43 protein-coding genes and 1 tRNA gene are annotated in these 46909 nt (G+C 69.1%); 33 read left to right on the top strand and 11 right to left on the bottom strand.

Features of this window, described 5'->3' with window-relative positions; genetic code table 11:
- Nucleotides 1-323 precede the first annotated feature (323 nt).
- The 10 genes from ABD134_RS06030 to ABD134_RS05985 all read left to right on the top strand — a co-directional run bounded on the left by ABD134_RS06030 (nt 324) and on the right by ABD134_RS05985 (nt 11367).
- Nucleotides 324-1724 (top strand): hypothetical protein, encoded by a 1401-nt coding sequence (locus ABD134_RS06030; RefSeq protein WP_344227563.1) that lies wholly within the window; start codon nt 324-326, stop codon nt 1722-1724.
- 3 nt (nt 1725-1727) lie between these two features.
- On the top strand, nt 1728-2633 hold the full coding sequence (locus ABD134_RS06025) for an HAD-IIA family hydrolase (RefSeq protein ID WP_344227561.1): 906 nt from the start codon (nt 1728-1730) through the stop codon (nt 2631-2633).
- Nucleotides 2630-2821: a hypothetical protein gene (locus ABD134_RS06020; protein ID WP_344227559.1), complete on the top strand. Its 192-nt coding sequence runs from the start codon at nt 2630-2632 to the stop codon at nt 2819-2821. The genes ABD134_RS06025 and ABD134_RS06020 overlap by 4 nt, the downstream gene beginning before the upstream one ends.
- Complete coding sequence (locus tag ABD134_RS06015) at nt 2818-3657, top strand: TlyA family RNA methyltransferase (RefSeq protein WP_344227557.1); 840 nt, start codon at nt 2818-2820, stop codon at nt 3655-3657. Before ABD134_RS06020 ends, ABD134_RS06015 begins: the two co-directional genes overlap by 4 nt.
- A 69-nt stretch (nt 3658-3726) precedes the next feature.
- A complete protein-coding gene (locus tag ABD134_RS06010; protein ID WP_344227555.1) occupies nt 3727-4905 on the top strand; it encodes an NAD kinase in 1179 nt (392 codons plus the stop codon).
- Nucleotides 4902-6704, top strand: coding sequence for a DNA repair protein RecN (recN, locus tag ABD134_RS06005; protein ID WP_344227553.1), 1803 nt, complete (start codon nt 4902-4904; stop codon nt 6702-6704). The genes ABD134_RS06010 and recN overlap by 4 nt, the downstream gene beginning before the upstream one ends.
- 4 nt (nt 6705-6708) lie before the next feature.
- Nucleotides 6709-8457, top strand: a complete 1749-nt coding sequence (gene pyrG, locus ABD134_RS06000; protein WP_344227551.1) for a CTP synthase — start codon at nt 6709-6711, stop codon at nt 8455-8457.
- Between the two features lie 22 nt (nt 8458-8479).
- A complete protein-coding gene (locus ABD134_RS05995) occupies nt 8480-9199 on the top strand; it encodes an NUDIX domain-containing protein (RefSeq protein ID WP_344227549.1) in 720 nt (239 codons plus the stop codon).
- A 24-nt stretch (nt 9200-9223) separates the two neighbouring features.
- Nucleotides 9224-10252 carry a site-specific tyrosine recombinase XerD gene (xerD, locus tag ABD134_RS05990; protein ID WP_344227547.1) on the top strand — a complete coding sequence of 343 codons (1029 nt, stop codon included), beginning with the start codon at nt 9224-9226 and terminating at the stop codon, nt 10250-10252.
- Between the two features lie 185 nt (nt 10253-10437).
- Entirely contained in the window at nt 10438-11367 is a 930-nt protein-coding gene (locus ABD134_RS05985) for a hypothetical protein (protein ID WP_344227545.1), read from the top strand.
- A 31-nt stretch (nt 11368-11398) separates the two neighbouring features.
- Here ABD134_RS05985 and ABD134_RS05980 read toward each other — a convergent pair whose 3' ends face one another.
- From ABD134_RS05980 to ABD134_RS05965, 4 genes are read right to left on the bottom strand one after another with little or no spacing between them, the layout of a single operon-like run.
- Nucleotides 11399-12553 carry a bifunctional 2-methylcitrate synthase/citrate synthase gene (locus ABD134_RS05980; RefSeq protein ID WP_344227543.1) on the bottom strand — a complete coding sequence of 385 codons (1155 nt, stop codon included), beginning with the start codon at nt 12551-12553 and terminating at the stop codon, nt 11399-11401.
- 34 nt (nt 12554-12587) lie between these two features.
- Entirely contained in the window at nt 12588-13529 is a 942-nt protein-coding gene (prpB, locus tag ABD134_RS05975) for a methylisocitrate lyase (protein WP_344227541.1), read from the bottom strand.
- Nucleotides 13529-15046: an MmgE/PrpD family protein gene (locus ABD134_RS05970; protein ID WP_344227539.1), complete on the bottom strand. Its 1518-nt coding sequence runs from the start codon at nt 15044-15046 to the stop codon at nt 13529-13531. The genes prpB and ABD134_RS05970 overlap by 1 nt, the downstream gene beginning before the upstream one ends.
- Entirely contained in the window at nt 15043-15762 is a 720-nt protein-coding gene (locus ABD134_RS05965; RefSeq protein WP_344227537.1) for a GntR family transcriptional regulator, read from the bottom strand. Before ABD134_RS05965 ends, ABD134_RS05970 begins: the two co-directional genes overlap by 4 nt.
- Nucleotides 15763-15903: 141 nt before the next feature.
- On the opposite strand from ABD134_RS05965, the gene ABD134_RS05960 reads away from it, so the two are divergent.
- Nucleotides 15904-17898, top strand: coding sequence for an AMP-binding protein (locus ABD134_RS05960; RefSeq protein WP_344227535.1), 1995 nt, complete (start codon nt 15904-15906; stop codon nt 17896-17898).
- Between the two features lies 1 nt (nt 17899).
- On the opposite strand, the gene ABD134_RS05955 is transcribed toward ABD134_RS05960, so the two are convergent.
- Nucleotides 17900-18622: a response regulator gene (locus ABD134_RS05955; protein WP_344227533.1), complete on the bottom strand. Its 723-nt coding sequence runs from the start codon at nt 18620-18622 to the stop codon at nt 17900-17902.
- Nucleotides 18612-20405 carry a sensor histidine kinase gene (locus ABD134_RS05950; protein ID WP_344227531.1) on the bottom strand — a complete coding sequence of 598 codons (1794 nt, stop codon included), beginning with the start codon at nt 20403-20405 and terminating at the stop codon, nt 18612-18614. Before ABD134_RS05950 ends, ABD134_RS05955 begins: the two co-directional genes overlap by 11 nt.
- Before the next feature lie 261 nt (nt 20406-20666).
- Between ABD134_RS05950 and ABD134_RS05945 the strand changes: the two genes are divergently transcribed.
- The 10 genes from ABD134_RS05945 (at nt 20667) to ABD134_RS05900 (ending at nt 30572) form a co-directional block, all read left to right on the top strand.
- The gene (locus tag ABD134_RS05945) at nt 20667-22208 is read left to right on the top strand and encodes a cation:dicarboxylate symporter family transporter (RefSeq protein ID WP_378108327.1); all 1542 of its coding nucleotides are present in this window, start codon (nt 20667-20669) and stop codon (nt 22206-22208) included.
- Between the two features lie 218 nt (nt 22209-22426).
- Nucleotides 22427-23284, top strand: a complete 858-nt coding sequence (locus ABD134_RS05940; RefSeq protein WP_115933263.1) for a ParA family protein — start codon at nt 22427-22429, stop codon at nt 23282-23284.
- Nucleotides 23281-24231, top strand: a complete 951-nt coding sequence (locus ABD134_RS05935) for a segregation and condensation protein A (RefSeq protein WP_378108328.1) — start codon at nt 23281-23283, stop codon at nt 24229-24231. Before ABD134_RS05940 ends, ABD134_RS05935 begins: the two co-directional genes overlap by 4 nt.
- Entirely contained in the window at nt 24228-24803 is a 576-nt protein-coding gene (gene scpB, locus ABD134_RS05930) for an SMC-Scp complex subunit ScpB (RefSeq protein WP_344227529.1), read from the top strand. The genes ABD134_RS05935 and scpB overlap by 4 nt, the downstream gene beginning before the upstream one ends.
- 66 nt (nt 24804-24869) lie before the next feature.
- Nucleotides 24870-25877: a pseudouridine synthase gene (locus tag ABD134_RS05925; RefSeq protein ID WP_344227527.1), complete on the top strand. Its 1008-nt coding sequence runs from the start codon at nt 24870-24872 to the stop codon at nt 25875-25877.
- Nucleotides 25877-26992 carry a prephenate dehydrogenase gene (locus tag ABD134_RS05920; RefSeq protein ID WP_344227525.1) on the top strand — a complete coding sequence of 372 codons (1116 nt, stop codon included), beginning with the start codon at nt 25877-25879 and terminating at the stop codon, nt 26990-26992. Before ABD134_RS05925 ends, ABD134_RS05920 begins: the two co-directional genes overlap by 1 nt.
- Nucleotides 26993-27736, top strand: coding sequence for a (d)CMP kinase (gene cmk / locus ABD134_RS05915; protein ID WP_344227523.1), 744 nt, complete (start codon nt 26993-26995; stop codon nt 27734-27736).
- Nucleotides 27733-29295 (top strand): ribosome biogenesis GTPase Der, encoded by a 1563-nt coding sequence (gene der, locus ABD134_RS05910; RefSeq protein ID WP_344227521.1) that lies wholly within the window; start codon nt 27733-27735, stop codon nt 29293-29295. Before cmk ends, der begins: the two co-directional genes overlap by 4 nt.
- Nucleotides 29296-29347: 52 nt before the next feature.
- On the top strand, nt 29348-30376 hold the full coding sequence (locus ABD134_RS05905; RefSeq protein ID WP_344227519.1) for an NADP-dependent oxidoreductase: 1029 nt from the start codon (nt 29348-29350) through the stop codon (nt 30374-30376).
- Nucleotides 30377-30495: 119 nt separating this feature from the next.
- Nucleotides 30496-30572: transfer RNA gene (locus tag ABD134_RS05900), tRNA-Pro, on the top strand.
- Between the two features lie 117 nt (nt 30573-30689).
- Here the strand turns inward: ABD134_RS05900 and ABD134_RS05895 are convergent.
- Entirely contained in the window at nt 30690-31280 is a 591-nt protein-coding gene (locus ABD134_RS05895; protein WP_344227517.1) for a helix-turn-helix domain-containing protein, read from the bottom strand.
- 137 nt (nt 31281-31417) lie between these two features.
- Between ABD134_RS05895 and ABD134_RS05890 the strand changes: the two genes are divergently transcribed.
- Together ABD134_RS05890 and ABD134_RS05885 are read left to right on the top strand one after the other, a co-directional pair.
- Nucleotides 31418-32152, top strand: a complete 735-nt coding sequence (locus tag ABD134_RS05890) for a class I SAM-dependent methyltransferase (RefSeq protein ID WP_344227515.1) — start codon at nt 31418-31420, stop codon at nt 32150-32152.
- 93 nt (nt 32153-32245) lie between these two features.
- Entirely contained in the window at nt 32246-33604 is a 1359-nt protein-coding gene (locus ABD134_RS05885; RefSeq protein ID WP_344227513.1) for an MFS transporter, read from the top strand.
- On the opposite strand, the gene ABD134_RS05880 is transcribed toward ABD134_RS05885, so the two are convergent.
- A complete protein-coding gene (locus tag ABD134_RS05880; protein ID WP_344227512.1) occupies nt 33589-34134 on the bottom strand; it encodes a DUF488 domain-containing protein in 546 nt (181 codons plus the stop codon). The genes ABD134_RS05885 and ABD134_RS05880 overlap by 16 nt on opposite strands.
- Nucleotides 34135-34316: 182 nt before the next feature.
- Between ABD134_RS05880 and ABD134_RS05875 the strand changes: the two genes are divergently transcribed.
- Nucleotides 34317-35888 carry a peptide MFS transporter gene (locus ABD134_RS05875; RefSeq protein WP_344227510.1) on the top strand — a complete coding sequence of 524 codons (1572 nt, stop codon included), beginning with the start codon at nt 34317-34319 and terminating at the stop codon, nt 35886-35888.
- Between the two features lie 7 nt (nt 35889-35895).
- Here the strand turns inward: ABD134_RS05875 and ABD134_RS05870 are convergent, their stop codons facing one another.
- A complete protein-coding gene (locus tag ABD134_RS05870) occupies nt 35896-36681 on the bottom strand; it encodes a GAP family protein (protein ID WP_344227508.1) in 786 nt (261 codons plus the stop codon).
- A gap of 111 nt (nt 36682-36792) precedes the next feature.
- Here ABD134_RS05870 and ABD134_RS05865 point away from each other — a divergent pair, with 111 nt between their 5' ends.
- Both ABD134_RS05865 and ABD134_RS05860 read left to right on the top strand, forming a co-directional pair.
- Complete coding sequence (locus tag ABD134_RS05865; protein WP_344227506.1) at nt 36793-38010, top strand: sensor histidine kinase; 1218 nt, start codon at nt 36793-36795, stop codon at nt 38008-38010.
- Nucleotides 38007-38675, top strand: a complete 669-nt coding sequence (locus ABD134_RS05860; protein WP_344227504.1) for a response regulator — start codon at nt 38007-38009, stop codon at nt 38673-38675. Before ABD134_RS05865 ends, ABD134_RS05860 begins: the two co-directional genes overlap by 4 nt.
- A gap of 40 nt (nt 38676-38715) precedes the next feature.
- On the opposite strand, the gene ABD134_RS05855 is transcribed toward ABD134_RS05860, so the two are convergent.
- A complete protein-coding gene (locus ABD134_RS05855; protein ID WP_344227502.1) occupies nt 38716-39852 on the bottom strand; it encodes a baeRF11 domain-containing protein in 1137 nt (378 codons plus the stop codon).
- Between the two features lie 117 nt (nt 39853-39969).
- Between ABD134_RS05855 and ABD134_RS05850 the strand changes: the two genes are divergently transcribed.
- Nucleotides 39970-40479, top strand: a complete 510-nt coding sequence (locus ABD134_RS05850; RefSeq protein WP_344227500.1) for a mycothiol transferase — start codon at nt 39970-39972, stop codon at nt 40477-40479.
- A 27-nt stretch (nt 40480-40506) separates the two neighbouring features.
- On the opposite strand, the gene ABD134_RS05845 is transcribed toward ABD134_RS05850, so the two are convergent.
- Entirely contained in the window at nt 40507-42489 is a 1983-nt protein-coding gene (locus ABD134_RS05845; protein ID WP_344227498.1) for an FAD-dependent monooxygenase, read from the bottom strand.
- 221 nt (nt 42490-42710) lie between these two features.
- Between ABD134_RS05845 and ABD134_RS05840 the strand changes: the two genes are divergently transcribed.
- The 6 genes from ABD134_RS05840 (at nt 42711) to ABD134_RS05815 (ending at nt 46813) form a co-directional block, all read left to right on the top strand.
- Nucleotides 42711-43535, top strand: coding sequence for a MarR family transcriptional regulator (locus tag ABD134_RS05840; RefSeq protein WP_344227496.1), 825 nt, complete (start codon nt 42711-42713; stop codon nt 43533-43535).
- A gap of 62 nt (nt 43536-43597) precedes the next feature.
- Nucleotides 43598-43984, top strand: a complete 387-nt coding sequence (gene gcvH, locus ABD134_RS05835; protein WP_344227494.1) for a glycine cleavage system protein GcvH — start codon at nt 43598-43600, stop codon at nt 43982-43984.
- A gap of 67 nt (nt 43985-44051) precedes the next feature.
- Nucleotides 44052-44513: an FHA domain-containing protein gene (locus ABD134_RS05830; RefSeq protein ID WP_344227492.1), complete on the top strand. Its 462-nt coding sequence runs from the start codon at nt 44052-44054 to the stop codon at nt 44511-44513.
- Nucleotides 44514-44655: 142 nt separating this feature from the next.
- Nucleotides 44656-45342 (top strand): transcriptional regulator FtsR, encoded by a 687-nt coding sequence (gene ftsR, locus ABD134_RS05825; RefSeq protein ID WP_344227737.1) that lies wholly within the window; start codon nt 44656-44658, stop codon nt 45340-45342.
- Between the two features lie 10 nt (nt 45343-45352).
- Nucleotides 45353-45925 (top strand): bifunctional nuclease family protein, encoded by a 573-nt coding sequence (locus tag ABD134_RS05820; RefSeq protein WP_344227490.1) that lies wholly within the window; start codon nt 45353-45355, stop codon nt 45923-45925.
- A gap of 285 nt (nt 45926-46210) precedes the next feature.
- Complete coding sequence (locus tag ABD134_RS05815; RefSeq protein ID WP_344227488.1) at nt 46211-46813, top strand: MerR family transcriptional regulator; 603 nt, start codon at nt 46211-46213, stop codon at nt 46811-46813.
- The last annotated feature ends 96 nt before the right edge of the window (nt 46814-46909 follow it).

The raw sequence follows: 46909 nt of genomic DNA, 5'->3' as shown, positions 1-46909 counted from the left end.
GAGGGCCAGATGCGTAGCGTCCACTATGCGGTTGCGGAACAACAACCAACCGAACCACCACCCCTACAACACTCAGGGGTGGAACAACTGAACAGTGCAACAAGGTAAGTTGTAACCCCCTGGGTCGATCCCACACCACCCAAACGGTGTGGACACGACAGGGACACTGAGACTACCCCCGACCGAACACCAACCCCTTCCGGGTTGCAGATGTCAACAGAGGTGGTAACAGGGTTACGGCGGTCATAGCGTGGGGGAAACGCCNNNNCCTTCTTGTTTAACCGGGTCGGCTACGATTGTGAAGCTGTCCGTCGGAGTACGCCATGCGTGCTGTCGCCGTCATCAAGACCGAGGAGAGGATCATCAGGATGTCCGAGAACGAGGAGCGCTCCGGCTCGTCTGACCGTCCGCGCCGTGGCGGCGGTGGACGGCCCGAGCGGGGGTCCGGTTCCGGGTCCCGTGGTGGTTACGGCGGGTCCAAGGGGGGAGGTACATCCTCCCGCGGCGGCGAGAGGTCATTCGGCCGGTCGTCCGGCCAATCTTCTGGGCGTGAGGACCGCCGTGGTGGTTCGGGCGATGGGCCGCGTCGCGACGGCCGCGAGGTCGGTCGCGCCGGACGGGGCGATGGACCTCGGCGGGATGACAACCGTGGTGGCGGCGCCCGCCGGGAGGGCCGTCCGGAACGTGGTGGAGCCCGGCATGACCGCCGTGGCTCACGGGACGGTGGCCCGCGCGTCGAGGGTCGAAGCTCTCCCCACAATTCGGGGGACCTGCGCAGCTCCAACCGGCCGGATCGTGCCAAGTCGCCTGAGATCGATGAGGACGTCACTGGCAAGGAGCTCGACCGCGCGACCAGCCGAGAACTGGACACCCTGGACGAACGCAACCGTCCGTGGGTGGCACGTCACCTGGTGATGGCCGGCCGGTTGCTGGACATCGACCCGCAGTTGGCCTTCGAACACGCTCTGGCCGCCAGCCGGCGGGGCGGTCGCCTCGGCTGCGTCCGTGAGGCAGTTGGCCTGACCGCCTATGGGGCTGGAGAGTACGCTGAGGCGCTGCGGGAGTTCCGGACCTACCGCCGCATCACCGGGGACAACACCCACCTGCCAGAGATGGTGGACAGCGAACGTGCCCTCGGTCGGCATGACAAGGCCTTGGAGCTCGCGGGAGACGTCGACCATGCGTCCCTGGAGAAGGCGATCCGGGCAGAGCTGGCCATGGTGCTCTCCGGCATCCATCGTGACCAGGGAGACATCGACTCCGCCCTGGCCGTGCTACAGATTCCCGAGCTCGATCGGCATCGCGGTTTCTCTTTCAGTCCCCGTCTGTTCCGCGCCTACGCCGACGTCCTGATTGAAGCCGGTCGTGGCGAGGAGGCCAAGGCCTGGCGCCGCCAGGCCAGTGTGGCCGAGCGGGCGCTGGGTATCGGTGCCTTCGAGGACCCCGAGATCATTGACTTCGGACTGGACGACGATGGCTCTGAGGACCGGCCCCGTGCCCGTGACCTGGTGCCCCCGGGGTTGTCTTCGGACGACCAGCAGGACGTCCTGCAGAACGACCCGGAAGACCGCCAGGTGGACGGTGGACGGCTGGACGAGGAGGACCTCGGGTCCATGCAAACCTCTCAGCGGGTGGACGCCGAGGAGCCATCCCCCGAGGGGGAGGAGCCGCAGGAGCCCGAGGGCGACATCTCCGCAGACGTTCAGGGCCGCGGAGGCCACTGACCCATGACGGAAGCGGCGTTCTTCGGAAACCATGACGCTGTCCTGTGCGACCTGGACGGGGTCGTGTACGCCGGGACCGAGGCCATCGACGGGGCCGTGCCGACCCTGCTGGAATTAGGACGGCGCGGCGTCCCTGTCGTCTACGTGACCAACAATGCTTCGAGGTCCCCGGAATCCGTGGCCGACCACTTGAGCGAATTCGGGCTCGAGGTGTCAGGGGAGCAGGTCTTCGGGTCAGCTGCAGCAGGTGTGGCCCTGCTGAACCAGGTGCTGTCCCGGACCGTCACGCACCCGACGGCGGCCGGAGCGTCCTCCGGTGGGCGTCCCCTCCCTCCCCTCCCGGCGAAGGTCCTGGTGGTCGGTTCGGAGTACTTGCGTGGCCTGGTGTCGGAGGCTGGTCACCAGGTCGTGGCGACAGCGGCCGAGCGTCCCGACGCCGTGATCCAGGGGTTCGACCCCTCGGTGTCCTGGTCGGACTTGGCGCAGGCCTCCTACGCCCTCAAGGCGGGTGCCCGCTGGATCGCGACCAATACGGACCTGACTATTCCCCGTGCGGAGGGGATCGCGCCCGGCAACGGTGCACTCATCGACGCGGTCTCCCGGGCGACCGGGACCCGGCCGCTGGCAGCCGGCAAGCCCGAACCGGTCCTGTTCCGTCTGGCCGCCGAGGCCGTCGGATCCCGCAACCCACTGGTCGTCGGTGACCGTCTGGACACGGACATCCTCGGAGGCAATCGGGCCGGATTCGCCACCGCCCTCGTGCTGACCGGCGTGGACACCGAAGAGACCGCCGCGGCGGCCCCAGCGGAGCAACAGCCCACCTGGGTGATTCCCTCGCTGCCGATGCTCCTGGCTGACACCCCGGTGGAAGCACGCTTTCGCGCACCCCGGCAGGCACGGCAGCCATGACCGAGCCGTCCCAGCCGACCGAGTGGACCCCGGCCACCACCGGTGACCCTTCCGCCGACCAGATCCTGGCTGGTCTCATCGGAGCCGGGGAGCTGAGCCCCGACGAAGAGATCGCGGCCTACCGTGAGGCGTTGGACGCTTTGGCGCAATTGCTGGAGGAACAACCGCGGCTGCCCGGGCTGTCATGAGCAGTCCGAGGAGCACCGGGACCGGGCGAGGCCGCACCCGCCTCGACATCGCGCTGGCCGATCGCGGCCTGGCCCGCTCCCGTAGTGAAGCGGCCGGACTCATCAGTGCGGGCGAGGTCATCGTCAACGGCGTCGTCGCCACGAAGGCGTCCCTGAAGTGCGCCCCCCAGGATGTGGTGGCCCTGCGCGCCAGCGGACCACGGTACGTCTCCCGGGCCGGGCACAAGCTGGCCGGCGCACTGGAGCTGTTCACCGACGTCGTGACGGCCGGCCGGCGGTGCCTGGACGCCGGGGCGTCCACGGGCGGGTTCACGGATGTCCTGCTCCGGGCGGGGGCCCAGCAGGTGCTCGCGGTGGACGTCGGGCACGACCAACTGGTCGAGACGTTACGCGCCGATCACCGCGTCGACGTCCACGAGGGCTGCAATGTCCGTGACCTCACGCCGGAACACCTCGGCGGAGCAGTGGACCTGGTGGTCTCGGACCTGTCCTTCATCTCGCTGCGCCTGGTGATGTCACCGCTGGCCGGGGTGTGCCGGCCAGGCGCGGACCTGGTCCTCATGGTCAAGCCGCAGTTCGAGGTCGGCCGCCGGGCCCTGCCCAGGACCGGGGTCGTGCTCGATCCTATCCAGCGACGCCAGGCGGTCATCGAGGTTCTTGACACCGCCCTGGACGCTGGACTGCGGCCCCGCGGCATCGCCCGGTCTCCGCTGCCGGGACAGGACGGCAACGTGGAGTTCTTCCTGTGGCTAGACCGTCCCGAGACGGACGTCGAGGCAACGGCGACCGGCGCCGGCACCGAATGGCTCGGCGTCCAGACGGTCGACTGGACCTGAAAGAACAGCCCTCGTCCACAGCTCGGCGGGTGAGGCCGGACCGGGCCTGGACGTGGGTATCCTTGGGCCATGCCCCGCTCAATCCTGGTCCTAGCCCATACCGGCCGTGAGGACGCCATCCGGGCAGCCGTCCACACCTGCGCCAAACTGCAGGAGGCCGGACTGGCCCCGGTGCTCCTCGCCGGTGACGTGTCGGCGATCCGCGAGGCCGAACGGGCCGGCGTCGTGCCCCCGTTGGCTTCCGCCCCGCAGACCCTGGACGTGGACTGTTCCCTGAGCGAGGTCTCGCTGGGGGTGGTCCTCGGCGGGGACGGCTCCGTGCTGCGCGCCGCGGAGCTCGTCCGTGACTCCGGCCTGCCGCTGCTCGCCGTCAACCTGGGCCACGTGGGCTTCCTGGCCGAATCCGAGCGCACCGATCTCTCCCGCACCGTCGAGGCCGTGGTGGCGCAGGACTATAGCGTCGAGGAGCGCATGGCGATCGACGTCCGGGTTTTCCAGGGAGATAGACTCGTGGCCCGCACCTGGGCGTTGAACGAGGCCAGCGTGGAGAAGTCCAACCGTGAGCGCATGCTTGAGGTCGTGACCGCCGTGGATGGCAGCCCCATCTCCACGTACGGCTGCGATGGCGTGGTGATGGCCACGCCCACGGGCTCCACGGCCTACGCCTTCTCGGCCGGTGGCCCCGTGGTGTGGCCGGAGGTCCAGGCCATGCTCATGGTGCCGATCAGCGCCCACGCCCTGTTCGCCAAGCCCCTCGTCGTGTCCCCGGACTCGGTGCTCACCGTCGAGGTGCTGCCGCGCACCAACGAGCCGGGCGTGCTCTGGTGTGACGGCCGCCGTACCGTGGACCTGCCCCTCGGATCCCGCGTCGAGGTCACCCGTTCACCGCAACCGGTGCGGATCGCCCGGTTGTCCCGCACACCTTTCACCGAGCGGCTCGTCCGCAAGTTTAACCTGCCCACCAAGGGCTGGCGCGGTCCCGTCACGGAACAGGACCGGGCCGAGGCCGCCGCCCGCGAGGCCCGGACCGCCTCCCGCCGGCCCGAGGGACACCCCTCCTCCCGCGGAGTCTCGATCGTGGAACCCCACCACCTGGCACCACGCCCCGGCGTGGTCCCGCCGGCCACGGCCGCGCTGCCCCTGGTATCGGCGCAGGACGAACGCCTGGGGATCGCGCGCTCGGGGACCACACCGGACGAGGGCAGCGACGAGCCGGACACGCACAGCGGAGGAGCCGACCAGGCATGATCGAATACCTGTCCATCAACGGGCTGGGCGTCATCGGTGACGCCGCCGTCGAACTGGATCCCGGCTTCACCGTGGTGACTGGTGAGACCGGCGCCGGCAAGACCATGGTCGTCACGGCCCTCAACCTCCTGCTGGGGGCCCGAGCGGATGCCGGCGCCGTTCGGCACGGGGCCTCGCGGGCCACCGTGGAGGCCGGCTTCCGACTGGACGCCGGCCAGGCCGCCGTCGAGATCGCAACAGAGGCCGGAGCCGTGCTGGATGAGGAGACCCCGGACGGTGGCGCCGGCCCGGAAACCGACGCTGTGCCCAGCGTCTCGCCCGACGTCGGCGCACCGGCACGACGACGCGGGGACGTAGCACTCGTGGTCACCCGGTCCGTGGGTGCCGCGGGGTCCTCGGGACGCTCGCGGGCCTCGGCCGGAGGACGCGGCGTGCCCGTAGCCCTGCTGGGTGAACTCGGCGAACACCTCGTGGCCGTCCATGGCCAGACGGATCAGCTGAGATTGAAGTCCCCGGCCGCCCAGCGCCATGCCCTGGACGCCTTCGCCGGGCCGGAGCTGACCGAGACCCTGACCGCCTACCAACGGGACTTCGAGGCGTGGAGACGGGCGGCCACGGAACTCGATGAGATCACCAACAACGAGCAGGACCGGGCCCGTGAGGCCGAGAACCTGCAGCGTTCGCTCGAGGAGATCGACAACGCGGCGGTCCGGGAGGGGGAGGACGAGGAGGTCAAGGCCCTCATCCAGCGACTCGAGAACGTCGAGGAGCTGCGCGCGGCGTCCCTGGGCGCCCACACCCACCTCGTCGGCGGGGATGCAGCCGATGCGGTGGAGATCCCGTCGGCGGAGACCCTCATCGAGGCCGCCCGCCAGTCCCTGTTGCAGGCCCCGGGACAGGACGACGAGCTCACCGGACTGTCCCAGCGCCTTGCCGAAGTGGGGATCCTCCTGGCCGATGTCTCCGGTGACCTCGCCGGCTATGCTGCCCGCCTGGATGACGACGCCGCCTCCGACCTGGACAGCGCCCAGTCCCGGCTGGCCGAACTGACCCGTTTGTCACGCCTCTACGGGCCCGAACTCTCCGACGTGATCCGGTGGGCCGAAACCCACCGGCCGCGGCTGGAGACCCTGCAGGGAGACACGGGACGCATCGAGGAGCTCACCGCCGAGGTCGCCCGCCTCGAACAAGATGTCCTGGCCGGCGCGAGTGAGCTGACGCGGCTGAGGACGGCCGGCGCAAGCGCCCTCGCCGGGCTGGTGAGCGAGGAACTGCACGCCCTGTCGATGCCGGACGCCACGTTCCATGCCACCGTCACCACAGGCGGCCAGCCGGGGCCCCACGGTGCCGACGAGGTCCACCTCCTCCTCCAACCCCATGCCGGCGCCGAACCGCGGCCCCTGGGCAAGGGCGCCTCCGGCGGCGAGCTCTCCCGGGTGATGCTGGCGCTGGAGGTGGTCCTGGCCGCCACGGACCCGGTCCCCACCTTCGTGTTCGACGAGGTGGACGCCGGAGTCGGCGGAGAGGCCGCCGTCCAGATCGGCCGCCGTCTGGCCCGGTTGGCCCGGCACGTCCAGGTCATCGTGGTCACACACCTGCCGCAGGTGGCGGCGTTCGCGGACCGGCACCTGAAGGTCACGAAGAACTCGGACGGCGATGCCGGCTTCACCACCTCGGACGTCGCGAGCCTCGAGGGCGAGGAGCGGGTGGGGGAACTGGCCAGGATGCTGGCCGGCCGAGCCGACTCCGGGGCGGCCCGTGACCACGCCCGCGAACTCCTCGAGGCCTCGCACGCCTGAACGGGTGCTACGATCGAACTCCGTGGTGCATAAATCCTCTCGATTCCAGAAAACGCCCAACGCGACCCGCCAGATCTTCGTGACCGGCGGCGTAGCCTCTTCTCTCGGAAAGGGGCTCACGGCATCCTCCCTGGGTCATCTCCTGAGGGCACGAGGCCTCTCCGTGACCATGCAGAAGCTGGATCCGTACCTGAACGTCGACCCGGGGACCATGAACCCCTTCCAGCACGGCGAGGTCTTCGTCACCGAGGACGGCGCCGAGACCGACCTGGACATCGGCCACTACGAGCGGTTCCTGGACGAGAACCTTGACGGCCTGAACAACGTCACCACCGGACAGGTGTACTCGACCGTCATCGAGAAGGAACGCCGGGGTGACTACCTCGGGGACACCGTCCAGGTCATCCCTCACATCACGGATGAGATCAAGCGCCGCATGCGCCTGCCCGCCACGGAGGACGCCATGGCGGCCGGCGGTGGGGAGGCGCAGGATCTGGCGGTCGCGGACCGCCCGGCGCCGGACGTCATCATCACGGAGATCGGCGGAACGGTCGGAGACATCGAGTCGCAGCCGTTCCTGGAGGCCGCGCGTCAGGTCCGCCAGGACATCGGACGGGACAACGTGTTCTTCGTGCACGTGTCCCTCGTGCCCTACATCGGTCCTTCTCACGAATTGAAGACCAAGCCCACCCAGCACTCGGTGGCGGCGCTGCGCTCGATCGGCATCCAGCCGGACGCCATCGTCATCCGCTCGGACCGCGAGGTGCCCGCCGACGTGCGGGACAAGATCGCCCGCATGTGCGACGTGGACACCGATGCGGTCGTCAACTGCGCCGATGCCCCGTCCATCTATGATATCCCCAAGATCATCCACGCCCAGGGCCTCGACGCCTACGTGGTGCAGTCCCTGGACCTGAAGTTCAAGGACGTCGACTGGTCCACCTGGGACCGCCTGATCGGCGCGGTCCACCACCCGAGGCATGCGCTGGAGATCGCCCTGGTCGGCAAGTACATCGACCTGCCGGACTCCTATCTCTCCGTCACGGAGGCCCTGCGGGCCGGTGGCTTCGGCAATGACGCGACGGTCTCCATCCGCTGGGTCCCCTCGGACGACTGCGAGACCGAGGCCGGCGCACGGCAGGCCCTGGACGGCGTCGACGCCATCTGTATCCCGGGCGGTTTCGGGGTCCGAGGGCTCGACGGAAAGATCGGCGCCCTGCGTCACGCCCGTGAGAACGGCATCCCGACCCTCGGCCTGTGCCTGGGGTTGCAGACCATGGTCATGGAGTATGCCCGCAACGTGCTGGGACTCGCCCAGGCGTCCTCCACCGAGTTCGAACCGGACACCGAGCATCCCGTGATCGCCACCATGGCGGAGCAGGAGCACTTCGTCTCCGGTGGCGGCGACCTCGGCGGTACCATGCGCCTGGGATCCTATCCGGCCACCCTGCGGGAGGGCTCCGCGGTCGCCCGGGCCTACGGGGCCACCGAGGTCACCGAGCGGCACCGCCATCGCTACGAGGTCAACAACGAGTACCGGGACCGGTTGGAGGAGGCAGGGCTGGTCGTCTCCGGAACCTCACCGGACGGCACGCTCGTGGAGTTCGTGGAGCTGCCGGCGGACGTCCACCCGTACTACGTCTCCACCCAGGCCCATCCGGAGTTCAAGTCCCGGCCGACCCGTCCACATCCACTGTTCGCCGGGCTCGTGGCCGCCGGACTGGAACGCCGGAACACCCGCGCCGCGGGCTGATCAGCAGGGACACCGCCACTCCATGACGCACCTGACACCTCCATCCGCCCCGTACACCGAGCACGACGGCGGCCCGCTCGCGGACGTGCCCGCCCTGCGGCCCGCAGTCCACACCGAGACGGCCTTCGCGGGCGCGGTGTGGGACGTCACGCGTGAGGCCTTCCTGATGGTGCCGGGCGAGGCTGCGGGGGAGGGCACGGGTGGTATGGACGTCAATCACCCGGACCTGTTGGTACGCGAGTTCATCCGCCATCCCGGGGCAGTGGCCGTGTTGGCACTGGATGATCAGGACCGGGTCAGGATGATCCGGCAGTACCGGCACCCCGTGGGCGAGGAGCTCTGGGAGGTTCCCGCCGGACTGCTCGACGTACCGGGGGAGCACCTGGTCGAGGCCGCCCGGCGGGAACTGGCCGAAGAAGCAGACCTGTGCGCGGACCGGTGGGATGTCCTCGCCGACTTCTACACCACCCCAGGATCCTCCTCGGAGGGAATCCGGGTGTTCCTGGCCCGAGACCTGTCCCCGGTCCCGGTAGGGGACCGGCACGAACGCACCGGTGAAGAGGCCGGTATGCCGCTGGCCTGGGTGCCCGTGACAGAAGCCGTTCAGGCCGTGCTGGCCGGCCGGCTCCGCAACCCCTCCTCCGTGGTGGGCCTCCTCGCCCTCGTCGCCCACCGGGAAGCCGGCTACGCCGACCTGCGTCCTGCGGACGCGCCCTGGCACGGCCGTCAGGTCCGCTCATGAGTGCCCCATCATGAGTGACCAGTGATGAGTGCCGAGCCCGCGGGCTGTCCGCCGCGCGCCCTGGTCCGTCCGGCTGAGGCGTACCTGGACCACCTGACTGTCGAGCGGGGTATGTCCCCTCATACCCTGGCCGCCTACCGCCGGGACATGAACCGATACCTGGCGTGGCTGCAGGGCCGGGGAGTGGACGACCCCCGTCAGGTGGAGCGCCGGCATGTGACCGGGTTCCTCCAGGCCCTGGCCACCGGTGCCGATGGCGGGCACCCGCTCTCACCGCGTTCAGCTGCCCGGACCATCGTCGCCATCCGAGGCATGCACCGCTTCTGGACCCTGGAACAGGTCACGGAGACGGACCCGGCCCAGGACGTCACCCCGCCTCGGCCCGCCCAGGAACTGCCCAAGGCGATCCGGGTGGAGCAGGTGACGGCCCTGCTGGAGGCCGTGCCCACGGACACTCCGGCCGGCCTCCGGGACCGGGCCCTGCTCGAGTTCCTCTATGCCACGGGTGCCCGCATCTCCGAGGCGGTCGGGCTGGACGTCGACGACGTGGTCGGAGCCGTCCGCGGACCCCTGGATGACGCCAACGCCCAGGGGAGCCGAGACGAACCCGGGGCGACGGGACCTGGGGGGTCCGGCACCGCCGTCGTGCGCCTGTTCGGGAAGGGTTCCAAGGAGCGCATCGTCCCGTTGGGTTCCTACGCGGCCACCGCCCTGGAGGCCTGGCTGGTCCGCGGACGTCCCACGCTGGCCGGCCAGTCCGGGGCCGGGGGCCCCGCACTGTTCCTGAACCAGCGCGGTGGGCGGCTCTCCCGGCAGTCGGCGTGGACGATCCTCAAGAAGGCCGCGGAACGGGCGCACATCGATGCCGAGGTCTCACCGCATACCCTGCGGCACTCGTTCGCCACCCACCTGCTGGAGGGCGGCGCGGACGTTCGCGTGGTGCAGGAGCTGCTGGGGCACGCGTCCGTCACCACCACGCAGGTCTACACCCTGGTCACGGCGGACACGCTCCGCGAGGTCTACGCCGCGGCACACCCCCGCGCCCTCCACTAGGCCGGGGAGGGCATCACGATCCCACAACGTCGGGCCGGACGGTGATGACATCGATCGCGGGTTGATGCTCAGATGGTGAGTGTCGGACGACGTCCCGCGGTCGGAGGACGGCCCGGCCACCACCGGACCACCACCCGCCGAAGCGGTGCTGTACGGAGCACCCGGAGGCAGACGAGGGGATCTTGATGAACAGCACCGCTGATCAGGCCTTCGAGGTAGGGCGATGCGCCCGAGGGGTCGCTCGCCGCCGCCTGGTGGCCGCCGTGGGATTCGGGCTCGGTGCCGCAGTGGTGCTGAGCGCCTGCGGGACCGGTGACGTGCCGGCGGAATCATCCTTGGCCACGAGCGATCCCAGTTCGATCCCGGTCGAGACCGTCTCGGAGGCCGCGACTCCCCGTGCCACGGCTACCGCGAGCGTCACCGTCACCGAGACGGCCTCCGCCTCGCCGACCGCCAGCACGTCCGGAGAGCAGGCTACGGGGCTCACCCAGAGCTACACCTCAGAGTCCGGCATCTTCACCTGGAGTTTCCCGGAGACCTGGAGCGCGAGTCAGGAGGACTACAGCGAGGAGTTCCTGGACTATCTGGGTGTGCCCTACGAGGTGGTGCTCTTCCGGAATCCCGTGGGCACCCTGGAGTACCGGACCACCACCGGGGTCGGTCCCACGGACAACGACGGTCCCAAGCCGGATGTGATGGAGGTCCTGGAGACCGAGGAACTGATGGACATCCCGGGCAACGAGTCACCGGACGCCCCGGGCTCCGGGCCCGTCTGGTACCGGGCCTCCCTCTACCAGGCCAGCGAGGACTGGCCGGACCCTCAGAGCTTCGAGGGCGGGCAATTCCTGTTGTCCGTGCAGGTGGTCAACGTGGCCGAAGACCTCGACCCCGAGGCGACGGACGATTCCTTCTGGTCCTCGTGGTTCTACGCGCAGCCTTCAGCGGACGGCCACGCCGAGGGGACGACCACCTTCCTGTCCGGCAGCGTCACCCAGGACACGGCGGAGGAGGTCACCGGCCTCGAGGGCGAGGAGGCCATGAGGGCGTTCCTCGAGACCGAAGAGTATGACCAGCTACGGTCCGTCGCCACCTCCATGGAGGTCGAGGTCCCCTGAGCCCGCTGCCGGAATACCGGTGCAGTCAGGCTCAGGCGCCCGGCACGTGCCGTTCGTCCGGACCGTTGTAGGCGGACAGCGGACGGATCAACGAATTGCTGGCGCGCTGCTCCATGATGTGCGCGGTCCACCCGGTGACGCGGGCGGCGATGAACAACGGGGTGAACAGCTCGGTGTCGAAACCCATCAGGTGATACGTGGGGCCGGCGGGATAGTCGAGGTTCGGCTTGATGGCCTTGGCCTCGTCCATGGCCTGCTCGAGCCCGTTGTACAGTCCGAGGATCTCGTGGCGGCCGAAGTGCTCGATCATCGCGTCGAGCGCCTTCTTCATGGTCGGAACGCGGGAGTCGCCATGCTTGTACACGCGGTGGCCGAAGCCCATGACCTTCTTCTTCTGGGCCAGAGCGTCCTGCATCCAAGCCTTGGCGCGGTCCTTGGCCTGATCCTGGGATTCGTCCGGCCGGATTCCGATCTCATCGAAGGTGTGCATGACGGCCTCGTTGGCGCCGCCGTGCAGGGAGCCCTTGAGTGCGCCGATGGCGCCGGTGACCGCCGAATGCAGATCGGACAGGGTGGAGGTGATGACGCGTGCGGTGAAGGTGGAGGCGTTGAAGGAATGCTCTGCGTAGAGCACCATCGAGACGCGGAACGCATCGACGACAGCGGGATCGGCCTCCTCGCCGAAGGTCATCCACAGGAAGTTCTGGGCGTAGTCCAGGTCCTCCCGGGGCGGCACCGGCTCGGTCGGGCCACCGGCGGTGCGTCGGCGCTGCTCATAGGCGACAACGGCGGGCAGCTGGGCGAACAGGGTCGTCGCTTTCTCCATCTCGGCCTCCGGGGAGGAGTCCTCCGACTGCGGGTGCTGGGCGCCCAGGATGGACACGGCGGTACGGACCGAGTCCATCGGATGGCAGTCAACCGGCAACACGTCCAAGGCGGTCTTGACATCCGGGGACAGGGCACGGTTGGAGCGCTCGTGGTCCGTGAAGGCAGCCAGCTGGGCGTCCGTGGGCAGCTCACCGTTCCACAGAAGGTAGGCCACGGACTCGAACGGCAGAGACGCGGCCAGCTCCTGCACGGGATAGCCACGGTAGAGCAGGGAGTTGGTGTCCGGGTTGACCTTGGAGATGGCGGTGTAGTCCGCCACCACTCCAGCGAGGCCCTTCTTGATCTCAGTGTCAGTCATGGGAGAGTCCTTTCGGGACGGGGTTCGGGTCGGTTCAGGCGTCTGCGCCGGAGTCCGTCCGGGTCTCCAGTCCCGGAACCGGGAAGTTGAAGACGGAGGAATCGAAGCCGTTGTAGCCCTCGTAGTCCACGAGCTCGTAGAGGCGTGCCCTGGTCAGCATCTCACCGACGGCGTCCTGCTGGGTACCCTCGGAGCGGATGGTGGACAAGGTACGCTCCATGGCGCCCAAGGCCGAGCGCAGCAGTGTCACCGGGTAGATCACGAGGGCCACGCCGGCGGAGGCCAGCTGTTCGCGGGTGAACAGCTCGGACTTGCCGAACTCCGTCATGTTGGCCAGGACGGGCACGTCCACGGCGTTGCAGACGGCCTCGAACTCGGACAGGTCCTTCATGGCCTCCGGGAAGATGGAGTCCGCGCCGGCGTCTACCAGGGCTTTAGCCCGGTCGATGGCCCCGTTCAGCCCGCCGGCGCCGTCCACCCCACGGATGTCGGTGCGGGCCATGACCAGGAAGTTCTCATCCCGGCGGGCGCTCGCAGCCGCCGCCACCCGCTGAGTGGCCGTGGCCAGGTCCACCACGGCCTTGTTGTCCAGGTGGCCACAGCGCTTGGGGTTGATCTGGTCCTCGATGTGACATCCGGCGAGCCCGGCGTTCTCCAATTCCTGGATGGTCCGGGCCACGTTCATCGGCTCGCCGAAGCCGGTGTCCGCGTCCACGATGGCCGGCAGGTCCGTGACGCGGGCGATCTGTCCGGCCCGCTGGGCCACCTCCGTCAGCGTGGTCAGGCCGATGTCCGGCAGGGCCAACTCGTTGGCCAGCACCGCGCCGGAGATGTACAGCCCCTGGAACCCCTGCTCCTCCACCAGTTTGCCGGAGAGTGGTGTGTAGGCCCCGGGGAACTGCACGGCGGCACCAGGTTCCAGCAGTTGCCGCAGGCGGGCGCGCTTCTCGGCGGCAGTCAGTGATGAGTACAGCATCAGAAGAGTCCCTTCGGGGCATCGGCCAGGTCGATGACGCCGGGGGCCGCGGTGATGTTCAGCTGGTCCAGCTCGCCAGCGCGGAGGGAGGCGGTGCGCTGGGCGGCGTCGAGGAAGCGCTCGATCTCCTCCGGGGACACGAGGCCCTCGGCCAGGGTGCGGAACTTGTGGATGTACTGCTCCCGGGCGAACGGGCGGGCACCCAGCGGGTGGGCATCGGCCACGGCGATCTCGTCCGTGATGGTCTCACCCGAGGCGGTGGTGATGACAACCCGGCCACCGAAGGCCTTCTCCGAGATGTCCAGGGAGTGGTACCGGCGGGTCCACTCCTGGTCCTCCTCGGTGGTGACCCTGTGCCACAGTTCCACGGTGTCCGGCCGTCCGGCCCGCTCCGGGGAGTAGGAGTCCACGTGATGCCACGCGCCGTCCTGCAGGGCCACCGTGAAGATGTACGGGATGGAGTGGTCGAGGGTCTCGCGGGAGGCCTTCGGGTCATACTTCTGCGGATCGTTCGCGCCGGACCCGATCACGTAGTGCGTGTGGTGTGAGGTGTGGATGACGATCGAGGCGACGTTGGCGGGATCGGCCAGCTCGGGGTGCTCGCCGTGCAGCTTGCGCGCGAGGTCGATCCAGGCCTGGGCCTGGTACTCGGCGGAATGCTCCTTGGTGTAGGTGTCCAGGATGGCGCGCTTGGCCTCGCCGGGCTCCGGCAGGGGCACCGTGTACTGCGCGTCCGGTCCGTCCAGCATCCAGGCGATGACCCCGTCCTCGCCCTCATAGATCGGCACTGGCGAGGTCTGGCCGCGCATGGCACGGTCGGCAGATTCGACGGCCATCTTGCCGGCGAAGGCCGGGGCGTGGGCCTTCCACGTGGAGATCTCGCCCTTGCGGGACTGGCGGGTGGCCGTCGTCGTGTGCAGGCCCTGGCCGATGGACTGGAAGATCGTCTCGGTGTCCAGGCCCAGCAGGGTCCCGATGCCGGCCGAGGCTGAGGGGCCGAGGTGGGCCACATGATCGATCTTGTGGGCGTGCAGGCAGATGGCCTTGACCAGGTCCACCTGGAGTTCGTAGCCGGTGGCGATGCCGCGGATCAGGTCGACGCCGCTGGCACCACTGTGCTGGGCGACGGCCAGGATCGGTGGGATGTTGTCCCCGGGATGGGAGTACTCGGCGGCCAGGAAGGTGTCATGGTAGTCCAGCTCACGCACGGCCACGCCGTTGGCCCAGGCGGCCCATTCCGGGGAGACCTTCTCGGTGATGCCGAAGACGGAGGCGCCCTGTCCGCCGGACGTGGGTGCGTGGGTCAGGGCCTGTGCACGGGCGGCGACGATCGGTCCGCGGTTCAGGGAGGCGATGGCCACCGACGCGTTGTCGATGATCCGATTGATGACCATCTCCTCCACCTCGGGGTCGATGGCCACGGTGTCGGTGGCAACCTCGGCCATCTTCCAGGCGAGCTGGTCCTGACGCTGCAGGTTTTCTTCGGAACGGTAGACGCGGACGTCGTGGTTGATCATGGGGTCCTCTCCAAGGCGGATGTGGGGTGGTCGGGGGTGGGTCCGGTTGGTTCGGCCGGTCCGGACTGGTGGATCTGGGGTCCGGCGGGCTGGTGCGACTGCAGGTGTGCCAGGGCGTGGTGCAGGTGCAGGGTGGTGGTCGCGGCGGCCAGTTCGGGGTTCCGATCGGCCAGGGCCCGGGCGATGGAGGCATGCTCCGTGGCCGACGCCGCCAGCCGCGCCGGGTCGTTCCGGGAGAAGCGGCGAAGCCGGGCGAGGTGAACGCGCAGGGAACGCAGGTGCTGGGCCAGGTAGGCGTTGGCACAGGCGGCATCCACAGCGGCGTCCAGCTCCGTGGTCAATTCGTAGTAGGCCGCTGGGTCCTCTCCGTGGCGCAGTGGTTCCACGGCGGATTCGAAGCGTGCGGCCAGCTGAGCGAAAGCGTCGGGGTCGGCGTGCGCCGCGGCCCGACGCGCGGCCAGCACCTCGAGCACCGTGCGCAAGTCGAACAGGTCGTCGGCCTCGTTCAGGGAGACCTCCGTGACCACGGTTCCGCGACCGCTGGAGGGAGCGGCCAGGCCTTCGGAGACCAGGCGCCCGATGGCCTCGCGCAACGGCGTGCGGGACAGGCCCAGGCGGGCCGACTGCTCGACCTCGCCCAGGACCGATCCGGGAGGCAGCTGACCCTCGATGATCTCCTGCCGCAGCGTCCGGTATGCACGTTCACTGGCTCTCACAGGGTCTAGTGTATACACAAAAAGCTGAACCTGGGCGATTCAGGGGAAAATCCGACCAAATTCGGCCCATTCTTCGGACTTTGAACGGTCTTGCGTATACACAGGGTGGACGTGGCGTGACTCACGTCCTACCTTGGTCCCATGTCCTCAACGTCCTCCATGCGTGAGCCCACCCCGCCCTCCGAGTCGTACGAGTCCGTCTATCGCAGGTCCATCGAGGACCCGGAGGGATTCTGGCTGGAGGCGGCCGCTGCCATCGACTGGACCGAGGCGCCCACCCGGGCGCTGGACGATGCGGAGGCACCGATCTACCGGTGGTTCCCCGGGGCCCGGTTGAACACGGCGGTGAACTGTCTGGACCGGCACGTGGCGGCAGGTCACGGCGAACGCACTGCGATCATCTATGACTCGGCGGTGCTCGGCACCGTGGAGCACATCAGCTACGCGGACCTGACCGACCGGGTGTCCCGCTTCGCCGGAGCGCTGGTGTCCTTGGGAGTCGGCCGCGGCGACCGAGTGGTCATCTACCTGCCGATGACGCCGGAGGCGCACGTCGCCATGCTGGCCTGCGCCAGGATCGGAGCGGTGCACTCCGTGGTGTTCGGCGGATTCGCCGCCCGGGAGCTGGCGGCGCGCATCGACGACGCGAAGCCGACGGCGATCGTGACCTCATCGGGGGGCATCGAGCCGAATCGGCGGGTGGAGTACCTGCCATCGGTGGCCGAGGCCGTGGCCCTGGCGCAGCACCGGGTCGGGGCCGTGGTGGCCAAGCAACGTGAGGGTTTCGAGACCAGCTTGGAGTGGGCGCGGGCCAGCGTGCGGGCCGGCGTCGGGAATGAGGTCGGGAACGCACCCGAGGCTGTGACCCGGTGGATTGACTGGGACGAGGCCATGGCCGAGGCCGAGCCGGCGGCGCCGGTGGATGTGGCGGGCTCGGATCCGCTGTACATCCTCTACACATCCGGCACCACCGGCTCGCCCAAAGGTGTGGTCCGGGACCATGGTGGGCATGCGGTCGCCCTGGCCTGGACCATGGCGAACATCTACGACGTCGGCCCCGGCCAGACGATGTTCACCGCCTCGGACGTCGGCTGGGTGGTGGGGCATTCCTACATCGTCTACGCGCCGCTTCTGGTCGGGGCCACCACCGTGCTGTATGAGGGCAAGCCCGTCGGGACCCCGGATGCCGGGGCGTTCTGGCGGGTGGCCGCCCAGCACGGGGTGCGCTCATTGTTCACGGCACCGACCGCCCTGCGGGCCATCCGCAAGGTGGACCCGGAGGGAACCCTGGCGGGGGACCACGACCTGTCGGCACTCCAGACCCTGTTCGCGGCGGGGGAGCGCCTGGATCCGGAGACCCAGGGCTGGATCGGTGACCTGCTGGGCGTGCCGATCGTGGACAACTGGTGGCAGACCGAGACGGGCTGGCCGATCGCCGCCAACCCGGTGGGGCTGGAGGCGCTGCCCGTCAAAACCGGTTCCTGCACCCGGCCCGCTCCGGGCTACGCCGTGGAGATCCTGGACGGGAGCGGGCAGCCGGTGGAGGCCGGGACCGAGGGCAACATCTGTCTTCGGTTGCCCCTGCCACCGGGGACCCTGACCACGTTGTGGGGCAACGACCAGCGCTTCATCGATTCCTACCTCAGCGCCTTCGAGGGGTACTACGCCACGGGCGACTCGGGTCTGGTGGACGAGGAGGGCTACCTCTTCGTGATGGGCCGGACGGACGATGTCATCAACGTGGCCGGCCACCGGCTCTCCACGGGAGCCCTCGAGCAGGCGCTCGCCGCCCACCCCGCCGTGGCCGAGTGCGCGGTGATCGGTGTGGCGGACCCGCTCAAGGGCCAGCGGGCCTCCGGCTACGTGGTGCTCAAATCCGGGGTGGAGGTCGAGGGCGCCGCCGGGATGGAGGAGCTGCTGGCCGAGCTGCGCGCCACCGTCCGCACCTCGGTGGGCGCCGTGGCCGACTTCAAGCAGGTGGCCGTGGTGGACGCGCTGCCGAAGACCCGGTCCGGGAAGATCCTGCGCAAGACCATGCGGCAGATGGCCGATGGCGAGGAGTATGTGGTGCCCTCCACTATCGAGGACCGTTCCGTGCTCGACGCCCTCGCACCGACCCTCCGCACCGGCCCGTAGGCTATCCGGGCGTGGGGCCGCGGCCGGACCAGCGGTACTCGTTCTCCGGCCGGCCCGGAGTGCCGTAGCGCGGCGAGCGGTCCATCAGCCCCTGCCGGAAGAGGTGCTCCAGGTAGCGCCGTGCCGTCACCCGGGACGTCCCGACGGCGGCCCCCACCTCACCGGCGCTGCGTCCGCCCGCCGGGTCGGAACGGAGCAGATGCACGATGGCGTCGAGGGTGCCCTCCGTCAGTCCCTTGGGCAAGGCGGCCGGGCCGGTGCTGCCGTGATGGCGGAACGCCCGGTCCACCTCCGCCTGGCTGCTGACCGAACCGGTTCCGGCGAGTCCGGTGGACAACTCCCGCGCCGCCCGCAGGCGCTCGGCGAACTCGGGATATCCGAAGGGCTTCACCAGGTACTGGACCACGCCCAGGGCCATGGCCTGGCGGATGGTGGGTACGTCGGTGGCGGCGGTCATGGCCACCACCGCGCCGGTGAATCCCGCCGACCGCATCCGGCGGAGCACCTCCAAGCCGTGTCCGTCCGGCAGGTTCATGTCCAGCAGCACCAGGTCCACGCCGAAGGATCCGTGTTCGCGCCACTGGGTGGACAGGAACCGCACCGCGTCGGCCAGGGTGGGGGAGAGGTGCACCTGACGGTAGCCACCGGCCCGGGCCAGGTACTCCCCGTAGGTGTCTGCCGCCAGGGCCTCGTCTTCGACGATCAGCACGCGTTCACCGGTCATGATGGTCTCCTTCCGCCAACGCGGGTGGCGGGTTGTCCGCCGGCCACCGTGGTGGGTGGACGTCGTCCGCCGGCAGGGGCAGCTCCACGGTGAACACCGTGCCGGAATCCAGGGCCAGCTCCACGTTCCCGCCCAGCGAGAGTGCCGTCTGCCGGACCAGTGCCAGGCCGATGCCCCGGCCGGCGGTACCTCCGGGCTTGGTCGAGAAACCGAGGTCGAACACCTGTCCCCGATCGTCCGCGGAGGGACCGGGGCCGCCGTCGGCCACCTGCAGTACCAGCCAGCCCGCGTCGGTGTGGGCCTCGGCCTCCACCCAGCGGTCCTCCGTCTGCCGTCCGGGGTCCGCAGCGGCGTCGATCGCGTTGTCCACCAGGTTGCCGAGGATCGTCACGAGGTCCTGTGCGGAGAATCCGGTGGGGGAGCCTACCTCGATCCGGTAGTCCATCCGCACCCCGCGCTCGCGGGCCTGAGCGGCTTTGGCCACCAAGAGGGCCTGCACCGCCGGTTCGCCGGTGGGATCCAGCGGACCCGGCTGGGCGGCGCCGGCCGCCATCCCGGAAGCCAGCAGGTCACGTGCCTCATCGATCCGTCCCAGTTCCACGAGGGACAGCACCGTGTGCAGCCGATTGCCGTGCTCATGAGTCTGGGCGCGCAGGGCATCGGTCAAGGACCGGATGCTCTCGAGTTCGCGGTTCATCTCCTGGACCTCCGTGCGGTCATACAGCGTCACCACCGTGCCCCGGTCAGCACTGGCCGGCACGTGGTGTCTCCGTCCACGCCGCCACGCAACGGGCGTCCGCAGCCGCGCCGGTGGCCCAGCCGGACGGGTGCGGTGCTGGTTCACCACCAGGATGCGGCCGGGGACGGCGAACAGCTCGTCCCGTGCGTCCCGACCGGACTCGAGTAGCCCGGCCAACGGGCCGGGCAGCTCGAGGTCAGCGAGCGAGACGGTCCCCGGTGTGTGGTCCGCGCGGTGGCCCAAGGGCGGGAGTCCCAGCAGCTCGGCCGCACGGTCGTTGTACAGGCTCAGCTCACCTGTGCCGGAGACCAGCAGCATGCCCTCGTTGACGTTGTGCAGGGCAGTGTCCAGCACGGTGAACCGATGGGCCAGCTCCTCCGGACCGAGTCCGTGGGTGGTCCGCCGGATGTAGCGGCCCAGGGCGATGGATCCGGCCAGCCCGAGGGCTGCGACGAGTCCCATGCCCAACAGGATGCGTGGGATCTGGGCGGTCACCACGATGTCCAGTTCGGAGACGCGGTGACCCACTCCGACGATGCCGACCACCTCGGCCCCGGGGGCATCCGAGGAGAAGACGGGAACCAGCGCGCGTAGGGAGAGGCCGGCGGGTCCGGTGGCCACCGTGTCCACCTGGCCGTGCCCGACCAGGACCGCGGAGAGGTCCTCGGGGTACCGGGTACCGTTCTGCGCCGGGTCCCGGTGGGCCACCCGCACGTAGTCGGTGCCGAAGAATGTCACCCAGTCCACCTGGGCCTGGACGGCCAGCTCGGTGGTGAGCGGCTGGAGCGCCGTGCCGGGGTCGGCAGACATGAAGCCGTCGCGGATCCGCTCCTCGTCCGCGATCAGGCGCGCCGTGGAGAGCACATTGTCCCTCTCCAACCCGTAGACGGTCCGCTTGGTCTGGTGGTAGCTGACGGCCACCAGGGCGACGGTGAGCACCAGGAGGCCGAGTAGGTGGGCCACCGCCAGCCGACGGGCGATGCTCCACGGACGTCGGGTGGCTCTGGACGTGTCGTGGCCGGAGCGCAGGCGCTGCTCATCCACTCCGTCTCTCGTCGTCGAGCCTGCCGTCCTGCCCACCGTGATTCCTCCTCTGGTCCGTCGATGTGACGTCTCACCGGGATGCCCCGCCGCGGCGCTTGGCGGACGACGCACCAGGCTGGGCGACAGGCTTCGCCGACTCCCGGATGTGTCCTGCGCCATGAACTTTATGACCGCAAGGGTGATGTGACGCACGTCCCACGGTGATGATCGTCTCCACGAAGAGACCGTGAGTCACCGGCCACCACTGTAGAGGACACCCCCATGACGAACCCATCCGAGCAGGCCGCAACACGGCACGCCCCCGCCGGCTCACCGGCGTCGGGTCCCGCAGCAGATCGGGCGCCGGCCAAACCGGCGAAGAAGAAGGACCGCACGCACTGGCTGTACATCATGGTGATCGCCTCGGTGATCTTGGGGGCCGCCGTCGGGCTGCTGTTCCCGGAGTTCGGCCAGTCCCTCAAGCCGCTGGGCGACGGCTTCGTCTCGCTCATCAAGATGATGATCGGCCCGGTCATCTTCTGCACCATCGTGCTCGGCATCGGCTCCATCGCGAAGGCTGCCACTGTGGGCAAGGTCGGCGGCCTGGCGCTGCTGTACTTCATGGCCATGTCCACCTTCGCCCTGGGCCTCGGCCTCGTGGTCGGCAATCTCGTCCACCCGGGTGAGGGCCTGGCCCTGACCCCCTATGACCCGGACGCCGCTCAGGCTGACCTGGATCCGACCGTCGCGTTCCTGCTGGACATCATCCCCGGGTCCGTGCCGGTGCTGCCGGTGCTGTTCGTCGCCCTGCTGGTGGGCTTCGCCCTCCAGGGGATGGGGGAGTCCGGAAAGCCGCTGCTCAAGGGGCTCACCCTGATCCAGGGTGTGGTCTTCCGCATCCTGATGATGATCATGTGGATCGCGCCGATCGGCGCCTTCGGTGCCATCGCCGCCGTCGTGGGCTCCACCGGTTGGTCCGCCATCGGTGCCATGGCCCTGCTGATGGGCGCCTTCTATGCCACCTGCATCGTGTTCATCGTGGTGGTGCTCGGCACCCTGCTCCGTCTCGTCACCGGTGTGAGCATCTTCAAGCTGATGAGATACCTGGGCCGCGAGTACCTGCTCATCTTCGCGACCTCGTCCTCTGAGTCCGCGCTGCCGCGCCTGATCGCCAAGATGGAGCATGCCGGCGTGCACAAGTCCGTGGTGGGTGTCACCGTGCCCACCGGGTACTCCTTCAACCTGGACGGGACGGCCATCTACCTCACCATGGCGGCCCTGTTCGTCTCCAATGCCATGGGTCTGGAGATGAGCGTCGGCGAGCAGATCGGCCTGCTGGTGTTCATGATCATCGCCTCCAAGGGTGCCGCCGGTGTCACCGGCGCCGGCCTGGCCACCCTGGCCGCAGGCCTCCAGGCACACCAACCGCAGCTGCTCGGCGGCATGGGCGTGATCGTGGGCATCGACAAGTTCATGTCCGAGGCCCGCGCCCTGACCAACTTCACCGGCAACGCCGTGGCCACCATGCTCATCGGCAAGTGGGTCGGCGAATTCGATCCGGTCAAGGCTGACAACGTGCTCTCCGGGCGGGACAAGTTCGACGAGGAGATGGTGGTCGGGCATGGACTGGGCGACCACTCCGACGAACGGCCGGCCGATCGCTCCACGGAACGTGGGGAGCCAGGCACCGCTCCGGGTGCCTTCGAGTCGGGGAACCAGGGGCGTCCCTTCGACCCGCTCGAGTCGCCGACCGCGGCCGAGCAGGCCTTCGAGGGCCACCCGGAGTCCAGCCTCAACGTGGTCGGCTCTGCCCCGCAGCGTTGAGACCTCGAGGACATATCACCTTCAGGCTTCGGTTGAACGTCAAGGCTCGCCGCGACGAGACGGAAATTTCCCGGGCGGACACCGATCCGGACTAGGGTGTATCCATGCCGCAGCAGCTTACGTTGTTCAGCGTGGGCGACCTCACAGCACGGCGGACACATGGACCTACGGCAGGAGACGGCAGCATCGTGAACCAGGAAGAGCCCACGCCAGTCCTCATGATCACCGGTGACCCGGTCATCGGACCCACGGGACGGCCCAAGCATGAATTCCCGGAGCCGGTGCAGTTGGAAACCCACGGTCCGGCGCGGGTGATCTCCATGGTCAACCAGAAGGGTGGGGTCGGCAAGACGACCTCCACCATCAACCTCGGAGCCGCCTTGGCCAGCTACGGCCGGCGGGTGCTCATGGTCGACTTCGACCCTCAGGGTGCCCTCTCCGCCGGTCTGGGGGTCAGTCCCCATGAACTCGACACCACCGTGTACAACGTCATGATGGAACGGTCCGTCACGGCCCGGGATGCCATCGTGGAGACCGAGTTCGAGGGCATCGACCTCCTGCCGGCCAACATCGATCTCTCGGCGGCGGAAGTCCAGCTCGTGAACGAGGTGGCCCGGGAACAGGTCCTGGAGCGGTCCCTGCGCCAGGTCCGGGACGATTATGACGTCATTCTCGTGGACTGCCAGCCGTCCCTGGGCCTGCTGACCGTCAACGCCCTGACCGCCTCCCACGGCGTGATCATCCCGCTGACCGCCGAGTTCTTCGCCCTGCGCGCCGTGGCGCTGCTTGTGGAGACGATCGAGAAGATCCAGGACCGCATCAACCCGGACCTCGAGATCGACGGAGTGCTGGCCACCATGTTCGACGCCCGGACCCTGCACTCGAAGGAGGTCGTCAGCCGCCTCGTCGAGGCCTTCGGCGACCGGGTCTTCGAGACCGTGATCAAGCGCTCCATCAAGTTCGCCGATGCCACTGTGGCCGCCGAACCCATGACGACGTTCGCCCAGAACCACGAGGGCGCCAAGGCCTACCGCACACTGGCCCGCGAACTGATCTGGCGCGGCGGGGCGCCGTGACCCCAGCCGCCGGGGCAGCCGCCCCGGACGTCGCCAGGAACCTGGCCGACGGCCTGTCCGAGAACCTGGACGGCGAGGAAGGTGTCCCCTCCGGGTTCTGCGTCACCCTGACCAACTTCGCCGGACCCTTCGACCTGCTGCTCTCCCTCATCGCCCGCCGCCAGATGGACATCACCGAGGTGGCGTTGGCCGAAGTGACGGACGAGTTCATCGCCTACGTCGGGACTCTCCGGCATGACGCCGGTGCCGGTCTGGACCCCGCGCGGGGTCCCGGCCGGACCGATGGGCAGCGTGGCCGGCCGGACCTGGCCGCCCTGGATGCCTCCAGCGCCTTCCTCGTGGTGGCGGCCACCCTGCTCGACCTGAAGACGGCCCGGCTGCTTCCCGCCGGCACCACGGACGCGGAGGAGGACGTGGCCCTGCTCGAGGCCCGCGACCTGTTGTTCGCCCGGCTGCTGCAGTACAAGGCCTTCCGCGACATCTCCACGCTCCTGAGCGAGAAGATGCGGGTTGAGGCCCGCCGCTTCCCGCGCCAGGCCACGCTGGATCCGCGCTTCGCATCCCTGTTACCGGAGCTGGTGTGGACGCTGAGCCCCGAACAATTCGGCGCTCTTGCGCAGGACGTCCTGGCCCGGACCCCGAAGCCGGCGGAACAGGTGAGCCTGGAGCACCTGCACGCTCCGCCCGTCTCGGTCCGCGAGCAGGCAGGCCTGCTGGCCGCCCGCTTACGCGAGGCCGGCCGGCTCTCCTTCCGCGAGTTAGTGTCCGACGCCGGCTCCACCCTCGTGACCGTCGCCCGCTTCCTCGCGCTGTTGGAGATGTTCCGGGACCGCGCCGTCACCTTCGACCAAGAGGTCCCGTTGGGCGAGCTGATGGTCCGGTGGGACCCGGACGCCCCCGACGAGAGGCCGGAACTCGGTCCCGAGGATGACGAGGAGTGGTCATGAGCGAGGCCGAGGATATGCGCGGACAACTCGAGGCCGTGCTGATGGTCGTGGACGAGCCCGTGACCGTGGCTCAACTGGCCGAGGCGACCGGCGCGGACGCCCGCCAGGTGGCCGATGTGCTCTCAGCCCTCGCCAGCGACTATGATGGGCTGTCTGGCTCCCCACGGCGCGGCTTCGAGTTGCGCGAACTTGCCGGCGGCTGGCGCATCTACTCCCGTCCGGCCCATGCAGAGGTGGTGGAGCGGTTCATCGTCGAAGGCCAGACGGCACGGTTGACCCAGGCCGCCCTGGAGACCCTGGCCGTGGTCGCCTACCTGCAGCCGGTCACGCGATCCCGCGTGGCGGGCATCCGCGGCGTGAACTCCGATTCGGTCATGAGAACCCTCGTCAGCAGGGGGCTCGTGGCGGAGGCCGGCAGCGACCCGCACTCCGGGGCGGTGCTGTACGAGACCACGGGCTACCTGCTGGAGACGCTGGGGGTGGGCAGCCTCCAGGAGCTGCCCAAGCTCTCGAACCACCTGCCCGGCCTGTCGGAACTGGCCGGTATGGACCAGACTGAATTCAACACCTGACTGCCGTCCAGCACGACGGCACACCATTCCAAGTCGATTGAACACAACGAAGAGGACAGTGCACTGATGAATGACCGCAAGCCGGGAGGCTCCGGAAAGAAGAACAACAGCTACCGCGGCAAGCCACTGCCGAGCAAGCCACAGCAGGGCAAGCCCGGCAAGGGCCAGTCCGCACAGGGGCAGCCGCGCAAGTCCTGGGGCACCCCGGGACCCGGACAGAGGGGCGGGCCGTTCCGGGAGGATTCCCAGAAGGGGTACGACCGCAACCTCGGGGCGGCCCGGAAGCCCGCCCGCCCAAACCGCGCCCAGCGGGACCAGAACTTCTCCTCGGTCCACACCCCCGAGGGCGTGCGCCTGCAGAAGGTCATGGCCTCCGCCGGAGTGGCCTCCCGCCGGGTCTGTGAGGACCTCATCGCCGAGGGGCGCGTGGAGGTGGACGGCAAGGTCGTCACCGAGACCGGAATCCGTGTGGATCCTGACACGGCCGTCATCCATGTGGACGGCCTCCGCCTGCAGCTGGACACCACCCTGCGGTACTTCGCGTTCAACAAGCCCCGCGGCGTCGTCTCCACCATGGACGACCCCGACGGCCGGCCGTGCATCTCCGACTACCTCAAGAAGGGCAAGTACGACTCCACGCGCCTCTTCCACGTGGGCCGCCTGGACACCGAGACCGAGGGCCTGTTGTTGTTGACCAACGACGGTGAACTGGCCAACCGGCTGACCCATCCGAGTTTCGAGATCCCCAAGACCTATCTCGTCCAGGTCCACGGTCCGATGGCCAAGGGCGTCGGTGCGCAGCTCAAAGAGGGTATGCAACTCGAGGACGGCTTCGCCCAGGTGGACTCGTTCAAGCTGGTGGACTCCACGCCGGGACACGTGCTGGTGGAGGTCGTCATGCACTCCGGCAAGAACCGGATCGTGCGCCGCATGTTCAAGGAGGTCGGGTACCCGGTCGAGCGCCTCGTCCGGGTGAAGTTCGGGCCGATCGGCCTCGGCGACCAGAAGCAGGGCACCATCCGCCAGATGGGCCGCCAGGAACAGGGCCACCTCATGGCCGCTGTGAACCTGTGATGGCCCCACGGGGTATCCCCGAACCGGTGCTGATCCGCGGAACCGGGCTGCTGGGTACCTCCATCGGCCTCGGCCTGCGGTCCGCAGGAGCGGACACCTACCTCTCCGATCCCTCTCCGTCGGCCCAGGCGGTCGCCGTGGACATCGGTGCAGGCCAGGCCTTCCCGGGTGACCACACGGCGGCTCCGTCGCCGGGCGTCGTCGTGGTGGCCGCGCCACCGGATGTCGCCGGGCAGGTCGTCATCGATTCGCTCGTGCGGTTCCCGGGCGCCGTCGTGCTGGACATCGCCTCCGTCAAGGGGGCGATCCGGCGCGAGGTGGACGCCGCCGTCGTGGGCGGGACTCTGACGCCGACGCAGGCCGCACGGTACGTGGGCACCCATCCCATGGCCGGGCGCGAACGCTCCGGTCCGGTGGCCGCCCGCGGCGCCTTGTTCACCGCCGCACCGTGGGTGGTCTGCGCTGCGGGGGACACTTCGCCGGAGGCCGTGTCCGCCGCGGAGGAGATCGCCAGGGTGCTCGGGGCCACCGTGCACCGGATGTCCGCCGAGGACCATGACGCCTCGGTGGCACTGATCTCCCACTTGCCGCAGATCGCCGCCTCGCTGGTGTCGTCGCGGCTGCAGGAGACCCCGGCCCACTCCCTGGCCCTGTCCGGCAACGGTCTGCGGGACACCACCCGCATCGCGGCGTCGGATCCGCAGCTGTGGGTGCAGATCCTGGCGGCCAACGCGCCGGACATCCTGCAGATCCTCTACGAGGTGCGCGAGGACCTGGACCGGCTGATCACCACCATGGAGGAGCCCCTGGCCCCTGGAGCCCGGCTGGACATCGCCCAGCTGATCGCCGAGGGCAACGCCGGCCACGCCCGGATTCCGGGCAAGCACGGCGCCCCGCCGCAGGCCTTCGCCGTGGTCACCGTGATTGTGGACGACACCCCGGGGCAGATCTCCGCCGTCCTGCAGGATGTGGGGGAGGCTGGCGTCAACGTGGAGGACCTGCGCATGGACCACTCCGCGGGCCACGAGGTCGGGATGCTGGAGATCTCCGTGCTGCCCGGCCGTGAACAGGATCTGACGGACGCGCTGACTGCGCAGGGATGGAAGGTGGTCTGAATGACCGAGACGACAACCCCGACCGGGCTCCGGCCCCCGGGACAGCGACTCGTCGTAGCCGTGGACGGGCCCTCCGGCTCCGGCAAGTCCTCGGTCTCCCGGGCCATCGCCCGGCGGCTCGGTGCCGCCTACCTGGACACCGGCGCCATGTACCGGGCCGTCGCGTGGCATTGCCACCATCAGGGCGTCCTCGATGACCCTGACGCGGTCGTGGCCGCGGTCCAGGACATGGACCTGGTCCTGTCGGTGGATCCAGACCACGAACGGGTGGTGGTGGGCACCGACGACATCACCGAGGCCATCCGCGAACCCGGTATCTCCGCGGTCGTGTCCGTGGTGGCTACCAACCGTGCCGTGCGCGAGCTTCTCGTGGCACGTCAGCGCGCCGAGATTGACGCGCACCGCAAGATCGTGGCCGAGGGGCGGGACATCACCACCGTGGTGGCTCCCGACGCCGACGCGCGGATCCTGCTCACCGCGTCCGCCGAGGCACGCACGGCCCGCCGCGCCGCCCAGCTGGGAGGCACCGTGGAGGCGAAGGACCTGGCCGAGCAGGTTTCCGGCCGGGATGCCAAGGACTCCACCGTGGTGGACTTCATGAGCCCGTCCGACGGGGTGGGCCTGGTGGACTCCACCGAACTCGATTTCGAGGCGACCATCGAGGCCATGCTGGCTGAGATCACCCGCCAACAGTCCGACCGGACAACCCAACAGACGACCAACCCGGAAGGGGACCGCGCATGAGCACCGAGAACAGTGCGTCACGCGACGCCGGAGTACCGACACCGGACGACGGCACCGAGTACCAGCCGATCGGCAGTGACCAGATCGAGGAGAAGCTGGCCGCTCTCTCCGACGAGGAGGCCCAGCAGCGGGCCGAGGCACTCCGTGCCGGGCTCGAGGACTACGACCTCGACGAGGAGGACACGGCACTGCTGCGCGGCTGGGAGGACGGTGACCCCGAGCCCGAGGAGGCACCGGCGCCACCGGTGCTTGCCGTCGTCGGACGCCCCAACGTGGGCAAGTCGACCCTCGTCAACCGCATCATCGGCCGCCGGGAGGCCGTGGTGGAGGACGTACCCGGGGTAACCCGCGACCGCGTCAGCTACGAGTCCGAATGGGGCGGCAAGATCTTCACGGTGGTGGACACCGGCGGTTGGGAGCACGACGCCAAGGGCATCCACCAGCGCGTGGCCGAGCAGGCCGAACGCGCTGTGGACGTGGCCGACGCCGTCCTGTTCGTGGTGGACGCCACGGTGGGCGCCACCTCGACCGACGAGGCCGTCGTCAAGCTGCTGCGACGCAAGGGCCGCCCCGTGCTGCTCGTGGCCAACAAGGTGGACGACATCTCCCAGGAGGCCGACGCGGCCTCGTTGTGGGGCCTGGGCCTGGGCCAGCCGTTCCCGGTCTCCGCCGTGCATGGCCGGGGGACCGGCGACCTGCTGGACGCGGCCATGGAGGCCCTGCCCGAGGTGACCGCCTACGGTGGGCTCATCCCGCGTGGCGGCCCCCGGCGGGTGGCGCTGCTGGGCCGTCCGAACGTGGGCAAGTCCTCGCTGCTGAACCAGCTCGCCGGTTCAGACCGCGTGGTGGTGGACGAGACCGCCGGGACCACGCGTGACCCGGTGGACGAGCTCGTCGAGCTGGGCGGCCGCATGTGGCGCTTCGTGGACACCGCGGGCATCCGCCGGCGGCAGCACATGGCCCACGGCTCCGACTACTACGCCTCGCTGCGGACCCAGTCGGCCCTCGACAAGGCCGAGGTGGCCGTGGTGCTGCTGGAGGCCTCGGAGGTACTCTCCGAGCAGGACGTGCGCATCCTGCAGCTCGTGCTGGACTCCGGCCGGGCCGTGGTCCTCGCGTTCAACAAGTGGGACCTCATGGACGAAGACCGCCGCACCTACCTGGAACGGGAGATCGACCGGGACCTGGCCCACGTGGCCTGGGCTCCGCGCGTGAACCTCTCTGCCAAGACCGGCTGGCACAAGGACCGCCTCGTTCCCGCCCTGGACACAGCGCTGGACTCCTGGGATACCCGTATCCCGACGGGCAAGCTGAACGCCTTCCTCGGTGAACTCGTGGCAGCCCACCCGCACCCCGTGCGTGGCGGCAAGCAGCCCCGTATCCTGTTCGCGACCCAGCCCTCCACCCAGCCGCCGCGGATCGTCCTTTTTACCACCGGGTTCCTGGAGCCCGGCTACCGCCGTTTCATCATCCGGCGCCTGCGTGAGACGTTCGGCTTCGAGGGAAGCCCGATCGAGCTGGGCATGCGGGTGCGCGAGAAGCGGGCCAGGAAACGCTGAGGCACGGGGCGTAGGGTCGGTCCTAGGAGACGACCGACCTGAAGGAGTGTGCATGTCCCCGTTCACCAGTTCCGAGATCCGCCTGATCTCCCGCCCCGAGGGAATGCCGACGCCCGAGGACTTCTTGGTCGAGCAGGTCGTCCACGGCGAGCTGGAACCCGGCCAGGTGCGGGTGTCGAACGAGTTCATCTCGGTTGATCCCTACATGCGTGGGCGGATGAACGCGGGCCGCAGCTACGTGAAGCCCTACGGCCTGGGGGAGACCATCACCGGTGGTGCCGTCGGCCGGGTGGTGCAGTCCGCGGCGGAAGACCTGCCCGAGGGCAGTGCGGTGCTGCACCAGCACGGCTGGACCGACGCGGTGCAGGATGATGCCTCCACCTTCCAGGCCGTGCCGGAGCTCGACGGCCTGCCCCTCTCGCTGTACCTGGGCCTGCTCGGCATGCCCGGACTGACCGCCTACGCTGGACTGACGAGGGTTGCCGAGCTGCGCCCGGGCGACAGCCTGTTCGTCTCCGGCGCCGCGGGCGCGGTGGGCACCGCCGTCGGCCAGATCGCCCGGCAACTGGGTGCCGCCCGCTTGATCGGGTCCGCCGGGTCCGCTGAGAAGGTCGGTCTGCTGACAGACAAGTACGGCTTTGACGTGGCGCTGAATTACCGGGACGCACCGATCCGCGAGCAGCTGGTGGACGCGTTGGGGCACGAGGGCGTGGACGTGTTCTACGACAACGTGGGCGGCGACCACTTGGAGGCCGCCCTGGAGGTCATGAACGACTTCGGCCGGCTGGCCCTGTGCGGGGCGATCTCCAGCTACAACGCCACCGAACGCCCGGCCGGACCGGACAACATGGGCAACATGGTCACCCGCCGCCTGCGGATGCGGGGATTCATCGTGGCCGAGGTGGCCTCCGAGCATCCGGAGGTCACCTCGGAATTCCGGGAGCGCATGACCGGGTGGTTGTCGGCCGGGGACGTCACCTCTGAGGAGACCGTCGTGGAGGGCCTCGAGCGCACCGTGGACGCGTTCCTGGACATGATGCGCGGAGGCAACACCGGCAAGATGGTGGTGAGGGTCGGTTGATCTGTGCAACGGCCGTGGTCGAGGGTCTCGCCGGGGCCGTCACGCCCCCGCTGGTCCGGGACCATGCCGACGGTGGTGTACAGTTGACTGGTGGATCGATCCGGTGAGGATCAGTTCCACGGGCTATGGCGCAGCTTGGTAGCGCGCTTCACTGGGGGTGAAGAGGTCGTGGGTTCAAATCCCGCTAGCCCGACCAGGCGATCTCTCAGGAGATCGGCGACAGCCCGGACCCATGAGTGGGTCCGGGCTTTTCGTTTGCCTGGGGGTGGTCCGAGTGGCGGCCGCTGCGCCCCGGCAGATCGGACAGACGCCGTCAGTCTGCAGCCGGGACGACCGCCCGGAGGTGAGCACGCTCTCCCTGACGGCCGACAAGGCAGAGGTACTCGACCGGCCCGGCACTGGTGGCCCCGAACCAGTGTGGGGTGCGGGTGTCGAATTCGGCGGCCTCCCCGGCCTGCAGGCGGAGGTCCTGGTCCCCGAGGACCAGGCGCAAGGTCCCATTGAGGACATACACCCAGTCATGCCCCTCATGGGTTCGTGGATCGGGCACGAGATCGTCGCTGCCGGTGGGTCGGACGAACTTGTACGCCTGGACGCCTCCCGGCCTGCGGGACAGTGGGATGATCACCGAACCGTCGGGGCAGGACAGCGGCCGAAGGTCCAACCGGGGGTCCGCGGTGCGCGGCGCGTCGACGAGCGAATCGATGGTGACGCCGTAGTAGCGGGCCAGGGGCAGCAGCTGTTCCAGGGTCGGCCGACGCAGTCCGGCCTCCAGTCGGGAGAGGGTGCTCGCCGAGATCCGGGTCTCGGCGGCCAATTGGGTGAGTGTGACGTCGCGGCGCAGTCGCAGTTGCTTCAGGCGGGGCCCGACGGCGTCCAGGGTCTGTTCGGGTGTTTCGTTCATCCCCCCAGTTTGCCATTCGGCACAAAGGTTTGCATTTCAGGATGATCGTGGCGAAGCTGGAGAGGACACGGCAACGACGACGGCGCGAACACGCCTCAGCGCGGCACGAACAGGCCACAGCACCAAGGAGTAGCGGCATGCACACAGAGGACGATCCGCGAGGACAGCACCGTTTCGACCAGGAGTACTGGGAGCGGCATTGGACGCCCGACGCCGAGACGGGGGAGGGCGTCGGTCAAGCGGTGCCGGTGAGTCCCTATCTCGAGGCCGAGACCGGACACCTGGCACCGGCCACTGCGTTGGACGCCGGCTGCGGGAAGGGGACCGAGGCGCTCTGGCTCGCCCACCGAGGCTGGCAGGTGACCGGTGCAGACATCTCAGCGACGGCCTTGGCCGCCGCGGCCGCCCGGGCGAAGACCGAGGGCATGGCTGGTCGCGTGTCCTGGACGGAGGCGGACCTGACCCGATGGGAACCGGGCCGGACATGGGACCTGGTGGTGACCCACTACGCGCACCCCGATTCCGGGCAGCTGGCCTTCTACGAGCGCATCGCCTCTTGGGTCGCGCCCGGCGGCACTCTGCTGATCGTGGGGCACCTGCACGCGCCGCACGCCGGACACCCTTCGCACGGCGAGCACCATCAGCACGTCGGTCACGTCGGTCACGTCGGTCACGTCAGCCACCACGGCCATGGCGGACACGACGGATCCGGGCATCCCGAGGGGTCCACGGCCACTCTGGCCGGGATCACCGCGCTGTTCGCGGTGCCGGGCTGGACAGTGGAGCGCGGATACGAGAGCACCCGCACCGTGGAGGCCGGGGAACGCCCCGTCACTCTGCGGGACGTGATCGTCCGCGCCACCCGGACCTGACCCACGGTCGCGGGCATCGGTGCCCGCCAACGCCCCACGGCCGCCGTCGCCCGCGCCTACCGCTGCGGTCCAGGCCGGGCCTACGCTCTACGGGTGGATCAGCTCCCGCGCCCCGCCCGAGAACGCTGGCGCACCTTTGCCCAGATCCTCGCGAATACGGCAGTGGCCAACCTGACCACCAGCTACCTGTGGTTCGGGCTGACGTTCTGGATCTACCTCGAGACCCGCAACGTCATCGCCACCGGTGTGACCGGCGGGGTCTACATGCTGCTGCTCGCAGGATCCTCCATCAGCTTCGGCACGTTGGTGGACCGCTACCGCAAACTAGACCTGATGCGCCTGGCGGCCCTGTTCACCCTGGCGATGTTCGTCGCTGCCGGCGCGGTGTTCCTGGTGGCTCCGGCGGACGAGATCGCCCGGCTGGACGGGCCCTGGTTCTGGGGCTTCGCCCTACTGGTGCTCATCGGGGCCGTGGTGGAGAATCTGCGCAACGTCGCCCTGTCCACCACGGTCACCATCCTGATCGAGGACGAGCGCCGGGCGAACGCCAACGGCTTGGTCGGCATGGTGCAGGGCATTGCCTTCATGGTCACCTCCGTGCTCTCCGGACTGTCCATCGGGCTGCTCGGCATGGGGCCGACCGTGGTCATCGCGCTGGCGCTGACGGCTGCGGCGTACCTGCACCTGCTGACGGTGCGCCTTCCGGAAGAGACCGCACCCGTGGCCTCCGACGCCCAGGGTGGGTTCGACCTGGCAGGGTCCTGGCGGGCGGTGATGGCCGTGTCCGGACTCTTCGCCCTGATCCTGTTCAGCACCTTCAACAACTTCATCGGCGGCGTCTACATGGCCTTGATGGACCCCTACGGCCTCGAGCTGTTCAGCGTGGAGGCGTGGGGTCTGGCCTTCGCCCTGGCCTCCACCGGGTTCATCCTCGGCGGTGCCGTGATCGGAAGGCTCGGCCTGGGCCGCAACCCTCTGCGCACCATGCTGCTGGTGGTCATGGCCATGGGTCTGATCGGGGCCACCTTCACCCTGCGCGAATGGGGGTGGTTGTACGTCGTCGGCATCTGGCTGTACATGTGCCTGATCCCGGCAGTCGAGGCGGCCGAGCAGACCGTCATCCAACGTGTGGTCCCGCTCGAACGGCAGGGCCGGGTGTTCGGTTTCGCCCTGGCCTTCGAGGCGTCTGCGGCCCCCGTCACGGCTCTCGTGGTGGCCCCGCTCGCCGAGGTGTGGATCATCCCCTATGCCCGCAGTGAGGCCGGTGCCGCGGCCCTGGGACCACTGCTCGGGGAGGGCACAGCCCGAGGCATCGCGCTGGTCTTCCTCCTGGCCGGGCTCATCATGGTGGTAGCCGCCGTCTTGGCGTTCCTCACGCCGGTCTACCGGCGCGTCTCGGTCGAATACGCGCTGGCGGCGTCCGGTGAAAGCGCCGATCACCGGGCCGGATAGGTGACGTCCCCCTTTTCAGGGCCGACGACGGCGCCAGCCGTCATCTCGGCCTGCGTCACCTTCTCCGGTCCCATCAGATGCAGGACCTGTTCCCCGCGGGCGAGCAGGTGATCCGCAATCAAGCGGCGGTGACACCGCCACCACACGGCCTCGGAACACATCACGGCGACCGTCTGCGCCGTACCCCACTCGCGGAGCGTGTCCAGGCCGTCCCGGAAACCGTCGGTCAGCGCGTGGTCGGCGTAGTTGTGGAAGCTGCGGTTCTGCCAGAACGCGTTCACCTCGAAGGGGGTCTCGCGGGACACCGTCCGTCTCCCTGCAAGGGACTCCAGCTTCCGGTAGCTGATGCCCGTTGCGGGCAGCGAGTCAGCCAGGGCGTCATCGTTGAACTGCGGATTCCGCCGGGACCCCGGCAGCTTGCGCACGTCCACCACAAGGTCGATCTCGGCCGCCACCAGGATGTCCAGGAATTCTCCCAGGGGAAGATTGGAGTGACCGACGGTGTAGAAGGGCCGGGCCCCGGAGCCCACGGGATCAGTCCCCCTTCCTCGTGAGTGTCCCACCCTGGTGGGCGGCCACGGAGAGGTTCTGCGTCATCAGGATCCTTTCGCAACGACAGCATGATCGGCGGCCCGGTCAGAAACCCCGGCCTGCGCGCTGTGAGGATGGCTCCACCGTACGCCCGGAACGCTCGGACGTGCTGGGATTTGCAATGACGGGCAAACAGGAGGACGGTAAACGGGTGAAAAAACCCTCCTCAAACGAGCCCCATGACCTGGGCGGAACCGGCGACCCCGGCCTGACACACGTCACCGAGACCCAGACCGCCGAGCAGAGCGCAGTGGACCGCAACCCCTCGGGCCGGACGTTCCTGGGCCAGCCCGGTGCCTTGGCCAACCTGTTCAGCGTCGAGATGTGGGAGAGGTTCTCCTTCTACGGCATGCAGGGCATCCTGCTGATCTATATGTACTTCCAGACCACCGAGGGGGGTCTGGGAATCGACGAGGGTGTCGCCACGGGCATCGTGGGCGCCTACGGCGGCATGGTCTACGTCTTCTGCATCCTCGGCGGCTGGGTGGCGGACCGGTTGATCGGCTCCGAGCGCGCCATGTTCTACAGCGCGCTGCTCATCATGGCCGGCCACATCGCGCTCGCCCTCGTGCCGGGCATCCCCGGTCTCGTGCTCGGCCTGCTCCTGGTGGCGGTGGGCTCGGGAGGACTCAAGGCCAACGTCGCCAACCTCGTAGGACACCTCTACACCCGCGAGGACCCGCGCCGGGACGCCGGATTCTCCATCTTCTACATGGGTGTCAACATCGGCGGGCTCTTCGGCCCGCTGGTGACCGGCTGGGTCCAGCAGAGCTGGGGCTTCCACCTCGGCTTCGGGCTCGCCGCACTCGGTATGGGCATCGGCCTTCTCCAGTACTCGGTCCGCCGAAAGGACCTCCCCGAAGACGTGCACACCGTTCCGGATCCGCTGCCGCGCCACCAGTACCCCAAGTGGATCGCCATCGCCGCGGCCGCCCTGGTGGTCGTGGGAGTGCTGCTCGGGACCGGTGTGGTCCACGCCGGCAACCTGGCCGACGTCGTGGTGATCCTCGCGGCCGCGGCCGCGGTAGCCATCTTCGCCTACCTCCTGGCCTCCTCGAAGGTGACCGGGGTGGAGCGGTCCCGCGTCATCGCGTTCATTCCGCTGTTCATCGGCTCGGCCGCCTTCTTCGCACTGTTCCAGCAGCAGTTCACCGTGATCACCCTGTACTCCGACACCCGGCTCGACCGCGATATCCTCGGCTGGGAGATGCCCATCCCGTGGGTGCAGTCCATCAACCCGGTCTTCATCATCCTCTTCGCCCCGGTGTTCGCGTGGCTCTGGACCCGGCTGGGCAAGCGGCAGCCGAACACCCCGGTGAAGTTCGCCCTGGGCATCGCCCTGATGGGCTCGGCGTTCCTGCTGTTCCTCCCGATGGTGAGCACCGCTGCCGTCCCGGTGCTGTGGATCGCGCTGATCCTCTTCGCGGCGACCATGGGCGAGCTGCTGGTCTCTCCGGTGGGTCTGTCCCTGTCCACCAAGCTCGCTCCGGTGAATTTCCCGGTCATGATGGTGGCCCTGTACAACCTGTCCGTCGCGCTGGGCACCGCGTTGGCCGGCTCGCTGGCCGGGTTCTACAGTGCCGAGAACGAGGGCGCCTACTTCGGTGCCCTCGGGGCAGTGACCATCGGCATCGGCGTCCTCATGCTGTTGGTCTCCAAGCCGATCCACAAGGCCATGAAGGGCGTCGACTGACACCCTCCTACCCTGCGGACAGCGCAGCTGGCAGTCCACTGGGCACCGCGCCGGACACCGCATCGGCCGACAGCACGGCCGGTGCGGTGTTCAGCACCAGCACCACGCCGACGGCGCCCACCACCCAGGCGGCCGTGCTCGCCCCGTGTCGGGCGAACCAGGCATCCAGCCGCGCCAGTGGACGCTCCACCAACCGCCGGGCGCCCCACCGCGCCGCGAGCAGCACCAACGCGGGCAGGACCATCACCAGGCAGTAGCCCGCCAGCCACAGCGGCGACGCCGGCCAGCCCGGCCCCTGGGCCGCGATCAGTCCGATGGCGGCCAGGTACGGCAACATGGAGGCCACTTCCACCAGGCCAGCCCCCAGGGCGAGCCCCATCAGGGAGCCCAACCCACCCGGCTCCTGCCCGGTGGCACGCCGACGCCACGCCGCCAGGCGCCCGTTGCCGGACCGGGCCCTGTTCTGGGCGGCGGGGGAGTCCAGGCGGAAGCTCCAGAGGATCAATCCCGCACCCAGGATCATCCCGAATGCCATGGCGAGCCGGGAATCCATCAGCTGGCCCAGGTTCTCCACGATCCACCCCGCACCCAGCAACACGGCGAGCCCGACGATGAAATAGAACACGGTGATCGTGCCCAGGTAGAGCAGCATTCGGCCGACCCGGACCCGGCCGGGAGACATCAGGAGCCACACGGGAATGGCCAGGGTGCCGAAGCTGGTGCTGTCCACCAGTGCGAGGACGGCAAGGACGGCGAACATCGGTCCGCCGGAGAGTGCGTCGAGGAAGTCCATGCTGTCCAGCCTTCCCGCGCCGGCCCGGGCTGTCGTCCGCCAAAGGACTGATCGGGGAGGTACCCCTTTCGGATGACTCGCCCCCACTCAGCGATGTCTAGCATGGAGACCGTGAACCGATCCCGACTGGCCGCGCTCTCGCCTCTGGTGTACCTCGCCGTCGGGCTGGCCCTGTTGGCATCCGGTTCCACCTGGGGCATGACGCCGCCGCTCGTCGTGGCCTGGACTGGGTCCGAGGGGTGGCACATGCTGCCCCTGCTGGTGGCCTGCGTGGCGATTGTCCTCCAACGCCGGCACGTGATGGCCGGCTTCACCCTGGCCTCCGCGGCCGCCGTCGCCGATGCGGCACTGGGGCTGCACGTGGGCGTCTTCCTCGCGTGGGCGGACACCGCGTACACCCTGGCCAGGCGCGCCGAACCGCGCCAGCGCCGGTGGTCCATCGGGCTGACCGGGATGGCCGTCGTCGCCCTCTGGGCTGTGGTGGCGGCCCGCCCGCACAGCGAGGACTATGCCCTGCCCGTGGCCTTGACCTTGACCGCGGGCGTCGCCATCCCGTTCTGGTGGGGCGCCGAGGTGCGCAATGGCGACGACCGGGCGGCCCGCGCCAGTGCCGCCACCCTCTGGGAACGCGAACGGTCCGAGACCGCACGGCGCGAGGCGGAACGGGACCGGGCCGAGGCGGTCCTCCGCGAACGCACCGCCATGGCCCGTGAACTTCACGACACCGTGTCCGCGCACCTGTCCGGCATCGCCCTGCACTCGGCGGCAGCCATGTCCGGTGCACCAGATGCCGAGCTGGACCGCCGCGCCCTGCAGCACACCCGGAACGCATCGCTGGCGGCCCTGGACGAGATGCGCACCATGATCGGACTGCTGCACCAACCCGGCGAACCACTGGACCTGCAGGTGCGGGACGGGCTGGACGCCCTTCCCGGCTTGCTCCAACGCACCGAGGCCGCCGGGGTGGAGGTGTCCGCCGAGCTGCAGTCGGTCGAGGTCGGACCCCCCGTGGGCCAAGCGCTGCTGCGGTTCGCCCAAGAGGGCCTCGCCAATGCCGCCAAACATGGGACCGGCGCCGTCCGGTTGCGCCTGTCCGGCCTCCCCACGGTGGTCCGCCTGGACATCGAGAACCCGACGCCGGCCCTTCCCGTCGAGCCATCGGCCTCCGGTGATGCCAGTTCCGGCATCGGCCTGTCCTCCATGCGTGAGCGGCTGCGGGCCGTGGGCGGAACGGTGCAGATCACGCGGGCCGACGGCCGATGGCGGATCCGCGCCGAAGTGCCCGTGGAATCGACGGAGTCTTCGGACTCTTCGGAGCCCGCGGCATGAGCATCAGGGTGGTGCTGGCCGACGACCACGGTACTGTGCGCTCCGGCCTGAAAGCCCTCCTCGAACGGGCCGAGGGGATCGAGGTCGTGGGGGAGGCCTCCGATGGTGCGGCGGCAGTTGTCAATGTCCGAGCCCTGCGCCCGGACGTGGTGCTGATGGATGTCCGGATGCCGGTGGTGGACGGCGTGGCCGCCACCCGGGAGATCGTCTCCGAGGGCACCGCCGCCGTACTGGTCCTGACAACCTTTGACGAGGACGAGGTGGTCCTGTCCGCGATCCGCGCTGGCGCGGCCGGATTCCTCCTGAAGACGGCCGAGGCCACGGAGCTGGTGGCCGCCGTGCGCCGGGTGGCCGCCGGGGAGGGGGTGGTGGCCCCGGAGGTGACCCGGCGCGTGTTCCGGGAACTCGCCACGGCCAGCGCCCGGAACAGGCCGGCCCAGGATGACCAGGCCCCGGCGCAGTTGGAACTCCTCACGATGCGGGAACGCGATGTTCTCATCCAGCTGGGGGCGGGTGCGTCCAACAGTCGGCTGGCGCGCGAGCTGGGCATCTCCGAGGCCACGGCGAAGACCCACGTCTCCCGGGTACTGGCCAAACTCGGTGTCCGGTCACGCACCCAGGCAGCACTCGTGGCCCGTGACGCCGGCTTGATGGACGGTGCCTAGGCGTCGCCACGTGCTGGGGGACCGTCGAGGCCCGGTGTCGTCAGGAGGCCGAACGGAACGTCGCGGCGATCCGGGCTCCGTCGGGAAGATCCGCCCCCCGGACTGCCTTGACCGTGCCGCCGGTGCGCAGGACGCGGGCCGCGACCTCGTCCGCCAGCCCATAGGTGTGAGCACTCGGCTCATCGGCGGGGGTGACGTTGCCGTATTCATCGATCGTGCCCTCGCGTTCCGCCGTGAGGTCGAACAGGAGGACGTCCACCTGGCCGGCCGTGGCGGCCTTGGCGATCTCACGCAGCTTCGCGCTGGCCCGGCCATGGGCGCGGAGGGAGCCGAACTGTTCCCTCCAGTCGGCGAGCTGGGCGGCATAGTTGCGGTCCAGGACCTCGCGTCCCCGGCGGGCCAGGTCATCCAGACTCAGGGAGGCCGGATTGGCCGTGATGCCCTCTTCGAGCAGACGCCGGTAGGTGTTGATCTCCCGGTAGGCCGGTTCGAGATCGGAGCTGGCTGCCAGCACCAGCGGGTGGTTCGAGCCGTTGACTTGGCGCAGGACCGCCTCCTGCACGGTGGAGCAGTAGTCGCGGCGCTGAATCTTCGGCCGCAGGGCGCCGTCCGCACGCTGGCGGTCCATCCGGCCCTCGTTGTCTGCCGTCTGCAGCTCCAGCCCAAGATCCCCGGGCAGTCCGGTCAGTTCCACCTCATGGCAGGAGGCATCCGACTCCAGCACCAGCAGGCGGACCGAGCCCTTCGTCAGTGCGAGCACGAACCCACTGTGGGCGAAGGTGGTCGCCCGGATCAACGGCCCCGCATCGAATCGGTCGCCGACGCCCGAATGGGTGCGGAGGTTGTTCATGAGCCGGAACGCCCGCAGCCCTCGGGGTGAGACGAAGACGGCGAGGGAGCGGGCCTGGGTGGACCAGAACTCCCGGTCGTCCACGAGCTGGTCCACGGCGTCAGTGATCCCGTCCAGGTCCTCGGCGGGGACCTCGGCGGCAGCCAACTGGGCGACGCCCTCACCCACGGCGGTGCGCAGGGATAACTGGGCTGCTTCGGGATTCCGGCCGATCGGCGATCGACTCTCACTCGAACCGGACGGGGCAACATACACGGTCACGCTCGCTGGGTGGCGGTGCTGCGTGAGTTCGGCGAAGTCTTCAGCGGAGGGTATGTCGATACTCATGGGGACACGGTACCCACGAGGCCCCAAAAGTACACCAGCTGGGTCGTCGCCCGATGCGGTGATGCACGCTGACCGGGATGGTGGAGATGGCGAAGACGTTGGGTGCACACTGGGGCCATGAACTCGATCGCCGTGTTACAGGAACTCGCCCGCCGACCCCTCGATGAGCTGGACCTGATCTGGGACCGTATCGGCCCCTCCAACCTGAATGCCCACCCGGGTGGCCATCCCAACTCCATTGCCTGGCTCCTGTGGCACTCTGGCCGTGAGATCGACGCCCAGGTCGCAGACTTGGGCGAACAGGACCAGCTGTGGACCACCCAGGGCTGGGCGGATCGGTTCGGTCCGGACGTCCCGGCCGAAGAACACGGCTACGGCCAGTCGGAGGGCACGGCACGGGCCGTCGTCGTGCAGGACAAGGATGTTTTGCGGGAGTACCTGGCGGCCGTGACCGAACAGTCCCTGGACTACCTCAGGACCTTGTCCGAGACGGGCCTCGACGAGGTAATCGACCGGCAGTGGGACCCGCCGGTCACTCGTGCGGTGCGCCTGGTCAGCGTCTATGCCGATGCCCTGCAGCACGTGGGCCAGGCGGCCTACGTGGCCGGGATGGACCCGGTGGACTGAGCCTCCTGTCCATCGGGTCACGCCCCGTCAGGCTGAGCCCTGTTCGAGGCCCTGATCGATCATGAACCCGGCAAAGAAGTCCGCCAGCTCGGTATGGGCGCCCAAGGGGAGGACCTGTGCCACGTACTGGTCCGGGCGGACGACCACGAGGGCGCCCCGCTCACGGTCGATGCCACGCAGGTCGTAGATGTCCTGGGTGGCCTCGAGGCCGGGCACCGTGCCGAGAAGACGACCGTTGGTCCTCTCAGCAGAGAAGACCTTCTCGTAGTCGCGCAGGCCGAACCTGCCCTTGGCCGGGAGCAGGATGGGCGGCAGGGCGTTCAGGTCCACGGAATGGTGCTCCTGCTGGAGGATCGCCCGGACATCGAAAACGGAATCGACCGGAGCCCCGGACGGCGTGAACCGGCGGACCGGGGACTGTTCGGAGGTGCCCAGGAACTCCAGCAGGGCGCCCAGGGCCGAGGCCTCCGACCCGACGGCCGTGGCGTCACCGAAGGCGTACAGGCGCCAGCGGCCGTCCGCCTCGTGCACGTGGCCCAGCTGCTCCGGCTTCGCATCAGCCACGCGAACGACCGGAGCCGAGTGGAACCGGGACCCGACCTCGAACCCGGGGGCCAGACCCTGATGCTCCGTTCCCCCCGTCAGGAGGGAGCGCTCGTACACCGTGGACAGCCCCGCGGTGAACTTCCCGCCGGCCACGAAGTGCGTCTCGACGTCGTTCGCGGCGACGCCTCCGGCCTCCGGGTCGTTCGGGTCGGAGACCTTGGAACCGATCATCCTGGACCAGCGCTTGTCGAAGTCGATGAGTTCCCGGGCGATCTTCTGGCGCTCGCCGGAATAGGTGGCCAGCAGCGACTTCGGTGAGCGGCCCTGCAGCACGGCGGCCAGCTTCCAGCCCAGGTTGTAGGTGTCCTGCATGGACACGTTCATGCCCTGCCCCGCCTTGGCGGAGTGCGTGTGACAGGCGTCTCCGGCGATGAACACCCGCGGGTCCAGGACTCCGACGCGTTCTGCCGGCACGTCATCGAACCCGTCCGTCACCCGCTGACCCACCTCGTACACGCTCCACCAGGCCACGTCCCTGGCATCCAGCGTGTACGGGTGAAGTGCCCTCTGGGCGGCAGTGAGGATGTCCTCGAAGGTGGTGCGCTCGCGGACGCTGCGGTCACCTTCGGGGAGGTCGCCGAGATCCACGTAATAACGCACCAGGTGCCCGCCCTCGCGGGGAATCTGGAGCAGGGAACCGGACGCGGACTGCATGACGGCCTTCTTGCGGACGTCCGGGAAGTCTGTGACCGGGAGGATGTCCATGACGCCCCAGGCGTGGTTCTGGGCGTCGCCGTGCAGGGATCGTCCGATCGAGGTGCGGATGACGGAGCGGGCGCCGTCGCATCCCACCACGTAGCGGGCCTGCACGGCGCGGGTGGTCCCGGTGCCCTTGCCATCCTGATCGGTCACCTCCAGGGTGACCGTCACCCGGGCCTCGGCGTCCTCCGGGATGTCCACACCGACGGCCTTGAACCCGTAGTCGACCTCCAGCCGGGAGGCGGACTTCGACGCCTTGGCCAGAAGCATCTCCTGCATCCGGGCCTGATTGACGATCACGTGCGGATACTCGCTGAGCCCGTCCGCGACGTCCTGGATCTGGCCCGTGCGGGTGATGCCCTCGCGATCTTGGGAGGACGGGGACCAGAATGTGGTCTCGTTGACCCAGTAGGCCTCATCCAACAGAGTGGTGGCCAGGCCGAAGGTGCCGAACATCTCCACGGTGCGGCAGGAGACCCCATCGGCGTGCCCCACGGGCAGCGGGCCCTGGCGGCGCTCCACCACGCGGGTGGTGATCTCCGGGAACTCGGCCAGCTGCGCTGCCAGAACGGTGCCGGCCGGGCCGGTGCCGACGATCAGGACATCGACCTCCTCGGGCAGGGGGCCCTGCCCGTCGTCCCGGCCAGACGCTGCCGGCTCGATCGTGGGGTCTCCGTAGCGGTAGCCGTCCAGGTGGTATTGCATAGGACTCCTTCTCCAACATCAGCTGTATCTTCCGTGTACTGCACGATTCTGTCCGAGGATAGCGCACGCTAGTGATGTGAACCACGGTATAGTGATGGTAACGTTTCATCCGTGTACTGATAATCAAGGGGGTGTGCATGGAGTCGAGGCTCCTCGTGGGGCATCAGCTACGCCGGTGTCACCAGGTGCACAACGCACTCTGGGCGGACGCAGTAGGCGGGATGCTGACATCGCCGCAGTATTCGGTACTGTTCACCGCGGCCGCAGCCAAGAGGCCCCTGGACCAGCTCTCCGTTGGCCGTGCCGCGGGGCTGGACCGGACCACGGTGGCCGGGGTGATCCGCCGCCTGGAGGAGCAGGGGTGGCTGCGGCGGGAACGCGATCCCGTCGATGCGCGGCGACTTGTCGTCAACCTGCCCGTGCCCGCCGCGATGGCCCTGGAGGGATTGGCTCCGGCGGTCCGCACGCTTCAGGAGCGGCTGATGGCGCCCCTGTCCGCAGTCGATCGTGTCTGGCTCGGGCGCCGGCTGGTGGACCTCTCCGGTCACCACGAGGCGGCGGGAACGGCCGCCGATGCCGGCCCCCATGAGGGGACCCCGATGGAGGGCGACCTGCGTCCCGGCCACCTGATCCGGTTGGCCCAGCAGCGGCACACGGTGTTGTGGGCCGACGAGCTGGGCGGCATCATCACCGGCCCGCAGTTCGCCGTCCTGCTGGTCCTGGCCGAATCCGGTCCCACGGGCCAGGGTGCCGTGGCCGGGTTGGCCGCGCTTGACCGGTCCAGTGCCTCGGACGTACTGCGAAGACTCGAGACCCGAGGCTGGACGGAGCGCCGCCCCGACCCGGACGACCGTCGCTCCCGCATGGTCTCCCTGACCGCAGTGGGCCGGGCGCTCGTCGACGAGCTCTGGCCTGCTGTGGGACGGGTCCAGGAGCGGATCCTGGAACCGGTGTCCGCGCCGGAGCGCGGCCGGGTCGTCGAGGTGCTGGCCGCCGTCGGGAGCCCGCGTCCTGCGGCATTGGCACCCCGCCATGGAGGCCAGTAGTGTCGTCTGTGTACCGCGAGGCCTGCACGGGCCGGACCTCACACCTGTGATCTGGAGGAACCATGAGCAATATCCCCGAAGGGCTTCGCTACAGCGCCGAGCACGAATGGGTCTCCGGACCGGACGCCGACGGCGTCGTCCGCATCGGCATCACCGACTTCGCCCAGGACGCGCTCGGTGACGTCGTCTATGTCGACCTGCCCGAGGTGGGCACGGAGATCACCGCTGACTCCACCGTCGGCGAGGTGGAGTCCACCAAGTCCGTCAGTGACCTCTTCGCCCCGGTCTCCGGCGCTGTCACGGCCCGCAATGATGCCCTGGACGCCGATCCGGCCAAGGTGAACTCCGATCCATACGGGGACGGCTGGCTCCTGGAGATGACCGTCTCGGATCCCGCACAGGTGGAAGGCCTGCTCGATGCGGAGGGTTACCGCCAGCAGGTAGGCTAGTCAGGTCACGAAGCCACCACGACCATCGGGATCGCCGCGATCGGTCGGACACATCCTCGGAGGAGCCATGTCACAGGACGGGACCCAGCAACCGGACGGCCGGAACACGGGTACCGAGCCGGAGGCGCTGACCACCAGTATCGGCCTGCCCGATCTGGGCTCGTCGCCGGCCCGCTCGCTCGAGGCAGAGGACCGAGCGGCCATCAACGCCCTCCCCGTCGGCTCGGCTCTCCTGGTGGCCCATGCCGGGCCCAACCAGGGTGCGCGGTTCCTTCTGGACCAGGACTCAACTTTGGCCGGCCGTCACCCCAACGCCGACATCTTCCTCGACGACGTCACCGTGTCGCGGAAGCATGCCGAGTTCCGTCGATCCGGCGAGGGGTTCGTGATCGTGGACTCCGGATCCCTGAACGGGACCTACGTGAACCACGACCGGGTCGATTCCGTGGCCCTGCGGTCCGGGATGGAAGTGCAGATCGGCAAGTTCCGGCTCACGTTCTACGCCGGCACCCAGCGTCCCGCTGTCTGAGTCAATCGGCCCGAGAGGACCGGCACGCCTTGACGACGACCGCCACTTCGACCTACGACCGAGGACATCCGTGAGTGCAGCAGCTTCCCGCCGCCCCCTTTCCGCCGCTTCCGCCGCCGCGACCGGGGGCAGCCGCGCCGTCATGAACATCGGTGAGGTCTTGGCGGAGCTGAAGGTTGACTTCCCGCAGGTCAGCGCTTCGAAGATCCGCTTCCTTGAGGAGAAGGGGCTCATCACACCCCGCCGCACCTCCGCAGGCTACCGGAAGTACACCGATGCCGACGTGGACCGGTTGCGCTTCATCCTCGCTTTGCAGCGGGACCAGTACCTTCCTCTGAAGGTCATCAAGGACTACCTCGATGCCGTGGACCGCGGTGAACATCCCGAATCCCTGCCCGGGGGGCTCACCCTGGCCCCACGCTCGGTGTCCGACCAGCTGGCGCAGGAGCTGGCCGGGCACACTCGCCCGCTCACCCGGGCCGAGTTGCAGGGGATCTCGGGGGTCACCTCCCAGCTGTTGACCTCCCTCGAGCAGTTCGGCATGGTGTCACCGGATGAGAACGGGCGGTATTCCGAGCACGCCCTCAAAGCGACCCGGTCCGCCGCCGTGCTGGCCGCCCATGGACTGGAGCCGCGCCATCTTCGCCCCTTCCGGGCTGCAGCCGACCGCGAGCTCGGCCTCATCGAACGGGCCACAGCCTCTCTGGCCACCCGCAAGGACGCCGCCGCCAACGCCCGGATGGCCGACGCCGCACGGGAGCTCAGTGAGGCCTGTCTGGGGCTGCACAGCGCCCTCGTGGCGGCAGCCGTGGCCGAGCTGGACACGTGAGGATGCACGGATGAACCTGCCGGATGTTGAGATGACGGTGCTGGGTGTGCGGGTTGAGCTTCCCGGGAACCAGCCCCTGGTCCTCCTCCAGGATCCCGGCACTGGCACCCTTGTTCCCATCTGGATCGGGGCGCCGGAAGCCAGCGCGATCGCCCTGTGGCAACAGGGGCTCACCCCGCCCCGCCCCATGACGCACGACCTGTTGATCGAGGTCCTCGCGGCCACGGGCACCGCTCTGGAGTCGGTACGCATCGGATCCGTCGAGGATGCCGTCTTCCATGCCGAGCTGATCCTGGACAATGGCGCGCGGGTGGACGCACGCGCCTCGGATGCCATCGCTTGCGCGTTGCGCGCCGAGGCGCCGGTGCTCTGCGCGGCCGAGGTGCTGGAGGCAGCCGGGATGGACCCGGAACAGGCCGGAGACGCAGACGAGAACGCCGAGGACACCGTAGACGGGGTGGATGAGGCCGTCACCGGCGTCACCGGTGCCGCGGAGCGTGATGCGGAACTCAACCGGTTCCGCGAGTTCCTGGACAATGTGGACCCGGAGGACTTCGCCGACGGAGGCTCCAGCCAGTCCTGATCGCCGGGTCCGCCCCGGATTCGCGAGGTCATCAGGCGTGACCGGAGGCCCGGCCGCCCGTGCCCGATCACCGGCGGCGTGGCGACACGCACGGGTCAGAATGCACGAGGTCTTTGACCGAGGACCCGTCCGGGCATAGCGTCATGTCCAGAGGTTCCACATTGCCTATCGGTCTCATCGCACCGATTGGTGGTTTGGTGCCGGGCCGATGCCCGGCACCGATCGCCGATCCGGATCGCCGGGCACTTCCTTCCCCAGTGTGGATCCATGACCAGGAGGGTTCCAGTGAGTCCGAAGGGCGAGGCCGGGCAGTCCCCGGATCCGCATCACGAGTCACCCCCGCGCACCCCTGCGCAGGGCATGCTGTTCACCGAAGACCTACCCGTCCTTGACGAGGGCGCCGGCTACCGCGGTCCAACCGCGTGCAAGGCCGCCGGCATCACCTACCGTCAGCTCGACTACTGGGCACGCACCGGCCTGGTAGTCCCCACCGTCCGAGGCGCCAGCGGATCTGGCACCCAGCGGCTCTATTCCTTCCGGGACATCCTCGTGCTGAAGGTCGTCAAGCGCCTGCTGGACACCGGGGTCTCCCTGCAGCAGATCCGCTCGGCCGTGGAGCACCTGCGCGAGCGCGGTGTGGACGACCTGGCACAGATCACCCTCATGAGCGACGGCGCCTCGGTCTACGAGTGCATGTCTGCCGATGAGGTCATCGACCTGGTCCAGGGTGGCCAGGGCGTGTTCGGCATTGCCGTGGGCCGCGTGTGGCGTGAGGTCGAGGGCTCGCTGGCTGAGCTGCCGTCCGAGCAGCTGCACGCTGGGAGCCCCGAGGAATTTCCCGGTGACGAGCTGTCCCAGCGGCGCACGCGCCGCAAGTCCGCCTCCTGAGCTCCATGGCAATGCTCAGCCACTCTGCGCGCGCCGCTGGTTACCTCCGCCGGTGCAGGTAACCCGCGCAGTCCGTGCACGACGACGGCCCCGCAC

This window comes from Citricoccus alkalitolerans (assembly GCF_039528175.1).
In the GTDB taxonomy this organism is placed as follows: domain Bacteria; phylum Actinomycetota; class Actinomycetes; order Actinomycetales; family Micrococcaceae; genus Citricoccus; species Citricoccus alkalitolerans.
Note: the sequence above shows the minus strand (reverse complement) of the source record. Positions and strands in the feature narration are given on the sequence as shown.

Excerpts from the sequence above, each read along its gene's own strand:
- ABD134_RS05955 (WP_344227533.1), bottom strand. The coding sequence starts at position 18,622 with ATGACCGGTGAACGCGTGCTGATCGTCGAAGACGAGGCCCTGGCGGCA.
- ABD134_RS05875 (WP_344227510.1), top strand. The coding sequence starts at position 34,317 with ATGACGGGCAAACAGGAGGACGGTAAACGGGTGAAAAAACCCTCCTCA.
- ABD134_RS05940 (WP_115933263.1), top strand. The coding sequence starts at position 22,427 with ATGATCACCGGTGACCCGGTCATCGGACCCACGGGACGGCCCAAGCAT.
- xerD (WP_344227547.1), top strand. The coding sequence starts at position 9,224 with ATGAGTGCCGAGCCCGCGGGCTGTCCGCCGCGCGCCCTGGTCCGTCCG.
- ABD134_RS05985 (WP_344227545.1), top strand. The coding sequence starts at position 10,438 with ATGAACAGCACCGCTGATCAGGCCTTCGAGGTAGGGCGATGCGCCCGA.
- ABD134_RS05820 (WP_344227490.1), top strand. The coding sequence starts at position 45,353 with ATGAACCTGCCGGATGTTGAGATGACGGTGCTGGGTGTGCGGGTTGAG.
- ABD134_RS05840 (WP_344227496.1), top strand. The coding sequence starts at position 42,711 with ATGCTGACATCGCCGCAGTATTCGGTACTGTTCACCGCGGCCGCAGCC.
- ABD134_RS06030 (WP_344227563.1), top strand. The coding sequence starts at position 324 with ATGCGTGCTGTCGCCGTCATCAAGACCGAGGAGAGGATCATCAGGATG.
- ABD134_RS05845 (WP_344227498.1), bottom strand. The coding sequence starts at position 42,489 with ATGCAATACCACCTGGACGGCTACCGCTACGGAGACCCCACGATCGAG.
- ABD134_RS05920 (WP_344227525.1), top strand. The coding sequence starts at position 25,877 with ATGGCCCCACGGGGTATCCCCGAACCGGTGCTGATCCGCGGAACCGGG.
- prpB (WP_344227541.1), bottom strand. The coding sequence starts at position 13,529 with ATGCTGTACTCATCACTGACTGCCGCCGAGAAGCGCGCCCGCCTGCGG.
- ABD134_RS05860 (WP_344227504.1), top strand. The coding sequence starts at position 38,007 with ATGAGCATCAGGGTGGTGCTGGCCGACGACCACGGTACTGTGCGCTCC.
- ABD134_RS06010 (WP_344227555.1), top strand. The coding sequence starts at position 3,727 with ATGCCCCGCTCAATCCTGGTCCTAGCCCATACCGGCCGTGAGGACGCC.
- ABD134_RS05980 (WP_344227543.1), bottom strand. The coding sequence starts at position 12,553 with ATGACTGACACTGAGATCAAGAAGGGCCTCGCTGGAGTGGTGGCGGAC.
- cmk (WP_344227523.1), top strand. The coding sequence starts at position 26,993 with ATGACCGAGACGACAACCCCGACCGGGCTCCGGCCCCCGGGACAGCGA.
- scpB (WP_344227529.1), top strand. The coding sequence starts at position 24,228 with ATGAGCGAGGCCGAGGATATGCGCGGACAACTCGAGGCCGTGCTGATG.
- ABD134_RS05830 (WP_344227492.1), top strand. The coding sequence starts at position 44,052 with ATGTCACAGGACGGGACCCAGCAACCGGACGGCCGGAACACGGGTACC.
- ABD134_RS05890 (WP_344227515.1), top strand. The coding sequence starts at position 31,418 with ATGCACACAGAGGACGATCCGCGAGGACAGCACCGTTTCGACCAGGAG.
- ABD134_RS05995 (WP_344227549.1), top strand. The coding sequence starts at position 8,480 with ATGACGCACCTGACACCTCCATCCGCCCCGTACACCGAGCACGACGGC.
- ABD134_RS05905 (WP_344227519.1), top strand. The coding sequence starts at position 29,348 with ATGTCCCCGTTCACCAGTTCCGAGATCCGCCTGATCTCCCGCCCCGAG.
- ABD134_RS05945 (WP_378108327.1), top strand. The coding sequence starts at position 20,667 with ATGACGAACCCATCCGAGCAGGCCGCAACACGGCACGCCCCCGCCGGC.
- ABD134_RS06020 (WP_344227559.1), top strand. The coding sequence starts at position 2,630 with ATGACCGAGCCGTCCCAGCCGACCGAGTGGACCCCGGCCACCACCGGT.
- ABD134_RS05850 (WP_344227500.1), top strand. The coding sequence starts at position 39,970 with ATGAACTCGATCGCCGTGTTACAGGAACTCGCCCGCCGACCCCTCGAT.
- ftsR (WP_344227737.1), top strand. The coding sequence starts at position 44,656 with ATGAACATCGGTGAGGTCTTGGCGGAGCTGAAGGTTGACTTCCCGCAG.
- ABD134_RS05870 (WP_344227508.1), bottom strand. The coding sequence starts at position 36,681 with ATGGACTTCCTCGACGCACTCTCCGGCGGACCGATGTTCGCCGTCCTT.
- ABD134_RS05925 (WP_344227527.1), top strand. The coding sequence starts at position 24,870 with ATGAATGACCGCAAGCCGGGAGGCTCCGGAAAGAAGAACAACAGCTAC.
- ABD134_RS06025 (WP_344227561.1), top strand. The coding sequence starts at position 1,728 with ATGACGGAAGCGGCGTTCTTCGGAAACCATGACGCTGTCCTGTGCGAC.
- der (WP_344227521.1), top strand. The coding sequence starts at position 27,733 with ATGAGCACCGAGAACAGTGCGTCACGCGACGCCGGAGTACCGACACCG.
- ABD134_RS05895 (WP_344227517.1), bottom strand. The coding sequence starts at position 31,280 with ATGAACGAAACACCCGAACAGACCCTGGACGCCGTCGGGCCCCGCCTG.
- ABD134_RS05855 (WP_344227502.1), bottom strand. The coding sequence starts at position 39,852 with ATGAGTATCGACATACCCTCCGCTGAAGACTTCGCCGAACTCACGCAG.
- ABD134_RS05960 (WP_344227535.1), top strand. The coding sequence starts at position 15,904 with ATGTCCTCAACGTCCTCCATGCGTGAGCCCACCCCGCCCTCCGAGTCG.
- ABD134_RS06015 (WP_344227557.1), top strand. The coding sequence starts at position 2,818 with ATGAGCAGTCCGAGGAGCACCGGGACCGGGCGAGGCCGCACCCGCCTC.
- gcvH (WP_344227494.1), top strand. The coding sequence starts at position 43,598 with ATGAGCAATATCCCCGAAGGGCTTCGCTACAGCGCCGAGCACGAATGG.
- ABD134_RS05970 (WP_344227539.1), bottom strand. The coding sequence starts at position 15,046 with ATGATCAACCACGACGTCCGCGTCTACCGTTCCGAAGAAAACCTGCAG.
- recN (WP_344227553.1), top strand. The coding sequence starts at position 4,902 with ATGATCGAATACCTGTCCATCAACGGGCTGGGCGTCATCGGTGACGCC.